Annotated in this window: 40 protein-coding genes; 11 read left to right on the top strand and 29 right to left on the bottom strand. The window is 33.3% G+C overall.

Annotated elements, in window-relative coordinates; translation table 11 throughout:
• Window positions 1–78: 78 nt before the first annotated feature.
• Both RYL55_RS02265 and RYL55_RS02260 read right to left on the bottom strand, forming a co-directional pair.
• Window positions 79–1,311: an ABC transporter permease gene (locus RYL55_RS02265; RefSeq protein WP_315006907.1), complete on the bottom strand. Its 1,233-nt coding sequence runs from the start codon at window positions 1,309–1,311 to the stop codon at window positions 79–81.
• Window positions 1,304–2,047: an ABC transporter ATP-binding protein gene (locus RYL55_RS02260; protein ID WP_315006906.1), complete on the bottom strand. Its 744-nt coding sequence runs from the start codon at window positions 2,045–2,047 to the stop codon at window positions 1,304–1,306. The genes RYL55_RS02265 and RYL55_RS02260 overlap by 8 nt, the downstream gene beginning before the upstream one ends.
• 155 nt (window positions 2,048–2,202) lie before the next feature.
• Between RYL55_RS02260 and RYL55_RS02255 the strand changes: the two genes are divergently transcribed.
• The 7 genes from RYL55_RS02255 (at window position 2,203) to RYL55_RS02225 (ending at window position 7,087) form a co-directional block, all read left to right on the top strand.
• Window positions 2,203–2,622: an HIT family protein gene (locus RYL55_RS02255; protein WP_315006904.1), complete on the top strand. Its 420-nt coding sequence runs from the start codon at window positions 2,203–2,205 to the stop codon at window positions 2,620–2,622.
• 33 nt (window positions 2,623–2,655) lie between these two features.
• The gene (locus tag RYL55_RS02250; RefSeq protein WP_315006902.1) at window positions 2,656–3,000 is read left to right on the top strand and encodes a YtxH domain-containing protein; all 345 of its coding nucleotides are present in this window, start codon (window positions 2,656–2,658) and stop codon (window positions 2,998–3,000) included.
• A complete protein-coding gene (locus RYL55_RS02245) occupies window positions 2,997–3,869 on the top strand; it encodes a Cof-type HAD-IIB family hydrolase (RefSeq protein ID WP_315006900.1) in 873 nt (290 codons plus the stop codon). Before RYL55_RS02250 ends, RYL55_RS02245 begins: the two co-directional genes overlap by 4 nt.
• Window positions 3,870–3,936: 67 nt before the next feature.
• The gene (locus tag RYL55_RS02240) at window positions 3,937–4,092 is read left to right on the top strand and encodes a YvrJ family protein (RefSeq protein WP_314112597.1); all 156 of its coding nucleotides are present in this window, start codon (window positions 3,937–3,939) and stop codon (window positions 4,090–4,092) included.
• A 118-nt stretch (window positions 4,093–4,210) separates the two neighbouring features.
• The gene (locus tag RYL55_RS02235; RefSeq protein ID WP_315006898.1) at window positions 4,211–5,650 is read left to right on the top strand and encodes an amino acid ABC transporter substrate-binding protein/permease; all 1,440 of its coding nucleotides are present in this window, start codon (window positions 4,211–4,213) and stop codon (window positions 5,648–5,650) included.
• Window position 5,651: 1 nt separating this feature from the next.
• Window positions 5,652–6,383, top strand: a complete 732-nt coding sequence (locus RYL55_RS02230) for an amino acid ABC transporter ATP-binding protein (protein WP_315006896.1) — start codon at window positions 5,652–5,654, stop codon at window positions 6,381–6,383.
• Window positions 6,384–6,445: 62 nt separating this feature from the next.
• Window positions 6,446–7,087 (top strand): HD domain-containing protein, encoded by a 642-nt coding sequence (locus RYL55_RS02225; RefSeq protein ID WP_315006894.1) that lies wholly within the window; start codon window positions 6,446–6,448, stop codon window positions 7,085–7,087.
• A 481-nt stretch (window positions 7,088–7,568) separates the two neighbouring features.
• Here RYL55_RS02225 and rho read toward each other — a convergent pair whose 3' ends face one another.
• Together rho and RYL55_RS02215 are read right to left on the bottom strand one after the other, a co-directional pair.
• The gene (gene rho / locus RYL55_RS02220) at window positions 7,569–8,834 is read right to left on the bottom strand and encodes a transcription termination factor Rho (protein ID WP_315006892.1); all 1,266 of its coding nucleotides are present in this window, start codon (window positions 8,832–8,834) and stop codon (window positions 7,569–7,571) included.
• 1 nt (window position 8,835) lies between these two features.
• A complete protein-coding gene (locus tag RYL55_RS02215) occupies window positions 8,836–10,098 on the bottom strand; it encodes a UDP-N-acetylglucosamine 1-carboxyvinyltransferase (protein WP_315006908.1) in 1,263 nt (420 codons plus the stop codon).
• A gap of 161 nt (window positions 10,099–10,259) precedes the next feature.
• On the opposite strand from RYL55_RS02215, the gene RYL55_RS02210 reads away from it, so the two are divergent.
• Window positions 10,260–11,255 carry a biotin--[acetyl-CoA-carboxylase] ligase gene (locus tag RYL55_RS02210; RefSeq protein WP_315006890.1) on the top strand — a complete coding sequence of 332 codons (996 nt, stop codon included), beginning with the start codon at window positions 10,260–10,262 and terminating at the stop codon, window positions 11,253–11,255.
• A 96-nt stretch (window positions 11,256–11,351) separates the two neighbouring features.
• On the opposite strand, the gene RYL55_RS02205 is transcribed toward RYL55_RS02210, so the two are convergent.
• From RYL55_RS02205 to RYL55_RS02115, 19 genes are all read right to left on the bottom strand, one after another.
• A complete protein-coding gene (locus tag RYL55_RS02205) occupies window positions 11,352–12,956 on the bottom strand; it encodes an ABC transporter ATP-binding protein (protein ID WP_315006888.1) in 1,605 nt (534 codons plus the stop codon).
• A 409-nt stretch (window positions 12,957–13,365) separates the two neighbouring features.
• The gene (gene pepF, locus RYL55_RS02200; protein WP_315006886.1) at window positions 13,366–15,171 is read right to left on the bottom strand and encodes an oligoendopeptidase F; all 1,806 of its coding nucleotides are present in this window, start codon (window positions 15,169–15,171) and stop codon (window positions 13,366–13,368) included.
• Window positions 15,172–15,214: 43 nt separating this feature from the next.
• Window positions 15,215–16,288 carry a winged helix-turn-helix domain-containing protein gene (locus RYL55_RS02195; protein WP_315006885.1) on the bottom strand — a complete coding sequence of 358 codons (1,074 nt, stop codon included), beginning with the start codon at window positions 16,286–16,288 and terminating at the stop codon, window positions 15,215–15,217.
• The gene (locus tag RYL55_RS02190) at window positions 16,278–17,555 is read right to left on the bottom strand and encodes an MFS transporter (RefSeq protein WP_315006883.1); all 1,278 of its coding nucleotides are present in this window, start codon (window positions 17,553–17,555) and stop codon (window positions 16,278–16,280) included. The genes RYL55_RS02195 and RYL55_RS02190 overlap by 11 nt, the downstream gene beginning before the upstream one ends.
• Before the next feature lie 127 nt (window positions 17,556–17,682).
• Entirely contained in the window at window positions 17,683–18,774 is a 1,092-nt protein-coding gene (locus RYL55_RS02185) for a hypothetical protein (protein ID WP_315006882.1), read from the bottom strand.
• A 148-nt stretch (window positions 18,775–18,922) separates the two neighbouring features.
• Window positions 18,923–21,061, bottom strand: a complete 2,139-nt coding sequence (locus tag RYL55_RS02180) for a PBP1A family penicillin-binding protein (RefSeq protein WP_315006881.1) — start codon at window positions 21,059–21,061, stop codon at window positions 18,923–18,925.
• A gap of 188 nt (window positions 21,062–21,249) precedes the next feature.
• Window positions 21,250–21,684 (bottom strand): NusG domain II-containing protein, encoded by a 435-nt coding sequence (locus tag RYL55_RS02175; protein WP_006702283.1) that lies wholly within the window; start codon window positions 21,682–21,684, stop codon window positions 21,250–21,252.
• A 450-nt stretch (window positions 21,685–22,134) separates the two neighbouring features.
• Window positions 22,135–23,043 (bottom strand): ABC transporter permease, encoded by a 909-nt coding sequence (locus RYL55_RS02170; protein ID WP_314404670.1) that lies wholly within the window; start codon window positions 23,041–23,043, stop codon window positions 22,135–22,137.
• 17 nt (window positions 23,044–23,060) lie between these two features.
• On the bottom strand, window positions 23,061–24,023 hold the full coding sequence (gene opp4B / locus RYL55_RS02165) for an oligopeptide ABC transporter permease (RefSeq protein WP_314113136.1): 963 nt from the start codon (window positions 24,021–24,023) through the stop codon (window positions 23,061–23,063).
• Window positions 24,024–24,026: 3 nt separating this feature from the next.
• Window positions 24,027–24,974, bottom strand: a complete 948-nt coding sequence (locus RYL55_RS02160) for an ATP-binding cassette domain-containing protein (RefSeq protein ID WP_314113134.1) — start codon at window positions 24,972–24,974, stop codon at window positions 24,027–24,029.
• Window positions 24,974–25,975, bottom strand: a complete 1,002-nt coding sequence (locus tag RYL55_RS02155) for an ABC transporter ATP-binding protein (RefSeq protein ID WP_314113132.1) — start codon at window positions 25,973–25,975, stop codon at window positions 24,974–24,976. Before RYL55_RS02155 ends, RYL55_RS02160 begins: the two co-directional genes overlap by 1 nt.
• Before the next feature lie 678 nt (window positions 25,976–26,653).
• Window positions 26,654–28,435, bottom strand: coding sequence for an oligopeptide ABC transporter substrate-binding protein (locus RYL55_RS02150; protein WP_399545491.1), 1,782 nt, complete (start codon window positions 28,433–28,435; stop codon window positions 26,654–26,656).
• 195 nt (window positions 28,436–28,630) lie between these two features.
• Window positions 28,631–30,415, bottom strand: a complete 1,785-nt coding sequence (locus RYL55_RS02145) for an oligopeptide ABC transporter substrate-binding protein (protein WP_315006876.1) — start codon at window positions 30,413–30,415, stop codon at window positions 28,631–28,633.
• Window positions 30,416–30,653: 238 nt separating this feature from the next.
• Window positions 30,654–33,794: a CocE/NonD family hydrolase gene (locus RYL55_RS02140; RefSeq protein ID WP_315006874.1), complete on the bottom strand. Its 3,141-nt coding sequence runs from the start codon at window positions 33,792–33,794 to the stop codon at window positions 30,654–30,656.
• A 335-nt stretch (window positions 33,795–34,129) separates the two neighbouring features.
• Window positions 34,130–35,923 carry an oligopeptide ABC transporter substrate-binding protein gene (locus RYL55_RS02135; protein WP_315006872.1) on the bottom strand — a complete coding sequence of 598 codons (1,794 nt, stop codon included), beginning with the start codon at window positions 35,921–35,923 and terminating at the stop codon, window positions 34,130–34,132.
• 663 nt (window positions 35,924–36,586) lie between these two features.
• Entirely contained in the window at window positions 36,587–38,380 is a 1,794-nt protein-coding gene (locus RYL55_RS02130; protein ID WP_315006870.1) for an oligopeptide ABC transporter substrate-binding protein, read from the bottom strand.
• Between the two features lie 213 nt (window positions 38,381–38,593).
• On the bottom strand, window positions 38,594–40,333 hold the full coding sequence (locus RYL55_RS02125; RefSeq protein ID WP_315006868.1) for a M3 family oligoendopeptidase: 1,740 nt from the start codon (window positions 40,331–40,333) through the stop codon (window positions 38,594–38,596).
• A 69-nt stretch (window positions 40,334–40,402) separates the two neighbouring features.
• Complete coding sequence (locus RYL55_RS02120) at window positions 40,403–41,755, bottom strand: PFL family protein (RefSeq protein ID WP_315006866.1); 1,353 nt, start codon at window positions 41,753–41,755, stop codon at window positions 40,403–40,405.
• Between the two features lie 8 nt (window positions 41,756–41,763).
• The gene (locus RYL55_RS02115) at window positions 41,764–42,036 is read right to left on the bottom strand and encodes an ACT domain-containing protein (RefSeq protein WP_315006864.1); all 273 of its coding nucleotides are present in this window, start codon (window positions 42,034–42,036) and stop codon (window positions 41,764–41,766) included.
• Window positions 42,037–42,179: 143 nt separating this feature from the next.
• Here RYL55_RS02115 and RYL55_RS02110 point away from each other — a divergent pair, with 143 nt between their 5' ends.
• On the top strand, window positions 42,180–43,049 hold the full coding sequence (locus RYL55_RS02110; RefSeq protein ID WP_315006861.1) for a helix-turn-helix domain-containing protein: 870 nt from the start codon (window positions 42,180–42,182) through the stop codon (window positions 43,047–43,049).
• A 505-nt stretch (window positions 43,050–43,554) separates the two neighbouring features.
• Here RYL55_RS02110 and RYL55_RS02105 read toward each other — a convergent pair.
• From RYL55_RS02105 to RYL55_RS02085, 5 genes are all read right to left on the bottom strand, one after another.
• Entirely contained in the window at window positions 43,555–44,250 is a 696-nt protein-coding gene (locus RYL55_RS02105; RefSeq protein ID WP_315006859.1) for a hypothetical protein, read from the bottom strand.
• 172 nt (window positions 44,251–44,422) lie between these two features.
• Entirely contained in the window at window positions 44,423–46,906 is a 2,484-nt protein-coding gene (locus tag RYL55_RS02100; protein ID WP_315006857.1) for an ATP-dependent Clp protease ATP-binding subunit, read from the bottom strand.
• Between the two features lie 11 nt (window positions 46,907–46,917).
• Complete coding sequence (locus tag RYL55_RS02095; RefSeq protein WP_315006855.1) at window positions 46,918–47,379, bottom strand: CtsR family transcriptional regulator; 462 nt, start codon at window positions 47,377–47,379, stop codon at window positions 46,918–46,920.
• 172 nt (window positions 47,380–47,551) lie between these two features.
• On the bottom strand, window positions 47,552–48,901 hold the full coding sequence (locus tag RYL55_RS02090; protein ID WP_315006853.1) for a hypothetical protein: 1,350 nt from the start codon (window positions 48,899–48,901) through the stop codon (window positions 47,552–47,554).
• 148 nt (window positions 48,902–49,049) lie between these two features.
• Window positions 49,050–50,726 carry a hypothetical protein gene (locus RYL55_RS02085; protein WP_315006851.1) on the bottom strand — a complete coding sequence of 559 codons (1,677 nt, stop codon included), beginning with the start codon at window positions 50,724–50,726 and terminating at the stop codon, window positions 49,050–49,052.
• A gap of 357 nt (window positions 50,727–51,083) precedes the next feature.
• Between RYL55_RS02085 and RYL55_RS08465 the strand changes: the two genes are divergently transcribed.
• Window positions 51,084–51,188 carry a putative holin-like toxin gene (locus tag RYL55_RS08465; RefSeq protein ID WP_399545479.1) on the top strand — a complete coding sequence of 35 codons (105 nt, stop codon included), beginning with the start codon at window positions 51,084–51,086 and terminating at the stop codon, window positions 51,186–51,188.
• A gap of 295 nt (window positions 51,189–51,483) precedes the next feature.
• The gene (locus RYL55_RS08460) at window positions 51,484–51,612 is read left to right on the top strand and encodes a putative holin-like toxin (protein ID WP_399545478.1); all 129 of its coding nucleotides are present in this window, start codon (window positions 51,484–51,486) and stop codon (window positions 51,610–51,612) included.
• A 316-nt stretch (window positions 51,613–51,928) separates the two neighbouring features.
• Here the strand turns inward: RYL55_RS08460 and RYL55_RS02080 are convergent.
• Window positions 51,929–52,440, bottom strand: a 512-nt coding sequence (locus tag RYL55_RS02080) for an ATP-dependent Clp protease proteolytic subunit (RefSeq protein ID WP_315006849.1), incomplete at its 5' end; no start/stop codon positions are given.

The raw sequence follows: 52,440 nt of genomic DNA, 5'->3' as shown, positions 1-52,440 counted from the left end.
ACATTGGTTCTCTTTTTTTTATTCTTTTTTGTCACAAATGTATGATACCCTAACAATAGGTAAAATTCTATTTCTTTTTTAACGTCTTTTCTTTTTACGATTTAAACGTGGTTTTAAATACCCGTATAAGAAAGCAGCTGACAGCAGAGGATACCATACAAGTCCTGCCAATACAAAAATATTTTTTGAAACTAAAGCTGTTAATATGCTAATAATCACACTTGATCCAAGTACCAATTGTAAAACGACTCCAATAAAATCATCCATCATTTCCGTTGGTTCATATAAGGAATGAATATAAATCGAATGAGCTTTTGGATGTTGATATAAAGAAGCAAATTGGAAACAAATCACTACTATCATAATCGACTGAATTACCATTATCCAATACCAAATCGAACTAGCAAATGATAACAAAACTGTTACGATAATCATTTGAAGTAAAACCGTAGCATAATTGGAACTTCTTAAAGCTGTTCGAACTAATAAGTAACGATATGGGTGAATCCGATTCGGTGTTAGGTGTTTAACAAAAATATCTAATGATTGATTACGTTTAGCTTGATGTTTCTTTAAAAATGGTACATCTACAAATAAAGCAATCACTCGGAAAATTCTTTGTTGACGTGCTTGTTCGTTTTGAATCATTTCATTCCACTGAAAATGTACCGGTTTAGCAGACGCAAAACGATAAAGTCCAAATGCAAGAACTGCCAAGACTTGTGTCATCGATAAAGAAAACACTTTTGGAATAAAAGAAAGAATTCCAAATAAACAAATACTATTCACTAAATATAGTGCTACATTATAAAAAGAATTTTTCGGTAACTTTCCTTCAAAAATTGATTTTTGAATCATAAAATGGAATCCTTTTAGTGATAATAGCGTTACAAAAATATCTATGAATGGAATTGTTCCATTTCCATATGCTTGCATAAAAATTGGCAACACAAAAATTGTTGCAATACCATTCAACACTAATGGAAAAATCCAACTATAACGAATCGCACGTTTAAAATAAGGTTTAAAATCTTCACCAATGACACTTAAAAAGTGGACATCAGCCTCTTCCACATAAGTAGCAATTTCACCAAACAATGGAAAAACAGCTAATAATAAACTGATAAATAATATCAACGGCCATTCTAAAATACGAATCGTTTTTAACCAAGTTGAATATTGAAACAATAGAAAACCAAATAAGAAAAAAAACACAATCATAAAATGATCATTCATCATATATTTGGCATATTTCATTACTTTTTTCTGATAAGTCTTAAAACGACTTCCCCACAATTGTTCACTATTCATGATGATCACCTGTATTCATTGTTAATGCAAAATACACGTCTTCTAATGAAGTTTCATCAATTTGAACTTCTCCTTTAAGCGTTTCTAAATCTCCTTGTGCTTGAACCAATCCATCATGTAATACAATGAAACGATCACAATATTTTTCTGCAGTATCTAGCACATGCGTAGACATTAAGATTGCAGCACCTGATTCTTTTTTCTCTTTTAAAACATTTAATAATGTACGAATTCCTAATGGATCTAATCCTAAAAATGGTTCATCGACCACATATAACGGAACGTCTAACATTAAGGCACAAACAATGAGTACCTTTTGCTTCATTCCTTTAGAAAAATAAGCAGGGAACCAATCTAATTGTTTTGTTAAACGAAATTGCTCTACTAATTCCATCGCACGATGCATTGTTTCTGGCGTATCTTGTTGATACGCACGAGCTGTTAATTCGATATGCTCTCTAAAGGTTAATTCTTCATATAAAACAGGCGTCTCCGGAATCACTGCAATCAATTTTCGATAATCTCTGACACTTTCCTCAGCAGTATGCCCTTGAATCGAAATCTTCCCTGAAAATGGTTGAATATAATTTGTAATACATTTAATTGTTGTACTTTTTCCTGCCCCATTTAACCCAATGAGTCCACAAATTTCTCCTGATTGTACTTCAAAAGAAACTTCTTTAATGACAGGAACTTGAGTATAACCAGCTGTTATATGATCTACTTTTAATGTCATAACTTTCTCCAATCCTACACAATTTAGCATTATTATATCAAAAATTCAGTCTAGTTCCTAGAAACTTTCATTTAAAGAAAAAATGAATCGTTACATTGCATTCTACCAACTCTCGTGGTACGATTTGACTATAAACATCTAGGAGGTTTTTTATTATGTCAGATTGTATTTTTGATAAAATTATTTCTAAAGAAATTCCGGCACACATTGTCTACGAAGATGAAGTTGTGATTGCCTTTTTAGACTTAGGACAAGTAACACCTGGTCATACATTAGTCGTTCCAAAAAAACACGTAAAAGATATTTTTGAATATGATGAAGAATTAGCTGCAGCCGTATTTAGTAGAATTCCAAAAATCGCTCGTGCTTTAAAAGCAATGAACCCTGAAGTAAAAGGAGTTAATATTTTAAATAATAATGGAGAAGTTGCTTTCCAAAGTGTCTTCCACTCTCATATCCATTTAATTCCTCGTTACAAACACGAAGAAGGTTTTGGATTAAAATGGGAAACTCACGACTATTCTCACGAAGAATTAGCAAGTATCGCACAAAATATTGCTAAACATGTAAAATAATCAGTAAAAATATTTAAAACGGAGAAAAAACTTATGAATAAATTCGTAAAAGGATTACTTTTTGGAAGTATTGTCGGTGGAACAATTGCCTTACTCACAACAAAACAAAATGGTAAGAAAAACCGTGAACAATTATACGACAATATCGTAACATTATCCGAAGAGATATCCACTGTTAGTACAGGTGTCCCTGTTATTCAGCACGGTGTAAAACAACTACAATATTATGTTATCCCTCAAGTAAAAGAAATTTCTCAGGATATTATAGAAGATGTACAAAATTTCAAACATATGAGTCAACCTCGTATCAAAAGAATTCAAGCACATCTATCAACACTTCGCCAACATATAAAAGAAGCGAAAAAGGAGAATGTATGATTCGATTATTTGCCAGTGATATGGATGGGACAATTTTACAAGATCATTCTACAATTCATCCGGACAATATTAAAATGGTTCACTATTTACAGAAAAAGAATATTCCCTTTGTCATTTGCTCAGGAAGAGATTTCTATCAAGCTTCCCTTTGCTTAGAACCTGCAAATATTCAATGCCCCGTTATTGGATTAAATGGTGCTGTTATTTATCAAGAAGATGGTACAATTATAAAAGAAGTTACACTTTCTCATGAAGATACACGTAATCTTGTTCAAAAAATCGAATTGCATCATAACAATTGGGATATAATGACATCTAAAGGATTATTCTCCTTACATTTTAAAGAAAAATTTGCAAAAAAAGTGGCTACTTTTAAAGAAAATCATCCAGATCTTACTCCTGAAGAATTTGAAGCTGAACTTGATAAATTAAAAAAACTTTTTGATGCAACAGATGTTTCTAATATCGAGGAAGTTTTAGACGATCCAACGATTAAAATTTATAAAGTCTTAACTTCCAATTACGAAGCTGAAGATTCATTAATGAAAATTAAATCTTATGTCGAACAAAAACTTCCTAATTTAGTTGTTACTTCTTCTTTTAAAACAAATATTGAAGTAACTCATAAAGATGCTCAAAAAGGAATTGCTCTTTACTATTATGCGAATACTTTAGGAATTTCAATGAATGAAGTTTTTGCAATTGGTGATAATTCAAATGATGTTTCTATGTTAAAACTTGCTGGTTATAGTGTAGCAATGGGAAATGCTAATCAAGAAGCTATGGCCACTGCTAAATATCAAACAGACGATAACAAACATGGTGGAGTCGCCAAAGCGATTCAAAAGTGTTTAGAACAACAAAATTAACGCATTACCTCCTTTATGGGGGTAATTTTTTTATGGAATTTCCTTTTTTAATATAGGAGGTGATTTCATGGAAGCAGATATTTTACAACCACTCATTGCTTTAATTAGCAATGTGGGATTTCCTATTGCAATGAGTATTTATTTACTGCATCGAATGGAACAACGGTTAGATACCATGATTCAATTATTAAGTGATTTGAATCATCATTTAAAAAACGATTAGTCAGAGATACAGGTCTCATGTCAGAAAATGTAACATGACATGAGACCTGTTTTTTGTTTTTTTGTTAAGAGTCTAGTAAAATAGGCTCACATTAATATTTAACAATATGGAGGATCTTATGAATTTAAACATGAACATGAAGAAAAAGAGCTTCTGGATTAGCTTATTAGGAATATTATTCTTCCTTATCTCTACTCCAATCGAAGCTTCGACAAAAAAATATACCATTGCCACAGATACAACTTTTGCTCCATTTGAATTTCAAGATACTTCTGGAAATTATGTTGGAATTGATATGGATTTAATCAATAAAATTGCAAAAGAAGAAAATTTTGAAATTGAAATTAAAGCTCTTGGCTTTAATGCTGCCGTTCAAGCTTTAGAAGCTGGACAAGTAGATGCGGTTATTGCAGGAATGAGTATAACAGATGAAAGAAAACAAAAATTTGATTTCACAGATTCTTATTTTGATAGCGGTATTGGAATGGCAGTAAGTACTTCAAGTAATATTAGTACATACGAAGAACTTCGTGGAAAAAATGTAGCTGTTAAGATTGGGACACAAGGCGCAAGTTTTGCTTCTTCTATTAAAGAGCAATATGGTTTTACAATTTCAACATTTGAAGATTCAGCAAATATGTATCAAGATGTAGTCAGTGGAAATAGTGTTGCTACTTTTGAAGATTATCCAGTTTTAGGTTATGCAATTCGCAGCAATCACTTACCAATGACATTAACATCTTATAAAGAACAAGTAACTCAATATGGAGTTGCGGTATTAAAAAATCAAAATACTGAATTTATTGAAGCTTTTAATCGTGGCTTATCAACTCTAAAAGCAAATGGTGAATATGATAAAATTTTAAACAAATATATCGGAACAGATGATTCTACTACTGCCACTACTGAAGATACAAGCTTGTTAGGATTATTAAAAACAAATGCTCCAACTCTTTTAAGTGGATTATGGAATACCATTTGGATTACATTTGTTTCACTAGCAATTGCAACTATTATCGGTGTTCTTTTAGGATTAATGAGAACTAGTCGTATTTCTATTTTAGAAACAATTGCAACACTTTATATTGATTTTATGCGTGGTATTCCACTAATTGTTTTAACATTCTTTATTTATTTTGGGATTCCACAAGCATTTAATATTCGTTTAGATGCAACAGTTGCTGCTATTTCAACATTAGGATTAAATGCTGCGGCATATATTGCTGAAATAGTTCGTGGTGGTATTAATGCAATCGATAAAGGACAAAGCGAAGCTGCGATGAGTTTAGGATTACCATATTACAAATCAATGCAAAAAATTATTTTACCGCAAGCGATTCGTTTAATGGTTCCATCATTTATTAACCAATTTGTCATTACTTTAAAAGATACTTCAATTTTATCAATTATAGGACTTGTAGAATTAACACAAACTGGTAAAATAATTATTGCAAGAAACTTACAATCAAGTTCAATGTGGTTTATTGTTGGTATGATGTACTTAATCGTTATTACTCTATTAACAAAAATTTCAGCACGTTTAGAAAGGAAAGCATAAGATGGCAATTATCGAAGTAAAAGGCCTTAAAAAAAATTATGGTGAATTAGAAGTCTTAAAATCGATTGATTTAGAAATCGAAGAAGGACAAGTCGTTTGTATTATCGGTCCATCTGGATCTGGAAAATCAACATTTTTACGTTGCTTAAATCGTCTAGAAAAAACAACAGCAGGAAAAGTTATTGTTGATGGATATGATTTAACCGATAAAAATACAGATTTAAACTTTGTTCGTCAAGAAATCGGAATGGTATTCCAACACTTTAATTTATTTCCTCATTTAACAATTAAAGAAAATATTACATTAGCTCCTATTGAATTAGGACGTGAAACAAAAGAAGATGCAGACAAACACGCTTTAGAATTATTAGGAATGGTTGGACTTGAAGATAAAGCAGACGTTTATCCAAAAACATTATCTGGTGGTCAAAAACAACGTGTAGCCATTGCCCGTGCTTTAGCAATGAAGCCAAAAATGTTATTATTCGATGAACCAACTTCTGCTCTTGACCCTGAAATGGTTGGGGATGTATTAGAAGTAATGCAACAATTAGCAAAAGATGGGATGACAATGGTTGTGGTAACCCACGAAATGGGATTTGCCCGTGAAGTAAGTGACCGTGTAATCTTCATGGATGGCGGTTATCTTGTGGAAGATGGTACACCGGAACAAATCTTTAAAAATCCGCAACATAATCGTACACAAGACTTTTTAAACAAAGTGTTACATTAATCATTAAAGAAGACTTTTGGAATTCCAAAAGTCTTTTTATTCGATATGGGAAAGGAAAAAGAATGAACGAAAAAGAAATCATTATTGAGATTCAAAAAGAAATGAAAAAATTTTTTACCCAAGAAACTACTGGGCATGATTGGTATCATATTGAGAGAGTATGGAAAAATGCCCAAAAAATTGCTACACATTATCCTAAAGCTAATCCATTACAGATTGAATTAGCTGCACTACTTCACGATCGATATGATCATAAAATTGTTTCTAATGTAGAACAAGCCAAACTAGAAGTGAGAGATTTATTAGTACAACATGGATTAACCAAAGAGTTAATTGAAAAAATTCTCTATTCTATTGATGCAGTTGGCTTTCGTAATGGGAAAAATCCGATACAACCTATTACAATTGAGGACAAAATTGTTCAGGATGCGGATCGACTCGATGCTATTGGTGCAATTGCGATTGCTCGTACTTTTGTTTATTCAGGTGCACACCAACGTCCGATTTATACAGGAGAGACTCAAGAAGTATTAGAAAAAGCTCATGAACTTGAAGATACTGCCATTGGACATTTTTATGAAAAATTATTAACTTTATCTGACACTTTACATACTCCCGAAGCTCGTGAAATCGCAAAAGGGCGACATGAATTTATGAAAGAATATTTAACCCAATTTTTCGCAGAATGGGAAGGATTAAAGTGAAAGTTTTTACTCGTGAATAGAAATAAAAAATCATTTTTATTTCTATTCACTCTCTTTGATATGAGTGACGTATTTGTCTTTACTAATACTATAAAATTTGTTTTATAATCATGGAACTAATTCTCATATTTTGAACCTTCTTATCTACAGCACGTAAAAATATAAAATTTTTTTCTAATAGGATTGATACGAAACAATGAGAAAAACTTTACAAGTGAATAGAAACAGAAAAATTTTCATAGTAGCAGTAATAAAAGCCACAAGTTCAGTGGCTTTTATTACAAGGAAAAATTGAGACCCTAGGCTCAATTTTTAGCCATGAAACCGTAGGTTTGCTGGCGTCCGGCTACCATGAAAATTTTTCTGTTTCTATTCACTTTTCGTCCGTCCAAAAAAATAGACTTTTCCAAGTAGCATGAGATTGGCATTTACAAGCTAGTTCTGTCCTCTTGCTACTATAGAAAAGTCTTTCGAATAATTTTTACAATAATTCGGTACGCTTTATAAAGTCTTTATTACTCTTCGTTTCTCTTAATTGCTTCACAATTTGCTCGCTTGTTTCTAGTCCGTCACCCTTCATCGTATTTCGAACTTTCCAAACTGCTTCTAAAATATGAGAATCCAGTAAAATTTCCTCTTTACGAGTACCTGAACGTTTCACATCAATTGCTGGAAACACACGTCTTTCTGCTAATTCACGAGATAAATGCACTTCCGCATTCCCAGTTCCTTTAAACTCCTCATAAATCACATCATCCATACGGCTTCCCGTTTCAATTAAAGCCGTTGCTAAAATCGTTAAACTTCCACCATCTTCAATATTTCTAGCAGAACCAAAAAATCTCTTAGGACGATAAAAAGCAGCTGGGTCAATCCCACCACTTAATGTACGACCAGAAGGTGGAATCGTTAAATTATACGCACGTGCTAAACGTGTAATACTATCCAGTAATACAATCACATCACGACCATCTTCTACTAAACGCAATGCACGCTCTAACACTAATTCACTCACTTTAATATGGTGTTCCGGTGTTTGATCAAAAGTTGAAAATACAACTTCAGCATCTACTGTGCGCTCAATATCTGTTACTTCTTCTGGTCGTTCATCAATTAGTAAAATAATTAATTCCGCATTAGGATAGTTTGTTGTAATCCCATTTGCAATTTCTTTTAATAAACTTGTTTTACCAGCCTTCGGAGGTGCTACAATTAAGCCACGCTGTCCAAAACCAATTGGGCAAATTAAATCTAACATTCTTGAAGCAATTCTTCCTGTTGTTGTTTCTAATTGCATTTGTTTTTCAGGATAAAGTGGTGTTAATCCTGGAAAATGATCTCGTTCTTTTGCTTCTTCAGGGTCTTTCCCATTTACTGCACCAACTTGCATCAAGCCGTTAAACTTTTCCCCCGTACGTGGAGGACGGGCAGGACCTGATACTAAATCTCCATTTCTTAAGGCAAATTTACGAATTTGAGAAGAAGAAATATAAATATCTTCCTGGCTAGTAGAATAATTAATTGGACGTAAGAAACCATATCCTTCCGCATTATTAATATCCAATACCCCTTCTACTTGGAAAAAGCCAGTTGCTTCTTCTTGAGCTCTCATAATCGCTAGAGCTAATTCTTTTTTATTCATCTGCCCATAATAAGGGATTTTATAGTGCTTGGCAAAAGCATACATTTCTTTTAAAGTCTTTTGTTGCAAGACGGGTAAAGTTACTGTTTCAATTGTTTCTGACATCTTAATCCTCTTCAATCATTTGGATATCAGCTCCTAGTTGTTGTAAATTTTCAACAATATGAGAATACCCTCTTAAAATATGTTCAATATTACTAATTTTTGTTGTTCCTTTAGCCATTAAACCAGCAATGACTAATGCTGCACCAGCTCGTAAATCACTAGCTGCTACTTCACATCCTGTTAAAGCAGTTGGCCCCGTAATTGAAATAACATCATTTTCTACACGTCCTAATGCTCCCATACGATTTAATTCAGGAATATGATTGACACGTTTTGGATAAATCGTATCGATAATTTTAGCTTCTCCTGTGGCTTTCATTAATAATGGCGTAATCGGTTGTTGTAAATCTGTTGCAAAACCTGGATAAGGCAGAGTTTTAATACTCACTGCTTTCAATTCTTTAGATGGGAAAACATGAATATCTTCCTCACCAATCGTCATTTTTACGCCCATTTCTTCCATTTTTGCTAAAAATCCTTCAATATGTTCGAAGATTACATTTTTTACAGTAATTCCTTCACCCACTGCTGCTGCAATCGATAAATACGTTCCCGCTTCAATTCTATCTGGAATAATCGTATGACGGCATCCATGTAATGCTTCCACACCTTCAATACGAATCACACTTGTACCTGCACCTTTGATATTAGCGCCCATTTTATTTAATAAATTCACTACATCAATAATTTCTGGTTCTCTTGCAGCATTTTCAATAATTGTTTTACCTTTTGCTCGAACAGCTGCTAATAAAATATTAATCGTTGCTCCTACAGATACAACATCCATATAAATACGAGTTCCTGTTAATCCTTGTCCGTTCGTTGATAAATAAATGGCTCCCATTTCATTACGAACATCTACTCCTAATGCTTTAAATCCTTTAATATGTTGGTCAATCGGTCTAGGTCCTAAGAAACATCCTCCTGGAAGTCCAACAACTCCTTCACCAAATTTTGCAAGAGTCGCACCCATAAAATAATACGAAGCTCTCATACTTTGAATTTTTCCACTTGGCATTGGAATGGATAACATATTCGTTGGATCAATGGTCAATACTCCTTCTTCAAAAGTAGTATGAACATTAAAATCTTTCAAAATTTCAATTAATGCGGCTACATCTTGAATATCTGGAACACCTTCTAATACAACTGGTTCTGATGCTAAAATAGCAGCTGGAATTAAAGCTACTGTACTATTTTTAGCACCGCTAATGGTTACTTCTCCAGTTAGTGGTTTTCCTCCATTAATGACTAATTTTCTCATTGATTCAAATCCTCTCATAACATCTTCTCTTCCATTATACCATGCCTCAGTAAAAAGGCATACTTAAAACTACCTTTTTTAACTGTCAACCATCCTAAAAGATAGCGTTGACAACCGTATTTTTCATGTATAAAATCAGAAACATAAGGGGAGGGATTTTTATGACCACAAAAGAAGCGGTTTTACAATATCTTCGAGAACATATAGGAGAAGCAATCTCTGGAGAAAAAATGGCACTAGAACTAAACAAATCTAGAACTACCATTTGGAAGGCTATTCAGTCTTTAAAAAAGGAGGGATATACAATCGATTCTACTACTAATAAAGGATATACATTGTCAGAAAATAATGATGTTTTATCCGACAAAGAAATTTTACAAGAACTAATTAATCTACATCATCCTATTGAATGGCATATTCAAACAATGGAATGCACTACTTCAACAAATGATTTAGCAAAAAATTATGCGAATCAACACTCTACTACACCTGCAATTTTTATTAGTGAAGAACAAACTGCAGGAAGAGGTCGATTAGGAAGAGTATTCGTTTCACCTGCAAAAACTGGTTTATATATTAGTCTTTGCTTATTCCCAACTGCACCAATGGAAGATTTATCACTGATTACTTGTGCTACAGCAGTTGCCTACTTAGAAACGATTAAACAATTAACCGATAAATCTCTAGATATTAAATGGGTAAATGATTTATTTTATCGTGAAAAGAAAGTCGGTGGAATTCTGACAGAAGTAATTAGTGATTTTGAGTCTCAACAAGTTCAAGCACTCATTGTTGGAATCGGAATTAATTTAATTGACTCACCTCAATCATTCCCTGAAGAATTACACTCAATTGTTGGTAGTATTTTTTCTTCAAAAGAAGAATATAATGATTCTTCTTTCAATCGTAACCATTTTATTGCTCAATTTTTAGAAAAATGGATATTTTATTATCAAAATCTTTCTAAGAGAGAATTTATCTCTACTTATAAGGAACATTCAAATGTAATTGGTAAATTTGTGAATGTATTCGAAGGAAGCCAAACATATTCTGCATATGCAAAAGACATTGATGAAAATGGTCATCTTATTGTAGAAAAAGAAGATAGCAGTTTGCATACATTATCGTATGGTGAGGTTAGTATTCGTACGAAATAATTAATGAATATATAGGTTTATCGATAGTTATATAGAAAAAAGAAGTCTCGCAAAAGCGAAACTTCTTTTTTTCAACTTTTCTAAGAGTATTCTTCTTTAAATTCTATGAATATTCTGTTGATAATAATTAGTTTTCTTAAATTCAGAAAATTCCTTATATACAGTAATTGTTTTATTTTCTACTACAATATACATTGAATACTTTGGAAGGTTTTCTTCATGAAAAACATGAGTCGATAGCATCAAGAATTCAGTATGTTCCAATAAATAAGTTTCAATAGAACTTGACTGTTTAGTACTTAATCCTTGAAAAGGTTCATCTAAAAGTAGGCTATTTCCATGACTTAAAATCCTTGCTAAATTAATACGTTTTATTTGCCCGCCTGATAGATTTTTCCCTTGATAATCAATCATTTTTGGAAATTTATTATCAATTTCAAAAATATTATTCAATTCTTCTGAAACTAATTCATTAGAAAATAGAATATTAAAACTTAACGAGTCTTTAAAGATGAAATCTTTTTGATAGGCCATATTTAAATTTGAATTTTTAGGTTCAATAATATAATCTCCTTCATCTAAGGGTAAGTTCCCTTTAACCAGGTTTAATAAAATACTTTTACCGGCTCCACTTTCTCCTACCACCAGTACCTTATCTTTATTAGTTAAATCTAGTTGGATATCCTTCAAAATCAGATTTCCTCCAAGTGACACGTTACCCGACTTTATTGATATTTTTTCTACAGGCAAATACTTTTGCTGAGACTTAGTAATATCCTTTTGTAACACTTCCTCAACTTTTTCTCTAATAGTTTTTACCGAATTAAATTGATTATAAATATTAATCGCTAATTTTACGGGTGTGATAATTCTGTTTGAGGCAAAAAATACGGCAATTAAATTTGACAAACTTGTTTGCTGTGACATCACAAAATATCCCCCTATAACAAGTGGAAAAATATAACATAAAATAGATATACATCCAATTACAAGTATTGATAAAGATTGCATATTATTAAGCATCAAAAAAGATTTTTCTGTTTCTAATACTCTTGAAAAAAATCTTTTGATAAAGATAGTTTCAGTATGAAATTCTTTAATTTCTTCTGAAGATTCAATAGTTTCGTTTAGGGTTTCAGTATAGTCTTGATTTAAATTTGACCAATTCTTCGTTCTATCTGCTAAGACTTTTTTAAACAATACTGGTACTATAGATGGAATGAGAGAAAATGCTAAAAAGATAAATGCTAAAGCAGAATCTATAAAAAAACTATAAACAAAAGCTGTAAAGGCATAAAAAATATACAAATACATATCAAAAAAAGGGATAATATAATTTGTTTCTAATAATTTTAGATCGTTCATAAAAAAAGAAATGGTTTCTTTTTTTACTTCTGCTTCTGAGTAAGACCTCGAATCTTGCAACAAAAAGTTTTGCATAATTTTTTGCTTTATATATAGATTAGCATCAAAAACAAACTGATATTTCATACGGTTGTAAATGTAATTTGACAATAACACTATAGCATAAATCAGAAGAATACTAATAATTAATTTCATAAAATCTTGAGAATTATCTTGACTAGTTAAGTCAATTAAATTTTTAAACAACGAAGATATTAAAACTCCATCTAATGAAGCTAATATCATAATAAAAAATATAAGTACATATTTAGGGACATTCCATACTTTATATATCATGATTACCACCACACACTAATATAAATTGTTGTAAGCTATCTAACTTTTCTATTTTTTTATTGACTTAATCATAAGAAACATCTCCTATTTATAAACGTTTTCATGTCAATCATATCACTATTTTGAGTGATGTCAATGTATTATTTCTTAACAGTAACAAAAATGGCAGAAGCCAAACTATCGGCTCCTGCCATAAGGATTTATAACCTTTGCTACATCAGATAAGTCTTATTTTTTACGTTCTCTCATAAATTCCCGTCCAAGTAAAATGGACTTTCGCAGTAGCAAAAATGGAAGAAGCCAAGCTTGGCTTCTTCCATAAGGAAACTTTGAGACCCTAGGCTCAAAGTTTAGCAATGAGACTCGCACAAGCGAGGCTGCTTGCGTCCTTTGCTACCAAAGATAAGTCCTATTTTAACTCATCTGTCAATTCGTATAATTGATCCACTAATTTTCCTACATAAGCAATGGCTTCTTTTAGTGGTTGTTCTGTTGAAACATCACATCCAGCATGACGTGCTAAATCTTTTGCAGATAGGCTACCACCTAATGCTAATGTATCTTTCCAAACTTGCGCTTGAGAAGGATCTTCCTCAATCTTATTCGCAATTGCTGTACCAATTGTTAAACCAGCAGAATAAGTATATGGATATAATCCCATATAATAGTGAGGTTGACGCATCCAAGTTAGCTCTGCTCCTTCATTTACCACAAGACTATCTCCGAAGAACTCTTCCATTACTTCACGTTTTACTTTAGATAACACATCTGCATTTAACATTTCATTATTATCTACCATTTTGTAAATACGATCTTGGAATACTGCTTCTAAATAGTGAGTGACCATATTGTGGAAATAAGTACGACTAATCATGTTACTGATGACCCAACGTTTGAAACGAGCATCTGTACTATTTTTCAATAAATAATTTGAAACAATAACTTCGTTACATGTTGATGGAGCTTCTACAAAGTATAATGAACATTCATTATTAAACATTGTTAACTCTTCTCCAACACGTTTAAAGTGGTAGGCATGTCCTAATTCATGAGCTAATACGAATACTTCATTCATTTTTCCAGTCCATGATAATAAAATATAACTTGCTACTTTTGGAACAGTCGCACAGAATCCACCTGTACTCTTTCCAATATTTTGTGGGAAGTCAGTCCAACGTTTGTCGTAACTTTCATCAATCATTTCTTTATAATCTTCCCCTAAAATACCAAGAGCTTTCTTCAAATAATCTCTAGATTCTTCAATAGACATATCCACTTCAAAATCAGGATCTAAATTGATTTTACAATCTGCAAATTGCATATCTGCAACATTATGTTCTCTTGCTAATAAACGAATATACCGTTGGATGTGAGGCGCTAAATCTGTCATTAATGTACGAATTTGACGATCATATAATTCACGATCACCATCTTGTTTTTCTAATAAGTAGTCAATGACACTATCATACCCTCGCATTGTTGCAAGCAGTTTTTCTTTTTTAATCGTTGAAATATATTCATTTGCAACTGTATTTTTATAGCGATTTAATGTTTTATAGAAACTTTTTGCTGCATTACGACGAACTTCTGTACGATTATCCATTTCATGTAAGTTTTCATATAAAACAAAACTATTTTCAAACGTTTTCCCATCTGCTTCAAATGAATCAAATTCCATATCTTCATGTTTGGTTACTTCATATAATTGATAGAAACTAGGTAAACTTGACATATTTGATAAAACTTGTTCAGCATCTTTTGATAATGTATGAGCTTTAGCACGAATAATTTTTTCAATAAAGTAAGCTAAATCTGGACGTTTTTCTGCCACAAATTGGCGTAATAAACTTTCTTCTAGTCCTACGATTTCAGTATCATAGAAACTCATATTCAAAGCCCATGCACTAGCTACTTGTTCAAATAAAGTCGCATTTTCAACCACTGTATCATTGAAACGGTCAACAGTCATTGGCAATTCTGCGTAATGAGATAAACGATAAAATGTTTCATATAACGCTTCATATTCTGCAGTAGCTGCAGTTAATACTTCTAAATCCGCTAATTTACCTTCATATTTTTCTTTAAAGCTCTTTAATTGAGCTTCTGTTTCCTTTAATGTTGTACGATATGCTTCATCACTTGGATATAATAGACTCATATCCCAAGTAATGGATTGATCGACTTCACTACGTTTTACTAATTTTACATCACTCATCTGTATCCCTCCATACAATCTTTTGTATTATTATTATAGCATATTATTTTTCATTCTCTAGTGTATTTGCCATAAAACTATCTTCCATTAATCCATTCATCACTTCTGTAATCAATTCCGTATGAATTGCCTGCGTACAATCCTTCTTATTCCAACCGTGAACGACTAAATTAGATAAGACTAATTCATTAATATGATACGAAACCGTGGCAGAAGTAATACCCAATTGTTCTGCAATACCTTTCACACTCTTTGTACCCTTTGCAATTTCGCAAAAAATTTGATACCTTGTTTTATCTCCTAAATTTTTGAAAACATTAATTCGTTCTTGTTGTTTATCCAATCTTGTTTGGATGACATGTTGAATGACTTCTAATGATTTTGCCCCTAGTATTAAAATTTCAGAATCTTGGAAAAAGAAATCTGATAATAATAAGGTTGGAATGACTGCAATTTCATCTGAAGCCCAGTCAATTTCCTCAATCACTTTCGTTCCTGAAAATGCTTCTGCTAAAATCGTTGGGTGTTCTTGAATAGTCGTTTCAAATTCCTGATAAGATTTCTCTAAAATCGGTAAATATTCCGCATATACTTTCTCAAATATCGGCTTCAATATTTGATGCAAAGAAATAAAATCTTCTACAAACTTTTTAGGCTGCGACATAATCGTAAAATAATTCCAACGTACAGTATCATCAATCGGCAAATTTTTTAAGAAATCTAAAAAAGCAAATTGATTCCCTAATAATTCTGTAACTTTATCTTCGACACTCGCTTCCTCTTCATCTTGCTTCACAATAGTTGTCATCAATTGTTTCTTAATTTTTTCCTCATCCATCAAATGTAAAACTTCAGCATACTCTTCAAATGAATAATAGCGAAGTACATTTTTTACATTGACAAAAAACATTCGTAAAGCATCATCCTTATAGAAATAAAGAATATTATCTTTATAAGGTTCCAAAGGAACACTCATCTGTCTCATTTCTTCTACAATGACTTCTAATTGCTCTTCTAAAGGCGATGAAGGACGTTCCTCATCTCTATCCTTTTTCAATATTAATATTGGATACAGCAGCTGATTAACAAACTCCATTTGCTCTTGTTTAAATTGCATTTTCCCCCTCCTTACTAGAATCTTGATACATACGATTCGCTACTAATAAGAATACCACTAATCCCACAATCGAAACAACTAAACACACTGTAGCATTCGAAACATCTAATATCATTCCAAAAACTAACTGCCCAATTGGAACTGAAATCGTAGCTAACATCCCCATTGTTGTTCCAATTCTTCCTAAATATTCTTCTGGAACCATTTTAGCACCTAAAGTTGATAATTGAATATTAATATATGTTGCTAAAACAGAAACAAGGATAAATCCAACAAGAATACCAGCTAACGACATCCATTGATTCATTGAAAAAATATCACGAGCCATTGTTCCACACATAACCACAAATAATCCAACAACAAATCCACCCGTATATTTTAATAATAAGTGAACGGGTTCTTTACTATCTTTGATTAAACGATACGCAATGAGTGGAGAAATCATACTCACTACAGCTACAAATGACTGAAACATACTAAATTCTGTATTTGAAAATTCCAACGTCACCCTGATAAAGTAAGTAATCACAATACCAAAAATAGGAGACATTAAAAAATTAATAAATAACGCTAACAATACAATAATAATAAGATTTGGAATGTCGAACGCAATTTTAATGCCATCTTTGAAATCTGTCCAAAAACTATTTACAACAGATTGCTCATCATCCATTTGTTTTTGAACTTTACGCTCAGGAATTTTCATAAATTCATAACCAATCATTGTCAAAAATAAAATACTTCCTGAAATGAATAAAGAACCTGTAATAGAAAAAGTCGAATAAATAAATGCAGCTACAAATGGTGTAATAATATTTACAATTCCATTATCCACTTGCATCCAAGTATTCGCTAGAGCTAATTGACTTTCTTCAACAATTGCTGGCAAAACACTCATCATCGGACCCGATTGAAAAACTTCTACTAATTCTAAAATAATGACCAAAACATAAATCGCTACAAGAGATAAATTACTTGTTACATAAGTTCCCACTCCAAAAATCAATAACGTAATAACCGTCATCAGTGTTGTATAAACTAAACCTTTTTGTCGATCCACTCGATCTCCCCACACACCAGCAATTGGAGAAAATAGTATTCTAGGGAAGATAATAATCGAAAGAATACTAGCAAAGGCCGTTGCAGACCCTGTCTTATCTAATACATAGAGCGATAAAGCGTATTGAATAATATTACTTGCTGCTCCCGCAAATGTACTACTTAACCATAATTTTCTAAAATTTGCATTATTTAATATGATATCCATAAAATTTCAACCTCACTTTCTAAACAAATTAGATAGTTATCTAACTTTATTAGAATTTTACTACCTAGAAATAAAAAAGTCAACAAAAATTAGACTTTTATCTAACTTTTGTTGACGTTCAATATAATTACATTTCAGGATTCCATTTACCAGTTGAATCTACATAGTAACTTCCAATCCACGTATCACGAGCTAATGCCCCATTTTGCCCTAAATAGTATGAATCTTGCCAATAGTCACGAGCATATTTTCCATTACCATGTAAGTAGAACCAGTTTTGATAATTCGAATCATAGACCCATTCTCCACTAGCCATATAACCGCCAGCTTCTAAATAGTAGTCACCTTTCCACGTATTTTCAAGGTATTCTCCATTTTCATCTAAATAGAACCAACTTGAGTAATTTGCATCATAAATCCATTGAGAAATTACTTTTTCTCCATTTTTATAATACTGGCGATTTTCCCAACCATTTAATACTTTATTCGAGGTTGTAGCTTTAAAAGCTGTTCTAAAGCTACGATAATTTCCTTTTGAAGTAGAAATTTTTGAAGCTTCTCCACTCATTTCAACATTAACGGTAGCAGAACCATTTTTTCCTAAATAGTTTTCTTCAAGATTTGAATCAAATCCATTTGCTTTTAGCCACTCAGTATTTGTAAAAGCTTGTGCAGTAATAATTCCTTTTCCATCTTGTTGGAAAGCTACTAAAGCTGTATGAGTAAAATCTGGGCGAATTAAATTCCAATAATGTCCTGTTTGTTCCCCAACTTCTAATGGTTGGTTATTTACTTTCGATTTAACATAAGCAGCTTTTTCACCATAGAAATACTCAATTCCTTCCAGAACTCCAGAACGATTCCAAGCTAAGTTTTCACCATAACTACGGACATTATCTTTTACAATACTAAATGGATCACTTTCTCCATTCGGACGACTATGTGCTAATAATACTGAAGCTTCTACAGAACGAATTTCTGCAATTTTTTCTAAAGCAGTTGACCATTTAATGGGTACATAACGGTCTACTAACCCTTCCTCATACGCTTCTTTACGAATTTCATTAATACGATTAATAATCGCTTCTTTACTATCAGATACATATGTTCCACTTACAGCTGTTTCTTCAGCAAATGCTGTTGTATTCTGACTATACGTACTAACTGTAAAAAGTGTTAAAGCTGTGAGACAGCCAATAAATAGTTTTTTATATTTCATAGTTTTCCCCCTATTCAAACTTTGCAACTAGTATACACAAAAATAATGTCAATCTTGGACCAGTTATGTAACAATTTGATGTCATTTTAATATCATTACTTATTTATTAATTCTATCTACAAAACAGGCTCTTCGTTTCTATTGTATCCTATTGCCCTACTTTTTTCCACAATTGTCCTGTCCATTCTTGGACTTTTGACCATAATTGTTTACCAGTCTCCTCTACTTTTTGAATCAAGTCATCCACATTTAATGACGAATCTTTTTTCTCAGTAGTTACAGCAGGAGCGACTCCAAATGGTGTATTTTTTGGATATGTACTCAATAATCCATACATTTCTAATTGGAATAAAGGTCCCACTCCATGTGTACTTGATACAGCAAGAGAATATTTTGCAGAATCATCATATCCCATCCAAGTTGCAACAACCATATCCGGAGTATATCCGATCATCCACTGATCTCTAGCACCATCTTCTCCATTTACTGTTTCTGTTGTACCTGTTTTACCTGCAATCGTATATCCTGCTGGCGCAGCATTCGCTCCACCACCACCCGGTGCATACACCGTTAATAACATACTTGTCATTTTATCAGCTACTGTTTCACTCGTCACTTTATTTGTTTGAGGAGTTGTATTATCAACAATCACTGCACCCGTAGGATCTACAATTTTAGTCACAAATCTACCTTTTGCACGGACTCCTTTATTGGCAAAAGTTGTATAAGCAGATGCCATTTCCATTGGAGAAACTCCTTTTGTTAATCCCCCTAATGCAATGCCTAAATATTCGTCCTCTAGAACTGTTGAAATTCCAAATTGATGAACTTTTTCAATTCCTTTTTTCAAGCCTAATTGATCCAATAACCAAACTGCAGGAGCATTCCAACTCAAACTTAATGCTTCAGTCATTGTTACAGTTCCCTTATTTTGATGATTCCAATTTTCAGGAGTATATTTTTCTGGACCATACGAACGTTTTTCATCTATTAATGTTGAATTAGGTTCATATCCTTCTTCTAATGCAAGAGTATAGACTGCTAATGGTTTAAAAGTTGACCCAGGTTGAACTTTCATTTGTGTCGCACGATTAAATCCTCTAAACGTATGCTTCCCTGCTCCATCAATTCTTCCTCCAACGACAGCTAACACATTCCCCGTTTGTGGTTCCATTGCAATAGAAGCAGCTTGAGCTTTTGTCCCATCATCATAAGCAGGATATAATTGCGTATTTCCAAATGTTTCTTCCATATCTGCTTGTAATTTTTGATTTAAACCAGTATAAATGCGATACCCTTTATTAAATAAATCCTCTTCTTTAATCCCATATTGTTGAGTAATTTCATTAATCACTGCATCAAAATAATAAGGATAACGATATCTTGAATTGGCTACATAACTATCTACAAGAACAATATCTGATTCTGAAGCAATAGTAGCATCTTGCTCACTAATCTTGCCATTTGTCACCATTAATTGTAATACCGTAGCTCGTCTTTTAATGGTAGCATCATAATTATCAATAGGATTATAATAACTTGGCGCTTTTAAAGAACCTGCAAGTATGGCTGATTCACTAATAGATAAATCTGCAGCACTTTTCCCAAAATAACGTTGAGCAGCATTTTCAATCCCATATGCACCATTACCAAAATATGCATTATTTAAATACATCTCTAAAATTTGATCTTTTGTATAATGCTTTTCAATTTCAAAACTTAAAAATAACTCTTTTGCTTTTCTTAAAAATGTTTGATCTAATGTTAAAAAAGCATTTTTTGCTAATTGCTGTGTTAACGTACTACCCCCACCAACAATATTTCCACGATGAAGAATTAATCCAGCAAAAGCACGAACAATCCCAATCAGATCAAAACCTTTATGATCATAAAACCGTTTATCCTCTGTAGAGATGACTGCATCTTTCATTGAAGTGGAAATATTATCTATTGATACATATTCTGCTTTCGAGATATTTAAAGCACCTGCTTCTTTTAAATCCGCATCATAAATAACAGTTTCTTGGATCATCCCCGCTCTTAAACCACTCACATCAGCAGTCTTTGCTCCATATACTAAATAGGCTAAAAAGAAAGCTGTGAAAGTTAAAAAAATTGTGCAAAAAAGTTTTGTAATATAAAATTTCTTCCAAAATTTTCTGAATTTTTTTAACCAAGGATGATTCCATATTTTTTTATACCATTTATCTTTTGAACCAATTTCTTTCTCTATTTTGTCATGACGAGAAGGAATTTTCTGAGGTTCTAATGGTTGATTATCATTCATAAAATTCTCTCATTTCTTTAATTTCAATATAATATTATCGTAACATGAATAAATTTACCTGACAAATAATAGAACAAGATTTTACCATTTATTAAAGAACAAAAGGACTTCTCTTAGTAGAAAGCCATGAAGCCGTAGGTTTGCTGGCGTCCTATACTACTATACAGGGAAGTCAAATTCTGTTCCTCTTACAGGGGAATGATAGTATCCGTTTCTTCTGTAGGATCCTGTGTTGAAACAATCTCAATCATCAACCCATGTGGCAAACAAATACTCGTTTGCCCCACTCTTGAAATCCAACCCGTTTTAACGGCAATTTGATCAGGACTATTATCTTCCTTATCTCTAATTCTAGTCCCATCTACTTCAATAATATTATATTGATCATCACTTGGGAAATAAATAAATTCTTCTCTTGGAGTATCTTCTTTTAATTCAAAACGTTGAACTTCTTCACCATTAATTGTAACAACAGCATAAATCTTTGCTTCTTCAGTTGGAGTCGTCATCTGTTGTACTGCAAAAATTGCATTTGGTAAAAACGATAAAATAAATAAGGCAATTACAATAATAATGTCATAAGGTTTCACTAAATACTGATATTTCTTAAATTTCTCTTTCATAAATCCTCCATTAAAATTATTAGCCCTTCTATTTTACAAAAAAATACAAATTTACACAACCAAAAAGACAAAACAAAAAAGACTTCTCCATAGTAGCTGCCGTCCTTTACTACTATATAGAGAAGTCTAAATAGTTACGAACTCTCATAAATACCCAATAAAACAGAAAAGACTTCTTATAGCAGTATGCGTAACAGCAGCTACATTTTTGGCTACTGTTACTAGGAAGCTTGCGTCCAATACTACTATGAAAGAAGTCTAATTTATTACGCACTCTCCTAAAACTTCCGATAAAAAAGAAAAGACTTCTCATAGTAGTAAGCGTACAAGTAGCCTCTTTTGGCTACTTGTACTAGGAAACTTTGAGACCTTAGGCTCAAAGTTTAGGCATGAGACCGCAAGGGCTGCTGCCATCCTTTACTACTATACAGAGAAGTCTATTTATATTCCTTAACCTAGACGTTGACGAGCATCCGCTGCACGTTGGAATGCTTGTCCAATGTAGTTAATACATAACATCATTACTAAGATTAAAATTGTCGCAGGTAACCATACCCACATTTTGTTTTCAATAATATCTTGCGTTTTAGCTGCAGAAATCAACGTTCCTAAAGAAGGAGTTGTATATGGTAAACCGAAACCTAAATATGTTAAACCAGTTTCAATACCGATATTTCCTGCTAAACGTAAAATTAAGTTAACAATGATTAACGAACTAATGTTAGGTAAAATCTCGCGGAACATAATTTGTAAATCGCTTGAACCTAAAGTCTTAGACGCATTTACATAATCTAAACTAGCTTCTTGCAACGTACGAGTTCTGAATAAACGAGCAGAACCAACCCAGAAGAACAATGTCATAATTATGATAAAGTGGAATAATGTATAGTTTGGAATAACGGTTACGAAAACGATGATAATCATTAATGTTGGTAAAATCATAATAAAATCAACAATACGCATTAATGTAGTATCAACCCATTTACCATAGTAACCAGAAATCAAACCAACGATAATCCCGATAATACACGTTAAAATTGTAATCGTGAAACCAATTGTTACAGAGTTACGAGCTCCAATTACTAACATCGCAAATACATCACGACCACCTTCATCAGAGCCTAATAAAAATCCATTAACTCCTGGTGCTTTATAACGTTGTAAAATATTTACTTTCAAGGCAGTTGCTTCATTAATAAAGAACGGACCAATATAAATAAATAAGAAAATTAAAGTTAAGATAATTAATGCTGCAAGAGCAATTTTATCTTTTAAAAATTCTCGCACAATAACCTGGAACCCAGTAGGTGGGGTAGTTAAGGTGCTTTCTTTTGTTACATCTTTTTTATCTTGCGCCATTTGCTACTCCTCCTTTTCTATTGTACACGAACCCTAGGGTCTACAATACTCATAATAATATCAGATAATAATGTTCCTAATAGTGTTGCTGTACCAAATAGTAATAACAACGCTAAAATAACAGAATAGTCACGAGATGAAATTGAACTTACGAATAAGTTCCCCATTCCAGGATATGAGAAGATGTTTTCAATAAACACTGAACCACCGATTAAACCTGTGAATTCGTATCCTAAGAATGCAGCGATTGGTAAAATTGAGTTACGGAAAATGTGACGGTTAAATACCACTTTTTCAGGAACCCCTTTTGCACGAGCAGTACGAACATAGTCTTGACTCTTCGCATCAATTACCCCAGTTCTTAAATATTGAACTGTACCAGTTGTTGATAAAATCGCCATTGTTAATGCTGGTAATAATAAGTGGTGGAATCGATTAATTAAATAACCAACAGATCCTGGTGAAACACCTGAATCAACAGAACCACGAGTTGGGAACCAACCTAATGTATAACCGAATAACCATAATAGAATTAAGGCAAATACGAATGTTGGAATTGAATAAGTAATGAAGTTATAAACAACGATTAACTTATCAGCCCAAGAGTTTTGATAACGTCCTGCAACCATCCCTAGAGGAAGTGCAATTAAATACGTTAAAATTAATGTTAATAATGATAACCAAACTGTATTACCAATACGTTCACCAATTAATTTAGTAACGGCATATTTATACGTATAACTTTGTCCAAAATCTCCTTGGAAAGCTTTACCCATCCAACGAACATATTGGATATACCATGGATCATAGAAACCAGCTTTCACACGTAAAGCTTCAATAGTGTTTGGATCTGTTTCAGGAGTAATTAAACCTGTAAATGGATCTCCTGGCATCATTTTAGCAATCAAGAATGCTAGTAAACTTAAAATTAAGATTTGTGGCAACATTAAAAGCACACGACGTAATATAGTTTTCCACATAGTCTAGTTACCTCCCTTTGCTGATGGATTTAACGCAACATAATGCGTATCAGACAATTGTTGTAAATCGAATACACGACCTTTTTCGTCATAGTACATTGTTTGATTTTCTTGATAGAATTTCTCAGCTTCGATACGACGTTGTTTGTTCGCTTCACGGTTTACTGGGTCAATAACTGGAATAGCTGATAATAAACGTTTTGTATAAATATGTTGTGGATTTGCATAAATATCATTTGCTTTTCCTGTTTCAACAAAACGTCCACGATACATAATGAATAATTCATCACACATGTGTTTTACAACCCCAAGGTCATGAGAGATGAATAAATAACTTAAGTTAAACTCATCTTGAATACGTTTCATATAGTTTAATACTTGCGCTTGTACAGATAAGTCCAAGGCAGATACTGGTTCATCGGCAATAATTAAACGTGGATTACTTGCTAATGCACGAGCTACCCCAATACGTTGACGTTGTCCACCAGAGAATTGGTGAGGGTATTTTAATAATGCTTCTTCAGATAAACCAATAATTTCCATTAATTCAATAACTTTACGACGTTCTTCTTCTGGAGATAAACGGTCGAAGTTACGTAATGGCTCAGCCACGATATCTAAAATACGTTTTTTAGGATTAAAACTTGATAATGAATCTTGGAAAATCATTTGTACATTACGATTATAATCAGAAGTACGGCGACGAGCTTTATTTGTCACATCTTTCCCTTCATATAATACTTTACCACTTGTAACTGGTTCTAAACCGATAATTGATTTACCAATTGTTGATTTACCAGAACCTGATTCTCCTACAAGTCCATATGTTTTTCCTTCTTCAATTTCCAATGTAACGCCATCAACAGCATAAACGTGATCCGTTACTCGGTTAAAGAAGCCACTTCTAATTGGATAGTGAACTTTTAAATCTTCAATTCTTACAAAACCCATTATGCTTCCTCCCCTTCAAAATGGAAATTTTTATAACATGTACAACGAACAAAATGACCTTTGCCAACTTCGTGTAATGTTGGATTTTCTTCATGTTCTTCTGCAGAAATCCAAGGAATACGAGGAGCAAAACGGCATCCTGTACGTGGTAAACTTGGTAATGGAGGAACTGTACCTTCAATTACGTGTAACTCTTGTCCTTCAGAACCAGCTTGAGGAATTGATTGTAATAATGAACGAGTATATGGATGTTTTGGATTTGTAAATAATTCCTCAACAGGAGCAATCTCAACAAATTGTCCAGCATACATCACAGCTACACGGTCAGCAGTTTCCGCAACTACCCCAAGGTCGTGCGTAATTAAAATAATTCCTGATTGTGTTTCCGCTTGAATTTCATTTAATAAATCTAAGATTTGTGCTTGAATTGTTACGTCAAGCGCAGTTGTTGGTTCGTCAGCGATAATGATTGGTGGTTTACATGATAATGCAATCGCAATAACAACACGTTGACGCATCCCACCTGATAATTCATGTGGGTATTGTTTAAATGTACGTTGTGGATTTGGAATCCCTACTTGTGCCAATAATTCTAACACACGTTCTGTACGTTGTTTTTCATCTAAATCTGTATGATATAATAATGCTTCGTCAATTTGAGCACCAATTGTCATTAATGGGTTTAATGAAGCCAATGGATCTTGGAAAATCATTCCAATATCATTTCCACGAATTTTATTATATAAAGTTTCATTTAAATTTACTAAGTTAACATCATTATAAATAATGTCCCCTGTGATTTTTGTGTTTAATTTGTTATGCAAGCCCATAATTGTAGTTGCTAATGTAGATTTCCCACAACCAGATTCCCCTACAATTGCTAAAATTTCATTCTTTTCTAATGTTAATGAAACACCATCAACCGCATCATAAAAATCATCTTTAATACGAAATCCAACATGTAAATCGTTGATTTCTAATAATGGTTTATCGATAGCCAAATTCTATTCCTCCTTTGTCTGAATCGAAAGGTTCATTCCAACCTTCGTGTTTTATCATCTATGATTTCTAAAAATCAATAATGTCACTTGAACATTATTGATATTATACGTATTTTAAAACAAAAATGCAAATTGTATGACAATTCCATTTTTAAAATAACATATGATTATAATACCACGATTCTTTGAAAATTCCTATAATTTTCTACAGAATTTTTTAATAATTTCCTCATTTTTTACAAAAATTTTGTGATAATGAACTTTACCAATATAAAAAAGACTTTTCAAAATAGTAATGAATTTTTCCCGTAGCATGATTGAAAATAACCAACTCTAGGCTATTTTCAAAAGGAAACTTTGAGACCAAGGCTCAAAGTTCAGCCATGAGATTCGCATCGCGAAGCTACTGGCGCCCTTTTCTACCTTTTGAAAAATTCTACGCATCCACATCCCACAACACAAAAGAGCCATGATACTATCCGTTGTAGATCAAGCAACCAAAGCCAAGTATTGGCTTTAGTTGCACGAAAATTCGAGATCTAAGGCTCGAATTTTAGCTATGAGACTCGCAAAAGCGAGGCTGCTAGCGTCGTAAGCTACAACAGATAGTATCATGGCTCACCCCCTAACAAAAAACTCGACCCAATCCATTTCATTGAGTCGAGAAAAAGCGTAAGCCTATTTTACAGGTTCATTTGCAGTCAATTGCAATTTAATCATAGAAGATTCATCATGGTTTGAACCGATTTTTTTATCGTAGTATTTCACACGTTTGTTAACAGCAGTTACACTTTCCCCTGTAAGAGTTGGGAAGATAAACGTTTGATCGTGTACATATTTTTGCCATTCTTTATAGAATTGAATATTCTTAGCATCATCAAATGCTTCATTTGAAGAAATTTTCTCAATCAACGCATTACCTTCAGGAGTTGTAAAACGTTGCATATTAAATTTCGCTGCTTCACCAAATAATCCTTCTGGATTTGGATCATAACCTGTTGCCCAACCAGCAGCAAACATATCAATTTCAGGATCATCTGCTTCAACTTTATCATAGAAGTTGTTTACTTCTAATGTACGTCCAGTATATAATTGAACATCCAATCCAACTTCTTTCCACCATAATAAATATTGTTGAATTAATGATTCATTCGCATCGTCACGAGTACGAGCAGCAAAGTTGATTTTTAGTTTAGAACCATCTTTATTTTCACGGATTCCATCGCCATCCACATCTTTATAACCAGCATCATCTAATAATTTTTTAGCTTTTTCTGGATTATATGCGAATCCTTCTTGATTTTTGTTATAAATATCTTGGAAGAATGGAATAATAATTGAGTTTGTTCCATGTTGTAATCCATTATACAAGTTTTTACCTGCTGTATCTGGATCAATCGCATAAGCAATCGCTTGACGTAAAGCTACATCACTCATTTTAGCATTTGGATTTACAATATTTTTACCTTGTTCTTTATCCCATTTACCAAGTTTAAATCCAATATATTCATATGCTGATTGTAATGAACTTACGAAAGTTACATTTGTTAAATCTTTAAATGAATCGTATTGAGCTGATGGCATACTTGCAATATCGTATTTACCAGCTTTCATTTCTGAAACAATACTGTCTGGTGACACAACTTCCATCACAACTTTATCAAGATTTGAACGTCCTTTATAATAATTAGTGTTTGGTACAAATGTTACTGATTCTCCTGGAACCATTGCTTCGATTGTATACGCTCCTAGACCAACGTTAGATTTACCACGAACAGCATCACTTTGCTCCCATTCAGCTACAGGAATTTTAGAGAATACATGTTTTGGCATCACATAGCTACTTACTGCACCACCTGCTAATTGCATTGAAGGTGTCATTTCTTTATAGTGAATTTTCACTGTATAGTCATCTAATTTTTCTAAACCAGAGATTGTTGAAGCGGAACCTTTATGGTACTCTTCCATCCCTTCAATATTTTTGAAGTCTCCATCATAACGTACACCAGTGTAGTCTTTATGACCAATTCCTTCATAAGTAAAAATATAGTCATCAATTGTGAATTTTTCTCCATCTGACCATTTGTAATCTTGAGAGTTTAATTTAACAGTTGCTGTTTTCCCTTCTACATCAAATGAAATAGATGCTAAACCTGAATTTACTAACTTACGATTATCATCATACTCAAACATTGATTCATCAATCATTCCTGCTACAGATGAATCTGTTGTATCAGAAGCTAATTCGTCAATGAATAATCCATTAATTGGTGATGCTGAAACAATTGCATATTTTAATGTTCCACCTTTAATTGGTTCACCATCATGAGTTACTTCAGAAACAAATTTAGTTTTGTCTGCTCCCTCTGTTGTGGTAGTTTTCGTTGTAGTTTTTGAACCACATGCTGCCATTGTCAGTGCTACTGCAGCTGTTGGTAACCAAAGCCATTTTCTTTTCATCATTTTCATCTCTCCTTAATAAATTTTTCTCAAAAAATTCATCTCTTTTTAATATGGAAATATATTAACACGGATTTTAACTGTTAGCAAGTGTTTTTTTAATTTAATTTTAATCTTTCTTATCTTATCTCATTTTCACTTTAAAAAGACTTTCCTCACGAGCATATATTCATGAGAAAAGTCTTCTAAATATTTTTATTTAACTTGTGTGTCTGATACTAATTCTAATTGATACAATGCTGATTTAGAATTACTTGTACCAATTTTTGTATCATAATATTTCACACGTTTATTAACTGCAGTTACTAAGTCCCCTACTAATGTTGGGAAGATAAATGCCTCATCATGTACATATTGTTGCCATTCTTTATAGAATTCAACATTTTTCGCATCATCAAATGCTTCTGTAGAACTAATTTTGTCGATAATTTGATTTCCTTTATCACTTACAAAACGAGCAAAGTTAAATTTAGCAGTTTCACCGAATAAGTTTGCTGGGTTTGGATCGAAACCTGTTCCCCAACCAGCTGCAAACATATCAATTTCTGGATCATCTGTTTGAACTTTTTCATAGAAGTTATTCGATTCAATGGTACGTCCAGTATATAACTGAACATCTAATCCAATTTCTTTCCACCATAATAAGTATTGTTGAATTAATGATTCATTTGCATCATCACGAGTACGTGCCGCAAATGTAATACTTAATGGAGAACCATCTTTATTTTCACGGATTCCATCTCCATCTACGTCTTTATAACCTGCTTCTTCTAACATTTGTTTTGCTTTTTCTGGATTATATTTAAATCCTTCTTGTTCTGCATTGTAAACATCTTTAAAGAACGGAATAATAATAGAGTTTGTTCCTCGTAGTAAGCCATGATATAGACTTTCACCAACTGTATCCATATCTAATGCATAGGCAATGGCTTGACGTAATACAGGATCTTTCATTTTTGCATTAGGATCTGTAATGTTTTTACCACTTGCTTTATCAAATTTTCCTAAATGGAAAGCTACATATTCAAATGAAGATTTAAATGTACTTACTAAGTTTACATTTGTTAAATCTTTATAAGATTCATATTGAGCATTTGGCATCTCAGCAATATCATATTTTCCGGCTTTCATTTCCGAAACAATATTATCTGGAGATACAATTTCCATCACTACTTTATCTAATTTTGCACGTCCTTTATAGTAATGTTCATTAGGAACTAATGTTACAGATTCACCTGGAATAATCGATTCTAATTTAAATGGTCCTAAACCAACAAACTTCGTTCCACGAACATATTCACTCTTATCCCATTCTGCTACTGGAATCGTTGAGAAAATATGTTTTGGCATTATATAAGCATTTAATGCTCCACCTGCTAATTTCATAGAAGGACGCATTTCCTTGAAATGAATTTTTACAGAATAGTCATCAATTTTTTCTAATCCAGATACTGAATCAGCTTTTCCTTCATGGAATTCTTTCATTCCTACTACATTTTCATATTTACTATTATAACGTGAACCTGTGTAATCTTTATGTCCGATTGATTGATACGTGAAAATATAGTCATCAATCGTTACAGGTTGCCCATCTGACCATTTATAATCTTTAGAATTTAATGTAACGGTTACTGTTTTACCTTCAACATCATAATCAATGCTTGCCAAGCCAGTATTTGTTAACTGTCTATTCTCATCATATTCAAAAATACTTGAATCAATTTGAGCACTAATCGTAGAGTCTAGTGAGTCTTGTGCTAATTCATCAATGAATACCCCTTTAAAGCCTGAAGATGCTACTAAAGCATATTTAAACGTACCACCTTTTATTGCTTCCCCTTCATTAACGGCTTCTGTTGCAAACTTTGTTTGAGTTCCTAACGGAGTTTTAGTAGTTGCTGTTTCTTTATTAGAATTACAAGCTGTTAAAGCTAATACTGTTGCTGCTGTTGTTACATATAACCAATTCTTTTTTTTCATCTCATTCCTCCAATTTTTCCTCTTCCACATAAATAACACATCTAATTATCTGCAACTATTTTATCATAAATTAGAAAAAATGCAATTTTTTTAATTTTTTTCACTTTTTTCACTCATAAAAATGTAATGACGAAATGAAATAAAATAGACTTCCCGCTGTAGTAAAGCAATGAGATTCGCTTTTTCGAGGCTGCTTGCGTCCCTTACTACTTATAGGGAAGTCATATAAAATAAATTATTAAGAAACCCAAACACCGTCACGATTAACTTTATAACCATCTGGTGTAATTGTATTTGTTAATAACGCTCCAGATTTATTTAAGTAGTACCATTTACTATCTACTTGAACCCAACCTGTTTCCATTTTTCCATCTTGATCTAAATAGTACCATTTATTAGAAACTTCTAACCAACCTTTTTCCATAGCTCCTGTTTCATTTAAATAATACCATCCATTCTTATAATAGAACCATTCATTTCGAGCGTATTTACCATCTTCTTTTAAGTAATACCATGAACTGTAATTTTTATCATATATCCATTCATTGGCTGCCAGTGTACCATCATTTTTCAAGTAATAATCATCTTTCCAAGTGTTTTTAGCAGATGTTCCATCTTGTTTGAAATAGTACCATTTTTGATGTTGTTCATCATAAATCCATTTATCTGTTACTTTTTGTCCATTTTTATCATAATAGGAATCTCCTTGGAATCCTACTTTTGTAGATTGAGTTAACACACTAGTATGTCCTTGTGAAGTTCTCACCGATTCTGTTGTAGGAATCTCTGCTTCTGGTAATGCTGGTTGTTCTGTTGACTCCCCATTTACCCCACCTATGAATTCAGGAAATTCTGGTTGTTCTGCTACTTCATCATTTACTCCACCTTTGAATTCTGGCAATTCTGGTTGAACTTCTGGTTCACCTTTTTCTTCAATAACATCTTTAATTGGTAAGTATTTTGCAGTTAGTGTAGCATCTTTTTCAACAACTGGTAAAACTGCTTGAATAGATTCAGTTTGGAGACGAATTTGATATTCTTTTTCAATAGATAAATCACTTAAATCATACGGATTTAAAACTAAAACTAAACGATGTCCTTTTTCAACTTTATATACATTTGGTTGTAAGTACATTGTATACTCATGAAATTCTCCAACTTTTGGTTCAATAGAATCTGTTGAAGAACTTGACTCATATTTAGAGTTTGGATTTGCTAAGTTGATCCAACCTTTTGCAATAACTTTTTGTTTAGTAGGAGCTGTCTTGAAATTCTTCACATCTAAGTTTTGAAGTGTTCCACCTTGCCAAAATGCACCTCGTACACCAGTATCATTTGCACTACCATTTACTACCGCATTAAATTCTTTATCCGAAACATCCATTAATACTCCATACATTTGGAAATTATGACCTTCCCCTTTTTCAAGGGCTGCTTTAAAGGTAACTGGAATATTCCCTTTAATCGTTATATCTTCAGACACTTCTGCAGCATAACTTGCATTTGATTTTGAAGAAACTCTTGAAATCTTTTCAAAACGATTTTCTTTATCCAATTTTGCACTTGCATAATCACTAGAAATTACAGTTTCTTTTTCTTTATTATTTGCTTTTAATACTAATTGATGATCACTTTCCCAACTATTGTAATCTGTCCAATGATTCACATTATTATTATCTTGAACCATCACAGGTGGTAATGATTCTACTTTATTATCGACATCATATAAATAGTGAGAGAACCATTCATTTAATAAATCATAGTAATCTTGACCATTTCGTTGAATACCATAACCCTGAGACATTTTAGCTGGGTAAATATGCTCCCCTTGATGAAGATACATCTTTGTTAATACGCCAGCTTTTTTCAAAGCTTGATACATTAATTCAACATGTTTTGTTTTTACATTATCATCGTTTAACCCATGTACTAATAATGCAGGAACTTTTAATTGAGGAGAAATGGTATAATCTCTTTCTTTCCATAAATCACTATAGAAATGTTCATGTTCTTTTTGATCATGATTTAATTGATTAATATAGGAAGAATAATTATTCCAAATTTTATACCAATCTTTTTGTTCAAACATACGACTTGTTACATAAATAGATAACCAAGATAAGTTACTAAATGGTTCAGAACTATATGGTGTTCCTTGACTATTAAAATAATCATACCAAGAAGCAATACCTGCAGCTGGTACAATTGTTTTTAATCCTTGAACTCCTGTTGCTCCTACTCCAAAAGTAGAAGTACCAGCCCAAGATAAACCAGTCATGCCGACATTGCCATTTGCCCAATCAGCTTTAATTTCAATATTATTTTCTCTATCAGTATAAGCTCTTCTTTTACCGTTAATCCATTGAATAATATTTTTAAATGCTCCAATTTCTAAATCAGATCCAACAGTATTATAACCTTCCGATTCCTTCGTTCCTAAACCTGCACTTGAAACAAATACATAGCCACGAATTAAGAAATAATCGTACCAGTTTAAATCTTCATAATCATTAAATCCTTCCCACTCATTAAAATAATACCAAGAAGAAGAACTTGCACTTTTAGCTGCTTCAAGAGTAGATTGTACACCAGCAGGTATTCTACGTTTCGGTTTCCCACGTAACCAATTCATATCATAAGTACCATCCGTTGGTAAATTATGGCTTTCTAATGTTACATGGTTCTCATCTAATGTCCCTGCTACATAAGGTCTTGCTTCAAAAATAGTAGAAGCCTTGTAATCTCCTTGAGCTACCGCTTTAGGCATTTGAACAATTGCTTTAACTAAGTCACGTTTTCCATCTCCATCTGTATCATAATCTGTTTCTACAAATACAGGGAAACGAACAATATCACTTTTATCAAATGAATACTCATCCGGATTTAATTGACCTGTTGAATAAGGGAAAATTGGCTGAGCTTTTCCATTTAAAAATAAAGGTGATTTCTTTTCAGAACGATAAGCATCATGAAGTTTCTGAGCGATAGAAACTAATGAATCGAACTCTGTAATCACTTGAGAAATATCTTCACCTGGTTGAATTAAACCTAAACTTTCTGCAAACCGTAATTGATCACTTTCATTTTGCCCAATTAATTTTTGAGATGTATCTGCCCATTGTAATAATTCTAATACTACTTCTTTTTTCGTTACTTGACGATTCGCAAAATTAGGTTTCCCTTTTTCTTCTAATTTAGGTTTTGAACTAGCTGCACTATCTTCTCCAACTTTAGGAGTTGTTAGTTCATTAGTTGGTGTAGTAACCTTAGTTGAACTAGTTTCCTCTGCTAACACTCCTCCATTAGAAAGTAGCGATAGTAAAACAATTGCAGAAGCTCCCACTAGCTTCCAATTCCATCCACGTTTTTTAATTTCCATTGTATATCCTCCTTGTAAGAATACGCTTTCTTATACACAGATTAACACCTTTCAACTATACAGTCAAACAATATTGTTTACGCTTACATTTTGTTAACTAAAAAACTTCCTTGTAAGTAGTTAAACCCGTGCTACTTACAAAGAAGTCATATTCAAAAACGTACTCTCATAAATGAATGTCACAACCCATAGACTTCCCTCAGTAGCGAAAGTACTAGAAGCCAATAGGATGGCTTCTAGTACAGGAAAATTTGAGACCCTAGGCTCAAATTTTAGCCAAGAGACCCACAGGGGCTACTGGCGTCCTCCGCTACATTCAGGGAAGTCATATAAATTTATTTTACTGAATTTTCGGAAACCAACTCAATTTGATACAACTCAGATTTAGAATCTTTCGTACCAATTTCAGAGTTCATGAATTTCACACGCTTGTTCACGGCAGTTACAGATTCACCAATTAAAGTTGGGAAAATGAAGGCTTGGTCGTGAACATATTTTTGCCATTGTTTGAAGAACTCCACATTATTCGCTTCATCAAACGCTTCAATCGAACCAATCTTACCAATAATCTCATTCCCCTCTGGACTTACAAAACGAGAGAAGTTGAATTTAGCTGTTTCACCAAATAAATTGGCTGGATTTGGATCATAACCAATTCCCCATCCACCAGCAAACATATCGATTTCCGGATCATCCGCTTGAATTTTTTCATAGAATAGACTTGGTTCCAATGTACGACCTGTATATAGTTTAATATCTAAGCCGACTTCTTTAAACCATAGTAGATATTGTTGGATTAACGCTTCATTTGCATCATCACGAGTACGGGCAGCAAAGTTAATCGATAATTTAGAACCATCTTTGTTTTCACGTAATCCATCACCATCTGTATCTTTATAACCAGCTTCATCTAATAATTGTTTTGCTTTTTCTGGATTATAATCAAATCCTTCTTGATTTGGATTATACACATCTTTAAAAGATGGAATAATAATTGAATTTGTACCACGTTGCAATCCATTAAAGATACTTTCCCCAGAAGCATTATTGTCAATAGCATAAGCAATGGCTTGGCGTAATACTGGATCACTCATTTTAGCATTTGGATCTGTAATATTTTTCCCTTGCTCTTTATCGAATTTACCTAAATGAAAGGCAATATATTCATATTGAGAAGCAAATGAACTAATAAAGGAAACATTTGTTAAATCTTTATACGCTTCAAATTGCGAACTTGGCATTGAAGCAATATCGTAATTACCAGACTTCACTTGAGAAACAACTGTATCAGGAGACACAACTTCCATCACCACTTTATCAACCTTTGAATGGCCTTTATAAAAGTGCTCATTTGGCACTAATGTTACAGATTCACCTGGAACGATGGATTCAATTTTAAATGCACCTAGACCAACACCTTTTGTACCACGTACATATTCACTCTTCTCCCATTCAGTGATAGGAATTGATGAAAAGATATGTTTTGGTAATACATAGGATGGTAACGAACCATCTGCTAATTGCATTGATGGACGCATTTGTTTAAAGTGGATTTTTACAGAGTAATCATCTAATTTTTCTACTCCAGAAATTGAACTTGCTTCACCACTATGGAATTTGTCCATCCCTTCAATATTCTGATAATTACCATTGTATCTAACACCAGTGTAATCTTTATTTCCAATTGCTTCAATTGCAAAAATATAATCGTCAATTGTTAAAGGCTGTCCATCTGAAAATTTGTAGTCTTTTGAATTTAGTTTGACTGTTGCAGTTTTTCCTTCAATATCAAATTCAACGGATGCTAAACCTGTATTGGTTAAACGACGATTATCATCAAATTCAAATAAAGTTGTATCAATTTGAGATGTAATTTGTGAGTCAACTGAATCAGATGCTAATTCGTCCATGAAAACTCCTTTAAAAGGAGCTGGTGATACAATTGCATATTTTAAGGTTCCACCTTTAATCGGTGTTCCTTCGTGAGTTACTTCTGATGCAAATTTCATTTTTGGTTGTGGTTTTGCACTTGTCGTAGTTGTATCACTTGATTGTCCTTTCCCGCCACAAGCTGCTAATGTTACAGCTACGGCTGCAGTTGATAAAAATAATAGACCTTTTTTCTTCATAAAAATCCTCCAAGTAAATTATTTTGAATGAACTCGATAAAAATAAGAGACCATAGTGGTCTCTGTATACAAAAAGACCACGTAAGTTCTATTGTATTAGAATCTACGTGGTCGAGTTCATTCATGATAGTAGTTTGCCACATAGATACAATTTCACGTCAATGAAGGTTGTATCTATATGTACAAAATGTACGTTAAGAACAACCTGTATCTAGTGGCTTTGCCAACGAGTATTTAATTGTAATTGTAATTTGAATACTTGATGCATGTTCTTAACTCCTTTTCGTATGATGTGGTTATTATGCACTGATTTTAAACTATTGTCAACAACTTTTTTCTGATAAATTTCGAATTTGTTTTATAAGCATTAAAAAAATAGCATAAAATCAACAAATAACAATATTTTTTATCGCCAAAATTATACATTACTTATATAAAAAAGACTCCCCACAATAGCTTAGCAATGAGACTCGCATTTGCGAGGCTGCTTGCGTCCTCCGCTACTTACAGGGAAGTCATATTCCTAAATGTATCCTCATAAATGAATACAAAAAACATAGACTTCCCTCAGTAGTAAGAGTACCATGAGATTCGCTTTTGCGAAGCTGCTGGCGTCCCTTACTACTTAAAGGGAAGTCATATAAAAATAAACTAATCTTTTAATTATTTAGTAGCTGTTTCTGAAACAACTTCAAGTTGGTATAAAGCAGATTTAGAATCTTTATTACCAATTTCAGAGTTCATGAATTTCACACGTTTGTTCACGGCAGTTACAGAATCACCAATTAAAGTTGGGAAAATGAACGCTTGATCGTGAACATATTTTTGCCATTGTTTGAAGAACTCTACATTCTTCGTTTCATCGAATGCTTCAGTTGAACTGATCTTAGCCATGATATCGTTACCTTCTTGGCTTACGAAACGAGCAAAGTTGAACTTAGCACTTTCACCGAATAAGTTAGATGGGTTTGGATCATAACCTGTTCCCCATCCACCAGCGAACATATCGATTTCTGGATCATCCGCTTGAACTTTTTCATAGAATACATTTGATTCAAGAGTACGGCCAGTATAAAGTTTTACATCTAAACCAATTTCTTTCCACCATAATAGATATTGTTGGATTAATGATTCATTTGCATCGTCACGAGTACGTGCTGCAAAGTTAATAGATAATTTAGAACCATCTTTGTTTTCACGTAATCCATCGCCATCTGTATCTTTATAACCAGCTTCATCTAACATTTGTTTAGCTTTTTCTGGGTTATAATCAAATCCTTCTTGATTTGCATTGTAAATATCTTTGAAGAATGGGATGATGATTGAGTTTGTTCCACGTTGTAAACCATGGTACATACTTTCACCAGCTGCATTAATATCTAATGCATAAGCTAATGCTTGACGTAAAACTGGATCTTTCATTTTAGCATTTGGATCCGTTACGTTTTTACCTTGTTCTTTATCAAATTTACCTAAATGGAATGCAATATATTCATATTGAGAAGCAAATGAACTAATGAATGAAACATTTGTTAAATCTTTGTACGCTTCATATTGAGCACTAGGCATTGAAGCAACATCATAGTTACCAGCTTTCATTTGAGAAACAATTGTATCTGGAGAAACAACTTCCATTACAACTTTATCTAATTTAGCACGACCTTTGTAGTAATGTTCGTTTGGAACTAATGTTACAGATTCACCTGGTGTGATTGATTCAATCTTGAATGGTCCAAGACCTACACCTTTATTTCCACGTACATAGTCACTCTTTTCCCATTCTGCAACTGGAATAGTTGAGAAGATATGTTTAGGCATTACGTAGTAAGGTAAAGCACCCCCTGCTAATTGCATTGATGGACGCATTTGTTTGAAGTGAATTTTCACTGAGTAGTCATCTAATTTTTCTACCCCTGAAATTGAGCTAGCTTCACCACTGTGGAATTTATCCATACCTTCAATGTTTTGGTAGTTTGCATTATAACGAACACCTGTATAATCTTTATTACCGATAGCTTCAATTGCGAAAATATAGTCATCGATTGTTAAAGGTTGTCCATCAGACCATTTATAGTCTTTTGAATTTAATTTAACTGTAGCAGTTTTACCTTCAACGTCAAATTCAAAAGAACCCATACCTGTATTTGTTAATTTACGATTTTCATCATATTCAAATAATGTAGTATCAATTTGAGATGTAATTGATGAATCACTTGAATCTGATGCTAATTCATCCATGAATAATCCTTTAAATGGAGATGCTGAAACTAATGCATATTTTAATGTTCCACCTTTAATTGGTGTACCTTCATGCGTTACTTCAGATGGATATTTAGTTTTTGGTTGTGGAGTTCCACCAGTTGTAGTTGAGTTGCTAGATTGTCCTTTTCCACCACATGCTGCTAATGTTAAAGCTACAGCTGCAGTTGAGAAAAATAATAGTCCTTTTTTCTTCATATTTCCTCCTGACTGTCAGAACTATATCAGAATTGTCTGACAATTAAATTAACTTCCTATACTTTAACAGTTTCTTAATAAAAAAGCAATCATTTTTTATTAATTTTTTTCATTTTTTTTATAGAAATTTTATCATCTGTTATTTATTCTTTATCACATCTATGTTTAGACATAAAAAAGAGACGATAAAACTCGTCTCTTCTGATACTATTCTTACTTATTTAATGGAGTTAAAGCAATAAATGCTTCAATAGACTCTGCTACTTCTGCTAATGCTTTCTTCCAGAATTCTGGAGTACTTACATCTACTCCTAAAACTTTAGCAGTATCTTCTACACTTGATACAGTAGTTGCACGAAGTAATTCTTGATATTTTTCAACAAATCCTTCTGGTTGTTCTTGATAGATTGCATATAATCCTTTAGAGAATAATCCACCAAATGCATATGGGAAGTTATAGAAACTTAATCCAGTGCTATAGTAATGAGGTTTACATGCCCACATATATGGATGTAAGTAAGATTGATCTAGTCCATCACCGTACGCTTCTTTTTGTGCAGATAACATCATTTCTTCTAAATCTTTAGAGAACATAAATGATTGTTCACGATTTTCAAAAACAGCTGATTCAAATAAGTAACGAGAATAAATATCTACGATAATTTGAGTTGTATCTTGTAATTGAGATTCAATTAATGCGATTTTTTCTTCATCACTTGCTTCTTTAATCGCTGTATTCATAATGATGTTTTCATTAAATGTTGAAGCTGTTTCTGCAACTGGCATTGAATAATCTTGGTTTAATGGACGATGGTTTTCAATGTGTAATCCGTGATATGCATGTCCTAATTCGTGCGCTAATGTTACAACATCACTTAATGATCCAGTAAAGTTTGTTAACACACGTGATTGTTTAATCATTGGTAAGTTTGCACAGAATGCTCCCCCAACTTTTCCTTTACGAGGGTAGAAATCAATATAGTGTTTATCGAAGAATTCTTCTGTCATTTCTGCTAAATCAGCTGAGAATGTTTTGAAGTTTTCAATTAAATAATCTTTTGATTCTTCCACTGTAAATGTACGACTGCTGTTTCCAACAGGTGCAAATAAATCATAGAATGGTAATCCATTTTCATGACCTAATAAAGCTGCTTTATGGCGTAAATATTTTCTAAAGTTTGGTAAATATTCACGGATTGCTTCTAATAGTGCATCTAAAGTTTCACGACTCATACGAGAAGCTTCTAAAGTATGTGCTAATGGAGATTCAAATCCACGTAATTGCGAAGTCGTTAATACTTCTTTTTTAATATGGTTTAATGAGAAAGCGATTGGTTCTTTAATCGCATCATACATTTTCAATTCTGCTTCATACGCTGACTTACGTACTTCTGCATCGCTATCATATGCTTTACCACGAATTTCACTTAAAGTAACTACTTCACCTTTATATTCACCTTGAGCACTTGACCACATGAAGTCGAATAATTGAGACCAAGCTTTTCCGCCACTAATAGACATTTTTGCTAAAACTTCTTCTAACTCATCACTTAATAAGTGAGTCGCATCTTTTTTAGCTTCTTCAAAATAATAACGATATTCTGCTAAGAAAGGATCTGTTGTAATATCTGTTTGAATCGTTCCTAAAAATTTTGAAACTTTCGCATAAGTAGCTTGTAAATCAGCTGAAACTCCTGCTAATTGTACTTCCACTTGTGTCGCTGTTTCATGCGTTGTATCTGTCGCTAATGTTAAATGAATATAATTATATAAACGACCTGTTAACACTGTTGATTCTTCTAATAATTTTACAACTTGTGTAATTCCTTCAATCGAATCTTCTAGTGGTAAACTTTCAAATTTTCCTTTTAACGCTTTATAAGCTTCTACATCTTGTTTAAATTCTTGACTTTCAAATGATGGATATAAATCTTCTAATGTCCATTCATACATCTTTCATTCCTCCTCTTTTTTGTGTATCTTTTATTATACTGTATTTAGTACACTTTTTCCATGATAGGATTAATTTTTCAATGATTGTACAGGTGCTGGAATTCTTCCTCCACGGTTGACGAATAAATCACAATTTCCCTCTTTAACAGGCATAATTGGAGCATATCCTAACAATCCACCAAACTCTACAGAATCTCCTACTTTTCCACCAGGAACAGGGATAATACGTACAGCTGTTGTTTTTGTATTAATCATTCCAATAGCAGCTTCATCCGCAATAATTCCTGAAATTGTTGAAGCCGTTGTATCTCCAGGCACAGCGATCATATCTAACCCAACGGAACATACGGCTGTCATCGCTTCTAATTTATCCAATGTTAAAACTCCATTGGCAGCTGCTTCAATCATTCCTTCATCTTCTGAAACAGGAATGAAGGCTCCACTTAATCCACCAACTGCAGAACTAGCCATCATACCACCTTTTTTTACAGCATCATTTAATAATGCTAAGGCTGCTGTTGTACCATGAGTTCCTGTCACTGACAAGCCCATTTCTTCTAAAATACGAGCGACTGAATCCCCTACTGCAGGAGTTGGTGCAAGAGATAAGTCTAAAATTCCAAATGGAATGCCTAACATTTGACTTGCTTTTTGACCAATTAATTCCCCAACACGAGTGATTTTAAATGCAGTTTTCTTAACAATTTCGGCAATTTCCGTTAATGTTTCAGCTTCATGATTTTCAAGAGCAGCTTTTACAACCCCAGGACCAGAAACTCCCACATTAATGACCGCATCTGCTTCTCCACTTCCATGGAAAGCTCCCGCCATAAATGGATTATCTTCTACTGCATTACAGAAAATTACGACTTTAGCACAGCCAAATCCTTCTGGAGTAGTTTCAGCTGTTTCTTTAATGATTTCTCCAACTAATTTTACTGCATCCATATTAATTCCTGCTTTTGTAGAACCAATATTCACAGAACTACATACAATGTCGGTTACTTTCATTGCTTCAGGAATGGAACGAATTAACACTTCATCTGAAGGACTCATTCCTTTTTGAACTAAGGCAGAAAATCCACCAATAAAAGATACGCCAATCGCTTTAGCTGCTCGATCCAATGTTTGAGCAATAGACACATAGCTATCTGCTTTAGTAGCTGCTGCAATTTGCGCAATCGGTGTTACGGAAATTCGTTGGTTTACAATTGGTACACCATATTGAAGAGATAATTCGTGAGCTGTTTTCACTAAATCTTTTCCGATACGAGTAATTTTATTGTAAATATTTTGATTTAACACTTCGATATCCGGATGAATACAATCATGTAAATCAATTCCAATAGTAATCGTACGCACATCGAAGTTTTGTTCTTTAACCATCGAAATCGTTTCTAAAATTTCACTATGTTGAACCATTCCTTCACCTAACCAATCCGATGCATCGCTTCAAAAATTTCATGATTTTGAATGCGAATATCTAATGCTAAAGTTTTTCCTTGTTCGTGAATATAAGGAGCCAATTCTACAAACGGCATTTTGCTTGCTGATACATCTACTAAAATTAACATTGTAAAATATTCTTCCATAATTTCTTGAGAGATATTTACAATATTAATATTTTGTTCTGATAATAATTTTGATACTTCATAAACAATACCGACACGATCTTTGCCGACAACTGTTACGACTGCTTTCATTTTCTCACTCCTTTTATAAAGTTGCTTCTATTGTATCGAATTTTCAAAAAAAATCCTAGTCAAAACATTAAATTCCTTTTCTTCTTTTTATTTCGTCACCTTTTTAGTGTATACTACAAGAGAAGAATGAAAAGGAGACAATTATGAAATACGAAGAATGGTTACAATTATTTCCAAATTCTAAAATAATACATCACATTCCACAAGATACGAAAGATTATGTGATTTCTTTAGAAGACAACACTTATTTACAAATTCCATATGAAGAATTATCCAGTCGTGAATTAGCTTTACTTGAAGCCATAACAAAAGCACCCGTAAAAGTGGCAACTCACCTTCCACCTTGGCAACAGTATTTAGAACAAGGAGGTCAATGCCCTGTTCAATTGGAGAGTGTTCAGTTTATTCATGTTTGTTTAATTCAAAAAAATGAGGATTTTAATGAGCAAGAATGGTTAGAGATGATACAAGAGATTTTCGGAGATGTTATCACGAGTTTTTCTTGTTTTCCAAAGCATTATACGATTGTGAGAAAGGCGGATGTTGAAACGATTTCGACTCAGGAGTTACAAGCAATCCATGCAACGGTTGAGGAAGATTTTGCGATTTCGATGAAGATTTTTATTGGGAATGTTTGGAAAATGGCAGAGGAAATTCCGGGGATTTATCAAGCGGAGAAAGCTTTATTTGTGACGTATTTGCATGAGTCGAATAAGCAGACTTGTTTGGCTTTTGCGCCAATGGTTTTATGGGGATTCACTCAGAAAAAATTAGATTTTTCTCCTATTCCTGAGACTTTATATGCGCAAATGGTTCAAGATGAGTTTCCGGATTTAATTGAGGCGTTGTGGCAAGAGCGTGGGACTTTGACGAAGGCGGCTACTCGTTTGTTTATTCATCGTAATACGTTACAGTATCGGATTGATCGTTTTGGGCAGTTGACGGGATTGGCGCTGAAGAATATGGACGATCTGACTCTCTGTCATTTTCTTTTGATGCAACAGGAATACTAAAAAATACAAATCCTCTCACCATTTCTTTGATAGTGAGGTCGCAAGCAGCCACCTTCGGTGTCTCATTGCTAAAAATCAAGCCTCGGTCTTGATTTTTCCCTGTAATATTAGCCTTTCATAGCTAATATTACTTTCACTATAAAGAAATGGTGGAGGATTTTTTATATCCATATTGTATCGGGGCGTTTTTATTAAGGGGATTATGTACATAGTGAGGACGCCAGTAACCAGCTTTGCTGTCTCTTGGCTAAACTTCGAGCCTTGGTCTCGAAGTTTCCCTGTAAAAATATCCAGAAAAGGATATTTTTACTTTTACTACGTTGAAATTAGGGTTCTATTTTTTAGTTTCTTTTATATTGGGGTGTTTTTATTGAGGGACAAACATAAAGTGAGGTCGCAAGCAGCTACCGTTGATGTCTTATTAATTTCACTATCAAGAAATGGTAGGGATTTTTCCACAAAAAAAGACGACCTGAGTCGTCTTCTTCTCATCTCACATTAACGATTATTGCGCTATACCATTTGCGTTTACATAGTAGCCATCAGGAGTTGTTGTGTTTCTTAAGATAGCTCCTGATTTGCTTGCGTAAAACCATCCGCCATTTACTTCAAACCATTCGTTTACTGCCATTTCTCCTGATGTATTGAAATGATAAACTTCATCTTGATATGTAATAAATACATTCGTAAGAATTGTACCTTTTCCAGATGCAACATACCATTTGTTTCCTACTTGGAACCATTCATCAACTTTTACTGCACCTGATTTATCTGCATAGTACCAGCCCTCTGTTGTTTGGAACCATTGATTTTCTTTCATCGCACCTGATTCATCAAAGTAATAAAAAGTTTTATTTACTTCTAAAAATCCTTTTTGCATAAGTCCAATACCTTTTTGTTCACCAGTTAATTCTGATAGATAATACCAAGAACCATTGTCTTGAACCCAACCTGTTTGAACTTCACCAGTTTGACTTACATATATCCAAACTTTATGTGTTCCTTCTTTACTATCTTCAGACTTAGCATTGATTGATTTCCAACCTTTTGTTAGTTGTCCATTTTCAACGTAATATACTTTTCCATCTTTATGAGCAAATCCTGTATTACTTTGTTCTGCTGCATGTACATTTGAACTCGTTGCTAAAAATCCAGCACCTAAAACTGCTAAACTAGCTAATATTAATTTTGTTTTTTTCATAAAAACTCTCCTTTATCATTACTACATATGCACTACTGTTGCTTTATAACTGTACCACTTCATTCTCTAGAAAGTCAAATGTTACAAGTGGGATTTTATAAACTTCCTACTAAAAAAACAATAGCCCCGAATCTTCGAGGCTATCTTCTACCAATTATATATACATTTCCACTTACACAAGAGCAGGAGTTTTTACAGTTTTTTCTTTTTTCTCTTTCCCTTTAATGGTAATTTTCCCTTTTGTTGCACCAATAGTAACTTGTTGTCCGAAGCGGATTTCTCCACTTAACAATGCTTCACTTAGTGGATCTTCAATTTTCTTTTGAATAGCACGGCGAATTGGTCTTGCTCCATATTCTGGATCAAATCCTTCTTCTGCTAGTACATCTAATACTGCAGAAGTAATTTTCACTGTAATATTCAATTCTTGTAGTCTTGAAGTAATTTCTTTTGCCATAATGCCAACAATTTGTCTTAGTTCTTCTTTTTGAAGTTTATGGAAGACAATGGTTTCATCAATACGGTTTAATAATTCTGGTCTAAATGAATTTTTCAATTCTTCACGAATTCGTTTTTCCATCGTATCATGGTTTTGTTGAACCATTTTTGCACCGAATCCTACTGATTTTTCTTCACGAAGAGCGACAGCTCCAAGATTTGATGTCATAATAATGACAGTATTTCTGAAGTCCACTTTTCTTCCTTTTGAATCTGTTAGATGCCCATCATCTAATACTTGTAATAAAATATTAAACACATCTGGATGTGCTTTTTCAATTTCATCTAGTAAAATTACGGCATACGGACGTTGACGAATTTTTTCAGTTAATTGTCCACCTTCATCAAAACCAACATATCCTGGAGGAGAACCTACTAAACGGCTAACAGAATGTTTTTCCATATATTCAGACATATCAATTCTGACTAGTGCATCTTGCTCTCCGAACATTGCTTCTGCTAAAGTTTTCGCTAATTCTGTCTTCCCAACACCAGTTGGGCCTAAGAATAAGAAGGAACCAATTGGGCGGCGTGGATCTTTTAATCCACTTCTTGCACGACGAATCGAACGAGCAACCGCACTAACGGCTTCAGATTGCCCAATCACTCGTTTATGTAGCACAGATTCTAAGTTGATTAAACGTTCGCTTTCTTTTTTCTCCATTTGTTGAAGAGGAATTCCTGTCCATTGAGAAACAACTTCTGCAATATCCCCTTCTCCAATCGAAGCAACATAGTCTGTTTTTGGTGAAGCTTCTAATTTTTCGATTAATTTTTCAAGTTTATCTCTTTTCGCTAATTCTTTTTTACGGAATTTTGCTGCTTCATCAAAGTTTTGGTGTTGAATTGCTTGATTTTTCAATTGTTCAAAATGTAAAATTTCTTCTTCTAATAAGACAATTGGAGAAACTTTAGTTGTCACATCTAAACGTGCTTTTGCTGCTGTTTCGTCCATTAAGTCAATTGCTTTATCTGGAAGACGTCTTGAAGTAATGTAACGAACCGATAATTGCACCGCTGCTTGAACTGCTTCATCTGTAATTTCTACATGGTGATGCGATTCATAGTGTTTTCTCAACCCTTTTAAAATTTGAATACTATCTTCAGCAGTTGGTTCTTCTACATGAATCGAAGCAAAACGACGTTCTAAGGCAGCATCTTTTTCAATATATTTTTGATACTCATCTAAAGTTGTTGCCCCAATCACTTGTAATTCACCACGAGCTAAGGCAGGTTTTAAAATATTCGAAGCATCAATCGCTCCTTCTGCTCCACCTGCACCAATGAGTGTATGTAATTCATCGATAAATAAAATCACATCTTGTTGCGTATAAATTTCTTCAATGATTTTTTTCATTCGTTCTTCGAATTCACCACGGTATTTTGTTCCTGCTACTAATGCACCCATATCTAACATCATTAAACGTTTGTTTGCAATTTCTTCAGGAACTTCACCATTAACCATGCGTTGAGCTAACCCTTCTACAATAGCAGTCTTACCCACACCAGGTTCCCCAACTAATACAGGATTATTTTTCGTACGGCGACTAATGACTTGAATCATACGACGAACTTCTTCATTTCTTCCGATTACTGGATCTAACTTCCCTTGTCTTGCTAGAGCTGTTAAATCTCTTGATAAGCTATCCAATGTTGGTGTTTTATCTTTAGTGCTACCACCAGATACTTGACCTTTTGTTGAACGAGCTTTGGAAGGTTGAATGCCAATTTTTTCATAAATTGTCTTCATTAATTCTTCTAATTCAATATGATTATCACGCATAATTTTTGTCGCTAATACTTCTTCTTGAAGTAAGCCTAATAATAAATGTTCTGTTCCTACTTGAGGAATTTTCAAACGTTTCGCTTCTTCTGTCGCTGCAACAACTACTTTTTTAGCTCTTGGAGAATAAGGCATTAAATATGGATCAATTTCTTTACGATTACTTCCGTATCCTGTTAATGCTTCAATTTCTTGGCGAACAATCTCTGCCGTTAGTCCTCTTTCTCTTAATAAGATTCCAGCAATTCCTTCTTGTTCAATAACTAGACCTAATAACAAGTGTTCTGTACCAACTGCTTGATGTCTAAAAGAAATTGCTTCTCTAGCAGCTAATACCATTGCACTACGTGCTTTTTCTGTAAACATTTCACCCATTCACGTCACCCCTACTTATACTTTAAACTGGTTAATATATTTTTCATCATATTACTACGAAGTTGATCACTACATTGCTCTGCATCCGTTAACGATTCTTTCGACATTGCAATCAACAATAATTGTGCTTCTCTTTTTGAGAGGAGCTCATTATCATATAAATTTTGTAAAATATGATTGGCTTGTTTGATGGATAATTCTTCTGGAACTACTTCTAATAAGGCATCAATAATATCCATATCATCGACTAAATTCACTTTCATAATACGGATATAACCACCACCACCACGCTTACTTTCAACGACATATCCTTGTTGAACAGTAAAACGAGTATTAATGACATAATTAATTTGCGATGGAACACAATTGAAACGGTCCGCAATTTCACTACGACGAATCTCAACTTTCTCTTGTGCTAATAAGACGTTTTTTAAATATTCTTCAATAATATCCGACATATTTGACGGTTGCATACGAACTCTCCTCTCTTTTGACTTTCTTTGACTTTAATTATACAAAATAAATTTCTCTTTGCCAATAAAAAGTACTCCATCTGTAAAAATTTGTTACAAATTATTCAAAAAATCCTGCCAGTGATTTCTCACCAACAGGATTGTACTATTTTATACATTCAAACATCATCGATTACTTCGAATCAGGAAGTAAACATCCCGCTTCAATTAGCCCTTCAATGACTGCAGAGATATTTAATGGACGTATATTCTTTCCCTGTAAAAATTTTTTCAACTCATTGTACGTAATCGTTTCATGATTACTAATATATTCCAATGCCATCGAAAGAGCAGATTGTAACTCTTCTAATTCACTTTCTACAGAGGAGGATTTTTTAGCACCTTCATGAAAATCTCTCCTTTCACGAAGTTCTTCAGATAAGTTGAAACCGTCAAAGTCATCTAAATCATCGAGATCATCAAAATCATAATACGGATCATCAGAAGTAATCAAATGAAACAGCTCTTCATGAGAATACATATCAATCACAGATGTTTCTGTACTAATTGTAAACGGAATTTTAAAAATTTCCATCACTGGATCTAAGCACTCCTTCAAGAATGGGGCAAAAACTCCTCTTGTCACCCATCTTTCCGGAGTCATTGGTACATCATTATAAAAACCTAATAACGCATTTTGTATAAATTCAGGATCTAATTTATCCATTGGCTCAATGAGTGCTATTTCCATATCAGTTGAAATAATTAAAATATATTGAGGGCCATTTTTTTCATCATTACCATAAAAATGAGATGGAGAAAGCATTAAACGTATTTCAAATGTATCAGGTACAGATACTTGAATCCCTTTTTTCACACGATAAAGAGATAATTCCGGTACATACAGTTTTGGTTTTTCTCCTTTATACCCAATAAATTCCTTGTAAGTTAGTTCTTCCTCAAAGTGAAGAATATCTCCTTCTTCATAGACACTTTCTTGTTTTTTTGGATTATACGTAATCTTTGGCAAGGTATTTTTTTCAGTTGGTTTTGAAGTGGAAGCAAGTAATGCAAGATTTCCTTCTTGTGTTAACCAGTCTAATACTTTTTTACAGAAATTCCCTTCTGACACTTTTAAATCTCTGGATAATAATTTAGAATCATTTAAACTGAAAATTAATGGATATAATTTCTTTCTTTTACGAGTAATCCCAAAGTCTCTTAATATCATTTTTTGACTTCTCGGAATAAACTCTAATGGAACAAAGACGATTTGAATTCCTTTCCGTAATCCTTCAATTTCATCTAAATCTTCTTCCGTTTCTGCTATTTGGACAATAGCCTCTTCTGCTCTAATTCTTTGTTGATATTCACGAACAGTTTTATGGAAAAATGCTGTAAATTGCCCTTCCTTATTATGCATTAATTGCACAATGAATTGGACTTTTCCAGCTTTATTACAAACTGCTGCTACCATAAATTCCTTATCAAATTTTGTTAATGCTTCTTGAACTTGATATAATCCATTGTAAATCTCTTTCATTTTCACCACTCCCATTTTGTATTCACTTACATTGTACTATGCTTTGATAAAAAAGACTATACATTCCTTATAAATTAAAATTATTGAAAAAATTTCTCCAATAATACTAAAAAAAGTGCATCAGACGAATCCGATACACTTCTTTCTTCTATTTAATTGATATATTTCTTACTTCTCCATGTGGATTCACTTGCATTTCTACCATTTGTTCTTTTTGTACAAACGGCAAGCGATTTTGAATCGTAGCTGGAGCACGATAAACTTTATCATCCACTAATAAATAGTAAATCGTATTTCCATTAATCACGACACCTTGAATATCTTGGACTTTACCCGTCACACTTGTTAGATGATCATCACTTTCTGTTCCCACTTGTTCGGTTGGTGCAGATTGTTCATATTTTTGAATTAATCGACTTACGCTCGTTTCAACATAAACGTTTTGATAATTTTCCACATCAATTAAGGCGTATTTTTTAATCAAACCTGAACCATCTTTTAAGGATAAAATATACATCGGTCTACCATTGAGGCTAATGAGTAGTGGGAAGGTTGCTTTATATCCTGTTTCTTGTACACTACCTTCTGCAGAACTCATTGCTGAGAATTCTTCTGCCGCTGATACTGGATACATTTTTGCTTCTTTTGTACGAGTATTAACTAATACGAATCCAATATTTGAATTGTCAGAAGCTACCGAAGTAATTCCTGTATAAAGGTAAATATCATCATTCATTGGTAAGTAGTTATACCCTTTTGTAGGAACTGTCACTCCTTTTTTAGAGAAAATCGTATTCCAGAATCCTAATTTATATTTCCCATTCATTTCTAACTGATGTAAAATTAATTCCGCACTATACACACGGTCTACCCAATTAGGAATTTCTTGTAAATTATAATGCTTACTTTCACCTGTCAGAGCATTCACCGTAATTAAACCATTCACTTCAGGTTCTCTTAAGAAAAAATTACGACTATAAGTTGAAGCAATATAATATGGTGTCCCTTCATCATCCACTTCAAAACTTGGACTACCAAATAATGTAAATGGATGATGGAAACGTAAGTGACGATGAATATTACGGTTGAAATACTCTGCTTCACTATAACGAATTGGTTGATCCGGTTTCTTCACTTCTACATCCCCAGTCACCATATCTACTTGCATATAATTTGGGATGCCATCTTGATGATTGGAGAACCATTTCCAAAATCCTGCATATTTTAATGGAGAAACACGATACGGATGATTTTGAATATTAATTTGCGTATAATCTTCCGCCACTTCAAATTGAGAAACTAGGTCTGTTAACGCACCAATTCGACGATTGCCTAATCGTGAAGCTGTATCACGATCAATTAATGGAATTTGGTTAACATCCGTTTTTGGAAAATCTGTCGCAAAATCTGCATTTTTCACTTGAATCATTTTAGAATAAGATTCTGCAAAAAATAATGGAGATAAAATAAAGTAACTTGCTGCAGCAATAACAATTAAAACTCCAACTATTGATAATACAATTTTAGAAACTAAGTGACTTTTAGACTGGCTCACTTGCTCCCAAGAAAACTTACTAGTGCTAGTTTTAAAAGCAATACTAGCTCCTGTCACCCATTCAATCGCTCCAACTAATACTAAAATCAAGGCTAAAAACACCCAGAAAGCAGGTGAAGCATAATGAATTGGTGGTAAGTTTTTATAATAGTAAAGTGCAATAATCATTACTGCAATCACATATAAAATTGATTTTGAAAAATTCAATCGAAGACTCTTTCCCTGTTGATTTCTCGCACTTCGATTGGCACTATTGGTTACATCTTTCATTTGTATTCCCCCTTTTGTTGTCTTCATTATAAGTTTATCTTATAAAACTGTCCATACAACTTTGGGATGATTTTATTATCTAATGAACAATAATTCATTTATAAAAAATATCGCCTCCCAACATGGTAATTGGAAAGCGGTATTTCTAACTTTAGATAGTTAGCGGTGTTATAGGTTCATAATACAAAAAATTTATTTAAACGTCAAACAATGTGACTTTTCGCACATTCTACTGTTATTTCCAGTTCGTTTATGGTACACTCTCATCGTAGAAAGTTTTAAAGCGGTGGCAATCTCTATAAAGGTAGGTGATGCTTATGAGCATCTTCATGAAATCTATCGAAAGGAGGTTGCACTTTGTCAGTCTATGAAGCGTTGACATTAGTGTGTTCTTTTGCGACTTTACTAGTTACATTAGTATCACTCGTTGTCAAACTTATAGAAATCAAGACAAAAAAATAACACCGCTCATGACTTTGGTAGAGTTTGCGGTGTTATAATAACACTATAATATCTGCCACCGTCTTTTCAACGGTCTACATCAGAGTCGAGTTCCAGCTCGGCTCTTTTTATATCTTCATTATATCAGAAGTTCATAAAAATTCAAATAATGTGATTACCTACACATTCCACTGTTATTTCCATTTCGTTTATGGTACACTCTCTGCGTAGAAAGTTTTAAAGCGGTGGTAATCTCTATAAAGGTAGGTGATGCTTATGGGCATCTGTTTAAAATCTATCGAAAGGAGGTTGTACTTTGTCAGTCTATGAAGCGTTGACATTAGTGTGTTCCTTTGCGACTTTATTAGTTGCGTTAGTAGCACTAGTTGTCAAACTGATAGAAATCAAGACAAAAAATAACACCGCTCTAACTTTGACAGGTTAGCGGCGTTATCTTAACGTCAAAATCTTGCCACCGTCTTTTCAACGGTCTACATCAGAGTCGAGTTGGCGCTCGGCTCTTTTTGTATCTTTATTATACCAAAAACAAAACGGATTGCAAATTTCTGTAATTCCAAGGTTTCCTTTCATATTAAAAATATGTGATTCTATCTTATCAAGCACATATTGTCAAACACAGGCAATTCTATCTCAGTAAAACACAAACTTATCCCTCATGACAATCCTACCTATTACGTTCATCCTCATCACACAAAAATAGTCGCCTCATTCCTCAGAAATCGGCGACTCCATCCTATTTACTATTGTAAATCTTTTGAGTTTATCATAATCGCATCAATTAAACCATAATCTAACGCTTCTTGAGCTGTCATATAGTTATCACGATCTGTATCTTTCTCAATCGTTTTAATTTTTTGCCCCGTTTGTTTTGCTAAAATGGCATTTAAACGTTCACGTGTTTTTAAAATTTGACGAGCAACGATTTCGATTTCTGTTGCTTGACCTTGTGCTCCACCTAATGGTTGGTGAATTAATATCTCAGCATTTGGTAATGCATAACGTTTGCCTTTTGTACCGGCTGTTAATAAGAATGAACCCATTGAAGCTGCAAGTCCCATTGCAATTGTTTGAACATCTGCTTTAATAAAATTCATTGTGTCATAGATTGCTAAACCTGCAGTAACACTTCCTCCAGGAGAGTTGATATACATATAAATATCTTTCTCAGGGTCTTGTGCATCTAGGAATAATAATTGCGCAATAATCGCATTTGCCATATCATCGTGGATTGGTCCACTTACCATAATAATAC

Source organism: uncultured Granulicatella sp., from assembly GCF_963515615.1.
Lineage (GTDB): Bacteria > Bacillota > Bacilli > Lactobacillales > Aerococcaceae > Granulicatella.
The sequence above is the reverse complement of the archived record's forward strand: the minus strand, read 5'-3'. Positions and strand labels throughout refer to the sequence as shown.

What these genes read in the sequence shown, in the direction of transcription:
- pepF (WP_315006886.1), bottom strand. Translation starts at nt 15,171, where the DNA reads ATGAGTGATGTAAAATTAGTAAAACGTAGTGAAGTCGATCAATCCATT.
- RYL55_RS02210 (WP_315006890.1), top strand. Translation starts at nt 10,260, where the DNA reads ATGACCACAAAAGAAGCGGTTTTACAATATCTTCGAGAACATATAGGA.
- opp4B (WP_314113136.1), bottom strand. Translation starts at nt 24,023, where the DNA reads ATGTGGAAAACTATATTACGTCGTGTGCTTTTAATGTTGCCACAAATC.
- RYL55_RS02250 (WP_315006902.1), top strand. Translation starts at nt 2,656, where the DNA reads ATGAATAAATTCGTAAAAGGATTACTTTTTGGAAGTATTGTCGGTGGA.
- RYL55_RS02240 (WP_314112597.1), top strand. Translation starts at nt 3,937, where the DNA reads ATGGAAGCAGATATTTTACAACCACTCATTGCTTTAATTAGCAATGTG.
- RYL55_RS02180 (WP_315006881.1), bottom strand. Translation starts at nt 21,061, where the DNA reads ATGAATGATAATCAACCATTAGAACCTCAGAAAATTCCTTCTCGTCAT.
- RYL55_RS02105 (WP_315006859.1), bottom strand. Translation starts at nt 44,250, where the DNA reads ATGAAAAAAACAAAATTAATATTAGCTAGTTTAGCAGTTTTAGGTGCT.
- RYL55_RS02230 (WP_315006896.1), top strand. Translation starts at nt 5,652, where the DNA reads ATGGCAATTATCGAAGTAAAAGGCCTTAAAAAAAATTATGGTGAATTA.
- RYL55_RS02255 (WP_315006904.1), top strand. Translation starts at nt 2,203, where the DNA reads ATGTCAGATTGTATTTTTGATAAAATTATTTCTAAAGAAATTCCGGCA.
- RYL55_RS02115 (WP_315006864.1), bottom strand. Translation starts at nt 42,036, where the DNA reads ATGAAAGCAGTCGTAACAGTTGTCGGCAAAGATCGTGTCGGTATTGTT.
- RYL55_RS02145 (WP_315006876.1), bottom strand. Translation starts at nt 30,415, where the DNA reads ATGAAAAAAAAGAATTGGTTATATGTAACAACAGCAGCAACAGTATTA.
- RYL55_RS02215 (WP_315006908.1), bottom strand. Translation starts at nt 10,098, where the DNA reads ATGAGAAAATTAGTCATTAATGGAGGAAAACCACTAACTGGAGAAGTA.
- RYL55_RS02125 (WP_315006868.1), bottom strand. Translation starts at nt 40,333, where the DNA reads ATGTATGAATGGACATTAGAAGATTTATATCCATCATTTGAAAGTCAA.
- RYL55_RS02225 (WP_315006894.1), top strand. Translation starts at nt 6,446, where the DNA reads ATGAACGAAAAAGAAATCATTATTGAGATTCAAAAAGAAATGAAAAAA.
- RYL55_RS02175 (WP_006702283.1), bottom strand. Translation starts at nt 21,684, where the DNA reads ATGAAAGAGAAATTTAAGAAATATCAGTATTTAGTGAAACCTTATGAC.
- RYL55_RS02085 (WP_315006851.1), bottom strand. Translation starts at nt 50,726, where the DNA reads ATGAAAGATGTAACCAATAGTGCCAATCGAAGTGCGAGAAATCAACAG.
- RYL55_RS02150 (WP_399545491.1), bottom strand. Translation starts at nt 28,435, where the DNA reads ATGAAAAGAAAATGGCTTTGGTTACCAACAGCTGCAGTAGCACTGACA.
- RYL55_RS02260 (WP_315006906.1), bottom strand. Translation starts at nt 2,047, where the DNA reads ATGACATTAAAAGTAGATCATATAACAGCTGGTTATACTCAAGTTCCT.
- RYL55_RS02160 (WP_314113134.1), bottom strand. Translation starts at nt 24,974, where the DNA reads ATGGGTTTTGTAAGAATTGAAGATTTAAAAGTTCACTATCCAATTAGA.
- RYL55_RS02195 (WP_315006885.1), bottom strand. Translation starts at nt 16,288, where the DNA reads ATGCAATTTAAACAAGAGCAAATGGAGTTTGTTAATCAGCTGCTGTAT.
- RYL55_RS02120 (WP_315006866.1), bottom strand. Translation starts at nt 41,755, where the DNA reads ATGGTTCAACATAGTGAAATTTTAGAAACGATTTCGATGGTTAAAGAA.
- RYL55_RS02135 (WP_315006872.1), bottom strand. Translation starts at nt 35,923, where the DNA reads ATGAAGAAAAAAGGTCTATTATTTTTATCAACTGCAGCCGTAGCTGTA.
- RYL55_RS02245 (WP_315006900.1), top strand. Translation starts at nt 2,997, where the DNA reads ATGATTCGATTATTTGCCAGTGATATGGATGGGACAATTTTACAAGAT.
- RYL55_RS02110 (WP_315006861.1), top strand. Translation starts at nt 42,180, where the DNA reads ATGAAATACGAAGAATGGTTACAATTATTTCCAAATTCTAAAATAATA.
- RYL55_RS02185 (WP_315006882.1), bottom strand. Translation starts at nt 18,774, where the DNA reads ATGAAATATAAAAAACTATTTATTGGCTGTCTCACAGCTTTAACACTT.
- RYL55_RS02265 (WP_315006907.1), bottom strand. Translation starts at nt 1,311, where the DNA reads ATGAATAGTGAACAATTGTGGGGAAGTCGTTTTAAGACTTATCAGAAA.
- RYL55_RS02140 (WP_315006874.1), bottom strand. Translation starts at nt 33,794, where the DNA reads ATGGAAATTAAAAAACGTGGATGGAATTGGAAGCTAGTGGGAGCTTCT.
- RYL55_RS02090 (WP_315006853.1), bottom strand. Translation starts at nt 48,901, where the DNA reads ATGAAAGAGATTTACAATGGATTATATCAAGTTCAAGAAGCATTAACA.
- RYL55_RS02170 (WP_314404670.1), bottom strand. Translation starts at nt 23,043, where the DNA reads ATGGCGCAAGATAAAAAAGATGTAACAAAAGAAAGCACCTTAACTACC.
- RYL55_RS02235 (WP_315006898.1), top strand. Translation starts at nt 4,211, where the DNA reads ATGAATTTAAACATGAACATGAAGAAAAAGAGCTTCTGGATTAGCTTA.
- RYL55_RS02205 (WP_315006888.1), bottom strand. Translation starts at nt 12,956, where the DNA reads ATGATATATAAAGTATGGAATGTCCCTAAATATGTACTTATATTTTTT.
- RYL55_RS02100 (WP_315006857.1), bottom strand. Translation starts at nt 46,906, where the DNA reads ATGGGTGAAATGTTTACAGAAAAAGCACGTAGTGCAATGGTATTAGCT.
- RYL55_RS02130 (WP_315006870.1), bottom strand. Translation starts at nt 38,380, where the DNA reads ATGAAGAAAAAAGGACTATTATTTTTCTCAACTGCAGCTGTAGCTTTA.
- RYL55_RS02095 (WP_315006855.1), bottom strand. Translation starts at nt 47,379, where the DNA reads ATGCAACCGTCAAATATGTCGGATATTATTGAAGAATATTTAAAAAAC.
- rho (WP_315006892.1), bottom strand. Translation starts at nt 8,834, where the DNA reads ATGTCAGAAACAATTGAAACAGTAACTTTACCCGTCTTGCAACAAAAG.
- RYL55_RS02190 (WP_315006883.1), bottom strand. Translation starts at nt 17,555, where the DNA reads ATGGATATCATATTAAATAATGCAAATTTTAGAAAATTATGGTTAAGT.